Origin of the sequence: Varibaculum cambriense (assembly GCF_032557235.1) — a bacterium.
Taxonomy (GTDB): domain Bacteria; phylum Actinomycetota; class Actinomycetes; order Actinomycetales; family Actinomycetaceae; genus Varibaculum; species Varibaculum cambriense_C.
Genome location: NZ_JAWGMB010000001.1, coordinates 346029 through 403699, shown reverse-complemented (window position 1 = coordinate 403699; position 57671 = coordinate 346029). Strand labels below are relative to the sequence as shown.

The following is a 57671-nucleotide window of genomic DNA, read 5'->3' as shown; positions in this document are numbered from 1 at the left end:
ATAGCTGCGGGACTACCCGGAAGAGGAATCAACTCTCGCATGTAACCGTCGGGCTGTAAACTAAGAAATTCCTGCCCCCGCGACTAGAAACCCTAAGGTTTTAGAGGACCAAAGAAGGGGCGGCACTAAAGATGTCATAGCATTACAGAAACAAGCGTTAAAGTACACTAAGAGGCAGCGAAGCAAGCGGAGGTATTTAATGGGCGATTTTCAACCCGCTTCTGGCCTGCCAAAACGGTCTGAACGCCGCAAACGTAGCGAAACCAGCAACACGGTCTCCTCCTACCTAAAAATCCCAACCGAGAATCCCGGAGAGCCACCGCAAATCACCGAGTCTCCGGTTAAAGCTAGACATTTCGAGCCGCGTCGCGCTCTTCAGAAAGATCGCCGAGAGTTCTCAGATAGTGAGACTCCGGCAGTGAATCATAGCCGGGAGAGGCAGGAAAATAGCGAACACAAGCAGCTATTCCCCGTCCTTCGCCCTCCCCAGAAAGATAAGACCTCCCCGCAGGCAGAGGCTAAACTTACTGCTGCACGCCTGGGGCAGAGCGAAAAAATATCCAACGCCACCTCTAAAATAAAAACGCAGTGGGAGAAGCTGCGTGCCCGCCCGGTTTTTCGGTTGCTGGTGCGGATAGCGGAAGTGATTATCGTCGTGAGCGCAGTCGGAATCCTCGTTGCGACGTTCTTTATGTCGGTGCTGCAAATCCGGGGCGAATCCATGACCCCCACCCTGCGAGATGGGGACTTGGTGGTCGCCAGCCGCCACTCCAGCTTCGCCAGCGGCGACATTATCGCTTTTTACTACAACAACAAAGTGCTACTGAAACGGGTAATCGGGCAACCCGGTGACTGGATTGATATGCGCGAGGACGGCACCATCGTGGTCAATAAGAAACCCTTGCGTGAAAACTATGTCAAAGGCAGCAAAATCGGGAAAACCGATATTAAATTCCCCTACCAAGTGCCCGAACACCGCTACTTTGTATTGGGTGATCACCGCTCCATTTCGGTTGATTCGCGTACCAAAGCCATCGGTACCGTCTCTGAAGACCAAATCGTCGGCAAAGCCATGCTAATCGTCTGGCCCCTACCCCACTTCAGCCCAGTCCGTTAGGAGTATTGCTCGGGGATTAGCCTTTCCGCCCTCACACCAAGAATAAATACGCGTAAAGCTAACAGTAACCCCTGGTAGGGACTATAATTAGTTCGGCAGTATCCATCAGGGAATGGGGATAAGTCATGCAGCAAACCAGACGCGGAAATGTTACCAGAGCCATCCATTCTGCCGAGCTCGAGGGTCAAGCAGTATCTTCTGATTTCATGGATGATGCCAACGAATATATTAAGGAAACTATAAACGCTGAGGAATTGGTCGAACGTACTAAGACTCGGATCATGAAAAGATATTCAGAGAACACAGCCAAGTAACCAATGTAGACCGTTAGCGTCCTCACTAGATATGTAGGTATCAGAAAAATATGCACCCACAAGACCGAGAGACCCAGCACGAATACGGCCAGGAAGATCAGCTTACCCCATACGCCGAGGTGGCTGACTACCCAACCCCGGCAGAAGCTGCGATAGCATTCGCTGACGTTGCGATGAGTCTTGCCGATATGCCGGTGACTGACCCTAGAACTCGCGCCCTAGTGCGTCAGGTGGCAGAACAATCCCTCAGCGCCGATGAAGCCATCAAAATTCGCTTATCCGAGATTCTTAACAAGTAGCATCAGTTGAAGCGAGGCTGAGTTTTATGCTTTGTCAAGAGAAAACTAGACGCTACCTTTCGTTTCTACCAATGCACCTGGAGATCCTATTTGTCTGGGTAATGGGATATCCACAGCTTTGCAAAAAATAGTTTCGAACCATCCTCCCCTCACTATAATTCTTCTGTGAGCACCTACCTTCCACCCGATACAAGTATCTCCTCGATTTTTATAGATGAATCAGGCAGCAGGAACTCCAAGGGAGGATTTTTCGTTATTGGCTTTGTTAAAGTGCGTAAACAAGCATTACTGGCTCGCGCAATTAGGCAAGTTCGCCAGAAGCATCATTACCATAATGAAATAAAGTTTTCTTCCATAAAAACACGTGATTTACCGTTCTACAATGACCTTGCTGAGTTGATAGCGCAATCAGATGTGCGCTTAGGAGGGTCCGTATATAACTCAACCTCCGGATTTACCAGCAGGAAGGAAACTTGGAAACAGCAAGCTGACATGGCGAGACGGCTTGTGGTCGCCAATATCAACCGTCAAGGAGAGCTTGTAAACGTATTTTTAGACCTAGTGCAAACTCCAAGAGGTCAAAGCGTTGCAGAAATCGTAAAGCACGACGCCAACCGAGTTTTAGGGGGCAGATGCGTTATTGAAGCGTATGACATGGACTCGCGCTCTACTGATCTTCTTCAGATGGCAGATTTAGTAGCCAGTTCGATAGCCTATGAGCGCAAAAATGCAAACAAACCAAGTGTAAAACCTGGAAAACGAGTCTCGGCTAAAGCGCGCTTTTCTGCGCGCTTACGTCGAGCATTAGAGCTAGATAGTTTCGATGACACTCGTCATGGGAAAATCAATATTCTAACTATGAACAGTTAAACAGGGCTTGACTTTTGGAACGTACATGCCTGAAAATTGAATAGCAGGTGGTCTTGGCCTAACCAGCCAGCACCCATCTGTCCGGCTGTGATTTACGGTCACTTTCCCGGTAAAAATGCACCATAGGGCTGCATATACATACTCCGTGTGCCTCCTAGAAATCTAGGGGGCACACGCTTTATAAACTGAGGACGAGAAGCGCCGACTCGCGAGCGTTGAGACTTCACTTATGAGAGATGACGAGGCAACCGGCGAAGGCGTGACGACGCCCTCTTTCTAGGATTTGAAACCCCCGTCACCGCTAGATCGCAATCAGGTAAGGGAGATCACGAGGTCTGGACGTAAGGTCAGACAGAAACAGTAATCGTCAGAACCAAACAATTATCGCCGGGAGAGGCAAGGATCGCTCTTAAAGTAATAGAAAGGAGTAAAAATGCAAATCTTCGTTAAGGCAACTCCATGGGAGAACGGCTGGGAATTAGAAATAGCACCTGACCAATACACTCAGGTTGAAAAACTAGCTGACGCGAAAAAGCAAGTTATTGACTACTTAGACACCGTAGACCCCACCCAAAACCACTCAAACTGCGATATTCAAATTTTTTGCCAAAGGAAATATACCCAGCAAGGACTCTGCTAAATTGCCTGCTTAACCAGGCAATTATTAGACATATTCCCCCAACCCAAAACTGAAAAACAGCTAGTCCATTCACATAAATTTTTCGTGCTCAAACTAAATGAGGCACCACACCGCCGTCGCGCTCAAAATACATAAGGTACGCCGTTCACTTGAAAACACCAGCACATTTAACGGACAATAAAAGTGGTCTTTCTTTGGAAGGGCTTCCAGGAGCCGGGGGTTGTCCCCCGGCATTTCCTTAATCCACGAATCCTATTTATCCCGGTAATGGGAACCGCATTGCCAAATTTCTAGTTGAGATTTATTGATTCTGAATACGATTCTATTTTGTCATCAATGCGGACACTCCAGTAACCCGATAAATCACCCTTAAGCGGTTCCGGCTTTCCTATGGAAGTTGTATTCGTTACGCTTAACATCCCTGATAAGCCGATTATTCGGCTTAATGCCTTACGGGGAAAACCCCCGTCACCGCTCGATCGCAACCTGGACGGGGGAATTCACCTTTCGCCTCAGGAATGAACTCCCCCAATCCCGCAGCGCGGCTGCTTACCGCATGTGCACAGATTTGCTTCTACGGCTAATCAGTAGCGCACCAGCGGTGCTGAGCGAAGCGAGAAGCGCTAACGCGGTCAGACCCACAGAACCGGTATTAGATAATGCCGGTTTCTTCCCTGCCGTTGCCGGAGCGCTCTGACCCGGTTTAGGCGAGGAAGCACCCTCACCCGCAGGTTTAGTTTCCGGTTTACCGGTACCAGGGTTAGGGGTAGTTCCAGGCACATCTTCACCTGGTTTCGTGCCGGGTTCAGTAGGATCGGTACCTGGTTGCGCGTCAGCCTTTACGATCACTTTCACCGTGATTTCTTCACTGCTGCCATCTTCATAAGTAACGGTCACTACTGCCGAAAGCTCTCCTGCTTCCTCGGTACTGGGCGCATTACCTTTCCACGCAAACTTGACTTTAGTTAAATCAGTTGGCGCCTTCCCTTTAAACGTAATTACCTTACTTAGTTCCGGCAGCTTCTCACCTTTTTTAACCGTGATCGGATCGGCCTGCGGAGTATAGACATCTTTATCAGGAACGGTCTCAGCTGGGGTCAAATCTTCCCAGCAGAATTCGCCCGAGTCCTTCGCTACCCCAAAGTTGTGGGCGCTAGTGTTATTTTCGAAAACATAGCCGTCTTTAGTTTTAGCTATCAGCTCTTTTGCTTGGTTGATTTCCCAAGTGACCTGCTCAGTATCATTAGGTTTAATCCAATTTGCATTAGGCTCCGATTTCCCATTAGCCACCCATTTATTACAAGGATCGTTCACCTGAGGGGTTTGCGGAATCTTTACCTTGGTCAAGGGTTTAGCATTAACGCTAATCTCCACGACAATGTCTTCACTGCTGCCATCAGCATAAGTAACAGTGATGGTTCCCCTGATATTACCGACTTTGTCCGTGCTAGGTGTCGGCGCTTTCCAAGCGAACTTCACTTTATCTAAATCGGTAGGCATCTGACCGGGAGTATCCGGGAATTTAACCACGTCTTTAAGCTGCGGAAGAGCATCTCCCGCTGTCAAAGAAATCGGGTCAGCGAACGGGTGGTACCGGTCTTTGTCACTCACGCGGGTAAACTTAAATTCCCACGAGGACGTGGCGGAGGGTTTAAGGCTATAACCATCCTTTGCCCTGGCGGTTACGGTAACCGTCACCGGAGCATTCACATCAGCCTGATTGGGACTGACATTTACTGTTCCGGTCACTACTTTTCCGTCAACCAGGTATTCAACGCCCTCTACCTCAGGTAACGTGTAGCTGCCGATATATTCATTCCCGCCTTGGGCAAAGTCGTCATCGCGACTGCTGGGGGCTTTCGGGGTCACATAGGCGGTAAAAGTCCAGGTACCTGTGACGGTTTCGTCTTTAGCTATATTCGTGATTGTCTTAGGTTCCCAGCCCTTGAAGTCATAAATCCCCTTATCGGTCACCACTTGTTTCTTCACTGGTTCAGCCAGGGTCACCGTGCTACCAGCAGCAATATCGCTTTGCGAGGCTGGTAGGAGCTTTTTCACGTCCTCGGGGAGGGCGTCGAAATCGTTAAAGCGGTAAGTGACCGTGTAGGTCTTGGGTGCGTCTTTATAGATGTTGGTAGCAAACTGATTGGTGTTAGTTTTATACGCTAGGAAAATTGCGCTCTTTAACTGTTCCACCTTTGTTTGCGTAGGCATTTTGCTGTACCAGCCCGATTGCTGCAGAATATTATTTTTAAGGTCGTCCTCCACAGCCGCATCCATCAGCTTTTTGAGCTGAGCGTAGGTGGTAATCTGCTGGGTCTTTCCCTCCCAATTAATAGTGATTGGTTTTAGGTTATCTTTCTTAGGAATCCGCTCGGCATATTGAGCTTTTTTGAAATCCGCCATAGTGCGGTATTTACCGTCGCTCACCTTAGAAATAATCACGTCGTCGCTAAACTGAGTATTTTGCGCAACGTTGTCTGGTTTTAGCTGATCAGACAGGTAGGGAACCATACCCTCGTAGTAGCCGTATGCCGAAAGCATTTCCCAGCTTAGGCGCTTAGTGTGGATATCTCCGCTCATACCGTTAGGATTATGGGGTGCTCCATAAATCGGGGTAAACAGGGGAATCGCATAGTAGCCGTTATATTTAGCGGTACCGGTTACTTTCTGCCCATCAACCATGAGTCGATAGGCAACCGCGTTCATATCTACCAGGTCATTGATTGTTTTAAGATTCTTAGCCTCATCGACACTGATATTTTCAAACTTTTCATCTTTGCCGGACAAGGTGGCTTTATTGAATAGCTTTGCTTTGGTGGCATCGTCTTTGGATAAAGCTACCTCAGCTTCTAAATAATCCAGGGTATAGATTAAATCCATCTGGTTGCCGTAATAGGTTTTCAAATCCTCGGCTGTCTGGAAACGGTCAGGGGTTTTATTGCCGTAGGGGTTTTGATCGCTGCGATCAAAAATCTGGTTGAGGTCGAAGTTTGCCCCTTTATCAGTGGGATCGTTCTGATGCCACGGCTCGAACACGCCTCGAGTAATCAGTTCGGCACTCGCCCCGGAACGCTGACCATATCCGGCAAAATGAACTTGATTCGCCATTTGGTGCGTGTGTTCGTGAGCATAGGTGGTCAGCCCGCGGTCGTCTAGACCATTGGCTAACCAGTAGTGGATCTGTCCGCTATTAATGTCGGCCACTCCATCTGCCTGTGTGAAAGTAAAATAGTAGCCTAACGGGGTCATAAACTCTTTAACTCCGCTGGCAACCCCAGCACCCTGTTTAGGCGACCACCGTTTTGCAGCAGAAGTCTCATTCGGGTTCTTAATCTGCTGGTTGTCCCATACGCGGCGGTTACCTACAAGTTGTGCGCGTTGTTTATCCTCTTTTGCTAGGCGATACCAAAAATCTAAATAGTCGGCTTGACGTTCAGCAGCATATTCGACCTTGTTGTCAAAAGCCTCTAGTTCTGCCCTATAGGCATCTGGATCAGCATCTTTGAGTGCTCGATTCACATAGGTGTCGGTCAGACCATACATGATGGACTCCACTGTCGAAGCCACATACAGAGAGTTCTCTGACACGTTCAACAGGGCAAGTAGCTCCGCCTGACCATTTGCTTCACCCTTGAGCTTATCGAATACCCGATAGGGAGCAGTTGGGTTTGCTTTCGACTTCTTTTCATAAATTACTGCTTTAGAGGTTTTCCAAAACCAATCAGCAGGGTTTTTACCGGTCTTAGTCACCTGGTCATTGAGAAAAGTACCTAAATCGGTTTGGTCAGCTATCTTCCCACCTAAAACATCCTTAAACAGTTTAGGAGTAGACAACATTTTGCGTTGGTCGGCGCTCTGCTGCCCAATAGCTTTGACTATATCCAGGGGAGCGTATTCTTTCCCGAAAGCATTATTTTCCGTCATCAGCTGGCGAGCAACCGTAGCGCCCTCTTTTATGTTGAAACCATAGTTACGTTGCAGATAGGCAGCGCCAATCAGGAAACCAGCAGTATCGCTTTTAATCGCGTTTACATAATAGGTGACGTCTTTATTCTTCCCCGCAGCAGCTACCTGAGAATCTGCTTTTATCATTAGCGGGAGGATGGTGGGTAAATCCTGTTTGATTTGGTTGAATGCGCCCTCCATATCGGAAGCGAGTAAGTACTCTTCTTGTAGTGCCTGGAGCACTACCTCTTCCGGGACATCATTAAGGGTAGGGTACTTATCTTTATTGTCCTTCCAAATCGCAACTTTTTTGTTTAGTTTCTCGGCTGCCGTGAAGTTGGTCTTTGCAAGTTTGTCCCGGATGGCTTTATCGCGAAAACCAACGTTCTGGAGGTCAGCGAGAACCTGATCTACCACTTGCTGAACCTGTTGCTCTCCTAAAGCGTCTGCGGCATAAGCACGGGAGACAGCCACCGAACCCGCAATGGTGAGCGTTAAGGCGGTTGCTAAGGCTAAAGCCAATAGTTTAGATAGGCTCTGCGCGAGTTTTCCACGGAATGGAACAGAATAATCCCTCATAATTCCCCAATGCTGTTCGACGCGATATTTTCAACCAATAAAGACTTTTGCATTTTCTTACGCAAGTATCCCCTAGCGACCTTGGGTGAGGCAATAAATTGTTGGGTAAAAACCCAAAAATGTTAAGAACAGCTCACTGCCATTGATCTGAGTACTAAACAGTGTCTGGCTGGCGGCAGACCCGGGGTATAGCCCGAAATTAGCCCCTAAAAAACGAATCAAGGAAATAGGGGTTAATACCCTACGTAACCACCCCAATAATCACACTCAGGTGGAAGAGAATTGGAAAAACCCCGCCACCGCTGGATCACAACGAGGACGGGGTTTGGCGCGCTCGACAGGATTCGAACCTGCAACCTTCTGATCCGTAGTCAGATGCTCTATCCGTTGAGCCACGAGCGCATTTGCCGTTGCCTTAGCAACTACCTCAGTTTAAGACAGAGCTAATAAGGCCTCCAAATCCGCGAGGGCTTATTTAATGTGATTCACACACTAGCGTTGCGGTGGGAACATACTGCGCGAGGGCTAGGTTTTATCCGAGTGGGCGCGGTGGGCATAAGAATTCGGAAAACGCCGCTACGTTTTCCGAATTCTTGGGCGGGAGGAAAAACCTAGCCCTCGCGCTCATTGCGTCGCCCGCAGGCCACGGCAGGTAACGCTAAGCGCAGAGGCAGATTTATGCCGAGGGGTCACAGCCGGTACCAGATGCGAGAGAGACACGCTATTTAAGGAGAGCGGGGAGGAGGATTTATGCCGATCAGGCTAGGCGGGCGTAAAACTCAGAAAAGACTCTAGTCTTTTCTGAGTTTTTGGGCGAGAGGCTAAAGCCTCCTCCCCGCGACACTCCTCCACGGTAAATTTCGGCAACTCCACGCAACCTAATCGGTAACGAACTGCATAAACAGCTCGTTTAAGGACTGGGCGTCCTCATCGGTTTTGCAAATAACCAAGATAGTATCGTCACCAGCAATGCAGCCGAGCACCGCATCAAACCACGCCATATCGATCGCGCCCGCGAGTAGCTGAGCCCCTGCCGCCGGGGTGCGCAGCACTACCTGGTTATGCACTACTGCAGACGATACCAGCAGGTCTTGACACCATTTAGCTAACTTTTCATTACCGGGATCTTCCTGTCCCCGCCGTACTCGCACCGGATAGGGCTCGGGCAGCATATAGATAGTTTTTCCACTGCTAGCGCGCACTTTGGTGGCGCGTAATGCTAAAAGATCGCGCGACAAAGTGGCTTGGGTGGTGGGGATTCCGCGTTCAGCCAAGTGGTTCAGCAGTTGCGACTGGCTAGAGATTTCCTGTTGGCTGAGGATTTCACGGATCGCTTCCTCGCGCGCAGCCTTTGTGGTCGGTACGGTTGCCATGCCCCTATCTTCCCATTACATGCGTTCGGGAGCTACCACTCCGCAAAGATCTAAACCATTTTCGAGCACTTGCCGCACGGCCTCATTAAGGTGCCGGCGTGCCACGTGCGCAGCGGTTATGTCCTCACCAGAGCGGGGAATCACGCGACATTGGTTGTACCAGGTGTGATAGCCAGCCGCCAGTTTTTCCAGGTAGCGAGGAATCCGATGGGGTTCGCGTTCTTCCGCGGCCAGTTTGAGTTCTGCCGGGTATTGCGCCAGAACCCCTAGCAAATCCTTATCGGCTTGGCTAGACAGCGCGGAGGCTTCATATTCGCCATCGGCTTTCACTCCGGCTTCATCAGCGTTGCGGCCTACCGAACAAGTGCGGGCATGGGCGTATTGCACATAGTAAACCGGGTTTTCATTGGTGTGGGAGCGCAGCAAATTGAGGTCAATATCGACCGTGGAATCCATCGATACTCGCACCAGCGAATAGCGGGCAGCATCTACTCCTACTGCCTCTACCAGGTCATCTAGGGTAATCACGGTGCCGGCGCGTTTCGACATTTTTACTTCCACGCCGTTTTCTTTCAGATTCACCATCTGCCCGATAATGATCTCTAGGCTTTCCCCCGGCTTACCCCCGAAGGCTGCACACATGGCATACATGCGGTCAATATATCCGTGGTGGTCAGCCCCCAGAATCAAAATTTCGTGGGTGGCTCCCCGGCGCTGCTTATCCCGGTAATAGGCAATATCGGCTGCAAAATAGGCGGGATCGCCATCGGACTTTAATATCACCCGGTCTTTATCATCCCCATATTTAGTGGACTTTAGCCAGGTGGCGCCATCTTGCTCATAGATTACCCCGCGGGAACGCAGCTCTTCGATCGCATCAGTTACTGCCCCGGAAGTGTGTAGCTCGTCCTCGTGAAAGAAAACATCAAAATCGGCGCGGAAATCGTGCAAACAATCTTTGATCTCCGCAAACATCAAGGTGGTGCCGGCTTCCCGGAAGTATTCTTCCGCCTGCGCTTCCGGTAGCTCTGCTAGCTGCACGTCCTCTGCTTTAGCGCGTTCAGCCACTTTAGTGGCAATATCTAGGACGTACTGCCCGCCGTAACCATCTTCCGGCACCTCTTTGCCTTGCCAGCGCGCCAGAAGCGACTTGGCGAACCGGGTGATCTGGGCGCCGTGGTCATTGAAATAGTATTCGCGAGTAACCTTTGCTCCGCAGGCTGAAAGGATCCGGCAGAGGGTGTCGCCGACTGCCGCCCAGCGTCCTCCCCCTAAATGAATAGGGCCGGTGGGGTTGGCTGATACATACTCTACGTTGATGTTTTGCCCGCTCAAGGCATCGCAGTGTCCGTATTGTTTACCGGCCTGTAAAATCGTGGAAACTAGTGCCCCGGCTGCGGCGGCTCCCAGCCAAATATTTACGAATCCCGGTCCGGCTACCTCTGTTTTTGAGACGCCTGTTACCTGGTCAAGCTGGTCGGTAATTTTGGTGGCAAGATCGCGCGGAGCCATACCTGCTTTCTTTGCCAGCTGCATAGCCACGTTAGTTGACCAATCACCATTATCGCGTGAACGCGGACGCTCAACTTTCACGGTTTCCGGAATAACCTCCGGGGCTAAACCGATTTCGGCTGCCTGGGTGACAAGAATCTGGCGGATTAGGGCACTTAGTTCTTCTGGAGTCATACTTTAAGCCTAGACTGCCAGGCGTATTTCTCGCCAAATCTGGCGAGCTAGCCCACAATGGTAGCCAGCTGGCACAATGGGGGTATGAGTGAGCAGGTTTACCACAAGGTTGATAATCGACATCCCGAAGCTCTGGAGCTTGAAGAGCTGGGGCTAAAGTGGCTAGCGGAGCCAATGGCCAAAGGCGGGGCGCACGTAGCGAAAGTCGCGGCTTCCGGACACGGGTTTTTAGACACCGAACTAATCCCCTCTACCGCTATCACCAGCGAAGCGGCGCGGGCTTTCGGGGCGGCACTGGCGATTACCCATGCGGGTGGAGCTGATTGGTTTGGTCAGCCTCCTCTAGGTTATTCCGGCCCCGGCTACATGGGTCGCTCCCGCCTAGAATTAATTTATGAGGACGCCGGGCAAAACTGGGGTGAGTTTTTCGCTGATCATAGGATTATGCCTAACCTGCCGCCTGCCCTGGATAATGGTTCAATCGATTCCGCCGGAGCGGCAGTATTAGAGCAGCTGGCCGCACGCCTACGGGACGGAATCTTCGACGTCCCCCAACCGGATCTCATTAAAACTAAGGCAGCTAGGATCCACGGTGACCTGTGGACCGGGAACGTAATGTGGGCGCCCTCGAGAGCGTTAAAGCATTTTCCTGCTAGTGCGGGACTGGGTGATAAGTTGGATCAACCACTTCCTGAGGTGGTGGGAGTACTCATCGACCCGGCTCCCTCCGGCGGACATGCGGAAACTGATTTAGCGGCGCTGGGAGTATTCGGCCAGCCCTATCTCGAGGAGATCTACCAGGGCTACAACCAGGTGTCACCGCTGGCTTCCGGGTGGCAAGAACGTATCGGTTTGCATCAAATCCATATGCTGGCGGTACACGCTAACCTGTTCGGAGGATCTTACGGTGCCCACACTGTGCAGTTAGCTAGCCAATATCTGTAAAACCGGGTAGAGCCGCGGGTAAGCTCTACGTATTTTGGGTTACGCCAAGACGGGGGGCAGATTTCGGGCGCAATCTTTGCGTAGCTGGCAAACGGGTTAGGCTAGTTTCATGAATCACATCATTGCCTTACTTATGGGAGTGCTACTGTTAGCCGGTTCTGCCTGGATACGTCACGGCAGTGCGAGGGCGCGTTTTTGGATACCGAAGAAAAAGAAAGATGTTTCTCGCTCCGGCATCCTGATTATGGATGAACGGTGGGTATTAGTGTTTATACCAGCTCTGGGGTTGTTCTTTTTGGCGATCGGAGCCACCCTGCCCGCAAACGCCACGCCGAAACCTGTCAACTATCTGCTACTGACAATCTGTTTAGTCAGCGCATTTATCGGACTGGTGGGGATTATTTGGGGGTTAACCAACCTGTATTATCCGGAGGGGCTGCGGCCCGCTTGGCTGCGCGGCTACTATCGTCAGCTAGGATTTGCACCTTCTCGCGGTACTCGTTTGGCACCGGCCTGGTATCGCAACCAGGTGCAAGATGATAAGTTCGAGAATCCCCGCGAGAATCCGAAAGACCAAAACAAGATAGCTACGGGCGAGGAAAAACCGAAAAATACTCGCCCCAGCCAGCAAAATCGCAAGAAAAGGCGCCCCCACTAAAACCGCAGGTAGCAGCCAATACTTAACTTGCTGCGCCTGAATAAGGCATGGCTAGGTATCCAGAAAACACCCAGAAAACATCCAGAGTGAAAACAGTTGCTGGTGTCAATATGGGGACACAACAGATAAGAGGAGATCGAGATTCATGACTAATAGCAATGATTCGACCCAACCCCAAAACGGTAGCAATCCGATTGATGACTGGGAAATGGACGATTGGCAAAGCGCCGGCTGGCCCGGCGAAATCCCAGAACCGAGCGGCGACAGTTTTCCGCCGCTAAGCCCCGGGAACACCGACACCTTTAATGCCAGCGAGGCCGAGGAAGCACGTCCCGAATTAACCGGCAGGATCACCGATATTCAACCTGGAAACCCGGCGATTAGCGACGAGGCGACCTCCTCTTACAGTGGGATCAGTTCCCAGACAGATCCGGGTTTCCCTACTGGGCAGACTGCTCCTGAGGAACACTCCTCCCCTTACAGCTTCGGGACTAACGAGTCATCCCCCTCGCAAACCACAAGTTCCTTCTCTAATGGCTTTGGCACGCAACAGACGGCAGATACTGCCGATTTCCCCTACTCCCCCTCCTCGCAGGAATCATTTTTACCCCCGGAACAGCCCGCTTGGGAACCATCCCCCATGCCCGCTAAACGCAAAGAAAAAACTAAACGTGGCCCTGGCTGGCTGGCAACTATCGCCATTGCGCTAGCAGCTGCCCTGTGCGTATGGTTACTACCTTCCGATTGGGGTTCGCGTACCACCTCTCTGGGTAAATCTCCTGTGAAAGTGGCAACCGAGGCTCCGGTAGTCCAGGCCAGCGCCAAGAACACGAACTGGGAGACAGTCGCCAAAACGGTTCAGCCCTCAGTGGTGGCTATCCAGGTAGCTTCCGGTAATTCGGGAGAGACCGGATCCGGGGTGGTTTTTGATGAGGCCGGACATGTGATTACTAACTACCACGTAGTAGCCTCCGCGATTTCGGGCAACGCAAAAGTCCAGATAGAGCTGTTTAACGGGAAAATCTATGACGCCAAAGTTTTAGGTTCCGATGCTTCTACCGATTTGGCGGTTTTAGAGTTCGTGAGTCCTCCCAAAGATTTACAGATGGCGGCACTCGGTAGTTCTACTGGTTTGCGGGTAGCCCAGCCGGTGGCGGCTATCGGTTCTCCGCTAGGACTGGAAAATACCGTTACTACCGGAATTATTTCTGCCCTCGATCGCCCGGTAGTAGTCACCCAATCGGCAGAGGGCTCGGGCGTACAGATTCCCGGCCTGAATGATCGTTCCGGTGCTGGCCAGCAGGTAGTCACCAACGCTATCCAGGTCGATGCCGCGATCAACCCCGGTAACTCTGGCGGCCCCCTTTTCGATGCCTCTGGGAAGGTTATTGGGATTACCTCCTCGATCGCCTCCCTAGGATCCACAAATGGCGGTCAGGCGGGCTCGATTGGGATTGGTTTCGCTATCCCAGTGAATCTGGTGCGTAACGTTGCCGACCAGATCATTACTTCCGGAAAAGTAACTCACGCCATGTTGGGAGTCACGATTGACACCGCGGTTGCCAAGATCGGGGGAGAATCCCGGATGGGAGCGCGGGTTTCCACGGTAGTTCGCGGCTCGGGCGCTGATCGCGCCGGCCTAAAAGAGGGAGATTTGATCACCAAGATTGATGACTACCAGGTGGGATCGGGAGTAGCGCTGACCGGCTATGTGCGCTGGTATAACCCAGGAGACAAAGTAAAACTCACGGTGCTACGCCAAGATGGCACCCACGAGATTGAGGCCGAGTTGGGAGCACAAACTAGCGATAGGAAGTACAGACGGTAGCTAATGACAAAAGTTGAGCCCGCCGGATTTCCGGCGGGCTCAACTTATATACAGAACTCTAGGAGAAGATCGAGCGGAAGAATCCGCCGAACCAAGAGAATACTCGCACGAAGAACACCCGAACTTTCACTACGAAGCTATCGGAGTCATCTGCTTGTTCATCCGGCTGGACGGTCGGCTCAGGTACCGCAGTAGGTGGCTCATCCGGAATCGGAGCCTCCGTAAAGGTAGGTTCTGGGGTGGTAGGTTCTACGCTCGGCTCAGGCTCCGTGGTGGGCTCGGGAGCCGGAGTAGTCGGATCCTCAGTTAGCTGGGGTTCCGCAGTAGTCGGATCCGGGGTTGGCTGCGCACTTTCACTGGGAATCTCCGGCTGAGTCGGTTCAGTCGTAGGTTCGGTGGTGGGATCTTCGCTTTGGCTAGGATCTGGATCCACGGTTGGCTCGGGAGACTCAGTAGTTGGATCCTGGCTAGGCTGAGGCACCTGCGTAGTGGGATCCGGTGTCGGTTCAGCCGGTTCAGACCCCGCCGGGTATCCTAGATGCTTCTCCAAACCCTGCAATGCCAAGGCAACGTCAGCGTCACTAATCGGGTTGTTGAAGTCTTTAACTCCCGCCATACCGGCAGCCATTAAATCACCCTTGCAGGTATGGTCTACCCCCAAAAGATGCCCCAGCTCATGGGCAACCGTAGATACCTGGGTAAGCCAACCGCTGCGATCTAGACGCAGATACAGAAGCCTCTGCGCGGCATAGGCGGTGCCAAGCGCTTTGCCTTCAGAGTAGGGAGAGTCAATTACCCGCACTGGGCGATCAGCCATCGAGTCCACGTATTTAAACTTGATTTTCCCGCCGCTACGTTCGGTCCACATCTTCGTGGCGGCGTCAATCGCTGGACGGAACTTAGTATTCCCCAAGTACAGCGACAAAGTATAAGAATCGGCGCTGGTAGCACCAATTAAAAAGGTATCCAGATTGGTGATCGACTGTCCCTTTGCTACCTGATTATGCATCACCCGGCATTCTCGCACCGTGGGTGTCCGATCAGCTGCCTGTACGTTCTGGCTCCCCGCAACAGCGAACAGCCCCGCTAACGCCAGGCTGGCCATCGACAGAGTAGACACCAAAATATTCTTTTTTCGACTCATACCCATACTGAAATCGTATCAACTAGGAACATTAAAACAAAGTGATAGCTAGATTTTTATTGAGAACTTTGACATACCTGGCGGTTAGCGGAACTCCGAATCCAAAATCTGCGCGTTAAAAGCTGCGGGGGCTTGCCTAGCTCAATTTGCTAGGCAAGCCCCCGCAAGGAACTCAACAATTTAGATTAGAGATTCAGACCAAAAGAGTCTTCGAAATTAATGCCCGCCAAGAAGTCGTCATCAATATCGGGAATCTTGAAGTCATCAGCAGACCAACCCATCTTGGCCATCGCTTCCTCAGTAGGCTCCACACTGGCATCACGGAACATCGACAGACCGGTACCAGCCGGAATCAGCTTACCGATAATCACGTTCTCCTTCAGGCCTACCAGCGGATCCTTCTTCGCCGCCATCGCGGCATCAGTTAGCACCTTCGTAGTCTCCTGGAAGGAAGCTGCCGACAACCAAGAATCGGTAGCTAGCGAAGCCTTGGTAATCCCCATCAGTTCCGGACGAGCCGCAGCCGGCTCCCCGCCCTCGGAAACTACCTTGCGGTTAATCGAGCGGAACCGAATCGAATCCACCAAAGTCCCCGGCAACAGGTCAGTGTCGCCCGACTTCAGCACGGTTACCCGCCGCAACATCTGGCGCACAATCACCTCAATATGCTTGGAGTGAATATCCACGCCCTGCGAACGGTAAACCTCTTGCACCTCGGTTACCAGCTGTTTTTGGGTGGAGTTAACGCCCAAAATACGCAGTACTTTCTTCGGATCCAAGCGACCCTCAGTCAGCTGCTCGCCTACCTCCACATGGTCACCGTCAGAGATAATCAGCTTCATCCGGCGCGGAGCGTCAATAATCAGATCATCTTGACCATCATCACGCACCACTACCAAATGGCGAGGTTCACCCGGTTCGTCAACTACCTTGACGCGCCCAGCGGCCTCGGTAATCAAAGCTTCACCCTTGGGGGTACGAGCCTCGAATAGCTCCTGTACACGCGGCAAACCCTGAGTAATATCAGCGGCGCCAGCCGCACCACCGGTGTGGAAGGTACGCATGGTTAGCTGGGTACCGGGCTCCCCAATCGACTGGGCAGCAATAATCCCCACGGCCTCACCAATATCGACCCGTTTACCAGTCGCCAGTGAACGTCCGTAACAAGACGCACAAGTGCCAGCTTCGGACTCACAGGTCAATACGGAACGTACCGGAATGTCGGTGACTCCCGCCTCGATCAAAACGTCAATCTCGGCGTCGCCCACATCGGTGCCTTTAGCAAACACCAAGTTGCCGTCCTTATCGGTAACATCCTTAGACAAGGTACGACCATAAGCGGTGGTCTCTACGATATCCAGCTTGTAAACCTTGCCATCTTCACCGGCGCTACCAATCGGCAGCACTAGGCCACGGCGAGTACCACAATCCTGTTCGCGCACAATAACGTCCTGCGAAACGTCCACCAGACGACGAGTCAAATAACCCGAGTCGGCAGTACGCAAAGCGGTATCGGCCAAACCTTTACGGGCACCGTGAGTAGCGATGAAGTATTCGAGCACCGACAGACCGGAACGGTAATTCGATTTAATCGGCTGCTCAATCAGCTTCTGCTTCGGGTCAGCCACCAGGCCACGCATACCGGAAATCTGCCTGATCTGATCCCAGTTACCACGAGCACCAGAAGAAACCATCCGGTTCACCTGGTTACGAGTCGGGAAGTTCTCCCGCATTGCCTCGGCAACTTTAGCAGTACATTCGGTCCACAAATCCACCAGTTCGTTATAGCGATCCTGAGCCGTAATCAAACCGAGATCGGCGTCCTCTTGTACCTGGGTAGCCTTTTCGTCATATTCTTCAAGAATCTTCGCCTTGGCCGGCGGTTCCACTACGTCAGCGAAACCAATTGTAGTACCCGACCAGGTTGCCCAATGGAAACCAGTTTCCTTCAAAGCATCCAAAGACGCCGCCACATTGCCCTTGTCGTAACGCTCGGCCAAAGTATTGACAATCCGAGAAAGCCCCTTCTTGTCAATCTGCTCGTTAACGAACGGGTAGGAAACTGGCAGCGCTTCATTGAAGAAGCAACGCCCAATCGAAGTTTCAAACTCTACCGGATCGCCCTCTTCGAAGCCTTCCGGAGCCTGCCAATCCTTTGGCGGCACCGTGCCCGGCTCAAAACGAATCAGCGCCTTAGCGTTAATATCCAGGCGGTTCTGGTCATAGGCCATAATGGCTTCACCCAGAGAAGAGAACTTGGGGGTAATCGGGTTTCCGTCCTCGTCGGTTGGAACCGGTAGCGACGGATCCGGATCCGAAGTCAAGTGGTAAATCCCAATCACCATGTCCTGGGAAGGCATAGTAACCGGGCGGCCATCAGCCGGCTTCAAAATGTTATTCGAAGACAGCATCAAAATCCGTGCCTCAGCTTGAGCTTCCGCGCCCAGCGGCAGGTGAACAGCCATCTGGTCACCATCGAAGTCCGCGTTGAACGCGCCACAAGCTAGCGGGTGCAACTGGATAGCTTTACCCTCAATCAAGATCGGTTCGAAAGCCTGAATACCTAGGCGGTGCAAAGTAGGTGCCCGGTTCAGCAATACCGGGTGCTCGGTGATGACCTCATCGAGGACGTCCCACACCTGCGGACGCTGGCGTTCCACCATCCGCTTTGCAGCCTTAACATTCTGGGCTTCCTGCCGTTCTACCAGGCGTTTCATTACGAACGGCTTGAACAGCTCCAAAGCCATCTGCTTAGGCAGACCGCACTGGTGCAGCCTGAGCTGCGGACCTACCACGATCACCGACCGACCAGAATAGTCAACCCGCTTACCCAATAGGTTCTGACGGAAACGTCCCTGTTTGCCTTTGAGCATATCGGACAGTGACTTCAGTGCGCGGTTACCCGGGCCAGTCACCGGACGTCCGCGGCGACCATTATCGAACAGGGCATCCACCGATTCCTGCAGCATCCGCTTTTCGTTATTCACGATGATCTGGGGGGCACCCAAATCCAGCAGTCGCTTTAAACGGTTATTACGGTTAATCACTCGGCGGTACAGATCGTTCAGATCGGAGGTCGCAAAGCGGCCTCCGTCTAGCTGCACCATCGGACGCAGATCCGGAGGAATCACCGGGATGCGATCTAGCACCATCGAATCCGGTTTATTCCCGGTCTGCAAGAAAGCAGACACCACTTTCAGCCGTTTCAAAGCACGAGTCTTGCGCTGACCGGTACCGGTCTCCACTTCCTCTTTCAGCTTTTCGGCCTCGGCCTTTAGGTCAAAGTCCTGCAAGCGTTTTTGCACCGCTTGCGCGCCCTTATCACCCTTAAAGTAAATGCCGTAGCGCATTTCCAAGTCGCGGTAAAGCCGCTCATCACCCTCCAGGTCGCCTACCTGCAGTTCTTTGAAGCGGGTGAATACCTCGTCCCGGCGAGTCAGTTCGCGATCCAGCTTGCGCCGCATCTGAGTGACCTCTTTATCGGCGGTTTTGCGGATCTTTTCCTTTTCGGAGTTCTTAGCGTCCTTGGCCTCTAAGGCCGCTAGATCTTTTTCCAGTTTTTCCTGGCGAGCCACAATCTGCGCCTCGAAGCGTTCAGTAAAACGCTGTTTTTCCAGGCTGAGCTCGTTTTCTAGATTCGGTAGATCCTGGTGGCGGGCGTCCTCGTCGACCTCGGTAATCATATAGGCCGCGAAATAAATGACCTTCTCTAGGTCTTTGGGCGCCAGATCCAGCAGGTAACCCAAACGGGAGGGCACACCCTTGAAATACCAAATATGGGTAACCGGGGCGGCCAATTCAATATGACCCATGCGTTCGCGACGCACCTTAGAGCGAGTAACCTCTACCCCACAGCGTTCACAAACGATGCCCTTATAGCGCACTCGCTTGTATTTACCGCACGCACATTCCCAATCCCGGGTGGGACCGAAAATACGTTCACAGAACAGGCCGTCCTTTTCGGGCTTCAGGGTGCGGTAGTTAATAGTTTCCGGCTTCTTGACTTCCCCGAATGACCATTCCGCCACGCCCTCGGCGGTCGCCATGCCGATATGTAGTTGATCGAATTTCGTTGCATCCATAATCGACTCTTACCTTCTCTTCCCTGCTGCCTAGATTTCTTCCAAAGAAACATTGGGGTTTGGCCGCGAGCCAATATTGATCCCCAACTCTTCGCTGGCGCGCTCAGCACCGTCATCGTCTTCAGCCAGGGACACCACATTATCTTCGGCGTCTAAGGCCTCCACATTCAGGCAGAGGGAGCGCATTTCTTGTATGAGGACGCGGAACGATTCCGGAATGCCAGGCTGCGGAATATCCTCGCCCTTAACAATCGCCTCATAGACCTTTACGCGGCCGGTAATATCATCCGATTTCACGGTGAGCAGTTCCTGCAGCGAATAGGCGGCGCCATAGGCCTCCATCGCCCACACTTCCATCTCCCCGAAACGCTGGCCACCGAACTGGGCTTTACCACCCAAAGGCTGCTGCGTAATCATCGAGTAAGGACCGGTGGAACGAGCGTGAATCTTGTCATCTACCAGGTGGTGCAGCTTCAGCATGTACTTGTAGCCCACCGAAATCGGGTAGGGGAACGGTTCACCGCTGCGCCCATCAAATAATTGCGCTTTACCGTCCGCATTGATGAGGCGATCCCCATCCGCGTTCGGGCGGGTGCAACTGAGCAGACCGGTCAGCACGTCCTCTTCCACACCGTCGAATACCGGGGTGGCCACCTTTTGACCGGCCGGAGCTTGCAGGCCTTCCTTAGGTAGTTTCTCAATCCACTTGGCGCCTTCTTCTGCCAGCAGGGAAGTATCCCAACCCTGATGAGCGATCCAGCCCAAGTGGAACTCCAGTACCTGCCCGATGTTCATACGGCCAGGCACACCCATGGGGTTCAAAATAATGTCAACCGGGGTGCCATCCTCTAAGAAAGGCATATCTTCGATTGGCAGAATCTTGGAAACCACACCCTTGTTACCGTGACGACCAGCCATCTTATCGCCAATGGTGATCTTACGGCGCTGCGCGACATATACGCGCACCATGTGTTTTACCCCGGGAGGTAGTTCGTCGTCTTCATCATTAAACTCGCGAACCCCGATCACAATCCCGGTTTCGCCGTGCGGCACACGCAGAGAAGTGTCCCGCACCTCGCGGGCTTTCTCCCCGAAGATGGCGCGCAGCAGGCGCTCCTCACTGGTCAGCTCGGTTTCACCCTTCGGGGTTACTTTCCCGACCAAAATATCGCCAGCCTGTACCTCGGCGCCGATACGGATAATACCGCGTTCGTCCAGGTCAGATAGGGCGTCCTCGGAAATATTAGGAATATCGCGAGTGATTTCTTCTAGACCCAGCTTAGTTTCGCGGGCATCGATTTCGTGTTCTTCGATATGGATCGAAGTGAGCACGTCATCTTGGACTACCCGGCGGGACAGAATGATCGCGTCCTCGTAGTTGAGACCTTCCCATGACATGTAGGCAACCAGCAGGTTCTTACCCAAGGCTAGTTCCCCATGATCGGTTGCCGGGCCGTCAGCGATCAGATCCCCGATCTCTACCCGGTCACCGGCAGCCACCCGTACATGCTGGTTGTAGCAGTTACCGGGGTTGGAGCGGTGGAACTTGTCTAAGTTATAGGTGAAGTAGGAGCCGTCATCGCACATTAGCTGTACATGCGCCGCATCGGCTTCTACTACTACCCCGGCATGGTCGCTAACTATCGCTTCGCCCGCATCCATTGCGGTACGCTGTTCCATACCGGTACCCACTAGCGGAGCTTCGGTGGTCAGCAAGGGAACTGCTTGGCGCTGCATGTTGGCACCCATGAGGGCCCGGTTGGCGTCATCGTGTTCTAGGAACGGAATCAGGGCGGCAGCGACTGAAGTCATTTGCCGCGCCGAAACGTCCATGAAGTCTACTTCTTCGCGCCGCATTTCCTGCGGGTCTTCCCCGGCAATTCTGCACAGCACCAACTCTTCAGCAAAAGAACCGTCATCATTTAACGGAGCTGAAGCCTGGGCAATATTGTAACCGGCCTCTTCGTCAGCGCTTAGGTAGTGAACCTCGTCGGTGACTTTCCCGTCTTTAACTACCCGATAGGGGGTTTCAATAAACCCGAAGGAGTTTAAGCGTGCGTAGGTTGCCAGCGAACCGATCAGACCAATGTTCGGGCCTTCCGGAGATTCAATCGGACACATCCGGCCATAGTGGGACGGGTGCACGTCGCGAACTTCCATGCCGGCGCGGTCGCGAGAAAGACCGCCCGGCCCGAGTGCGGACAGGCGCCGCTTGTGGGTTAGCCCCGAAAGCGGGTTGTTTTGATCCATGAACTGGGACAGCTGCGAAGTACCAAAGAATTCTTTGATCGCGGCCACTACCGGACGAATGTTAATCAGCGACTGCGGGGTGATAGCCTCCGCGTCCTGGGTGGTCATGCGTTCGCGTACCACGCGTTCCATCCGGGAAAGCCCGGTGCGAATCTGAGCCTGGATTAGTTCGCCCACTGCGCGAATCCGGCGGTTACCGAAATGATCGATATCGTCGGTTTCTACCCGCACATCAATGATTTCGCCATCCTCGTTGGTGGCCGACACCGTCTGGTCGCCTTTTTGCAGCGCCAATAGGTATTTGAAACCAGCGATAATATCGTCCAGCGTCAAAGTGGAGGCGTGGATATCACTGGTAAGACCCAGTTTCCGGTTAACCTTGTAGCGACCGACTTTGGCCAGGTCATAACGCTTGGGGTTGAAGTAGAAACCTTCAATCAAGTTACGGCCGGCTTCTGCGCTAGCCGGTTCGCCGGGGCGGATCTTGCGGTAAATATCTGCCCGGGCATCATCGGTGGACTGAATGTTATCCGAATCTTTTTCCAAGGTGGAAAGCATGATCGGATAGTCTTTGAACTCTTCGCGGATTTCTTCCGCGGTCATACCCAGGGCACGCAGGAAAATGGTGCCGGACTGTTTCCGGCGCCGGTCGATGCGGATACCTACGTTTTCGCGTTTGTCGATCTCTAGCTCGAGCCAGGCACCCCGGGAAGGAATGAACTTACAGCCGTAGATGTCCTTGTCTGAAGTCTTGTCGGCGACTTTTTCGAAGTAGACGCCAGGAGAGCGCACCAGCTGAGAGACGACCACCCGCTCGGTACCGTTAATAATAAAGGTTGCCCGCGGAGTCATCAGCGGGAAATCCCCCATAAACACGGTCTGCGATTTAATTTCGCCGGTGTTTTCATTCATGTATTCCGCGGTTACGAAGATGGGAGCCGCATAGGTGTAATCCTTGGCTTTGCATTCTTCAATGGAATACTTGGGGGGCTCAAACTTGGGGTCGGAAAACGACAGCGACATGGAGCCAGCGAAGTCTTGGATCGGAGAAATTTCTTCAAAAACTTCCTCTAACCCCGACAACACCGGATCGGTGCGATGGGTCGCTTTTGCTTTTTCTTCTGCACTCTCGCGCCACTGAGGGGTGCCTAAGAGCCATTCAAAAGATTTCCTTTGAATGTCAAGCAGATTCGGAGGAGCCATAACTTCCTGCAGTTTTGCAAACGACAGGCGAGAGGGCTTATTGGCGGATGCGGTTTCAGCAGCCAAAAGGATTCCTTTCGGACGACGTAACTTCGCGCGAATTTCTGGTTTCCGGCCCCTTCCGGGCGCTGGTTGTTCTTCCGATCGCCTTGCGCATTTTTAGGGCGAATCAACAGACCAGACCACATCGGGCTACGGCAAACGCAAGTATTAATGCTAGTTTGAAAGCGCTCATTATGCCACATGTCAGGCGAGGACGTGCGCATTTTCACAGCTTTCTTCCCGGTTTTCGGGCTGCGGAGGGAGCAAAATACTATTTTTGAGGTTCCGCGTGGGGTGTCTGGCAGTGCACTCTCCCCTGTTTTCGGCCTTCCGGTCTACAACGTAAAGTCTGCTTCCTTTTCATGGGTATATAGCTTCGCCAGTTCCCCCGCTTGCGCGAGCAACTGCTTCGGCTCTCCTGCTTCTGCCAGCTTGCCCCCAGAAAGCACCAGCACTTGGTCGGCTTCTTCTACTTGCCGCAGGGCGTGAGTGATTTCAATAATGGTTGACTCAGGACGTATCTGCCGCAACCGGTGGCGGATCCGCGCCGCTAATGCTGGCTCCAAATGGGCGGTGAACTCATCTAACACCAAGACTGGAGAGTCAGTCAGCAGCGCCCTCGCCAAAGATAGTCTTTGCCGCTGTCCCCCTGACAGTGCCCCACCATATCTACCTACGCGAGTATTTAAACCTGCAGGTAACCCCTTAATAGTCTGATCTAGCTCCACCGTTTTTAACACTTGCCACAGCTGTTCCTCGCTGGCATCGGGTTGGCCTAACCGCAGATTTTCGGCAATCGAGGCCGAAAAAATATGAATCCGCTGGGTAACCAGAGGAATCGCGAGGCGAATAGCTTGCGGATCTAGCTGCGGCAACGGCGAATCTCCCAGCAGAATCTGCCCGCTATCGACATCCCAGTAGCGCAGTAGCAGCCTCGCCAAAGTTGATTTTCCGCTCCCGGTAGCTCCACAGATAGCAGTCCAGGAACCGGCGGGAATGGTAAAGGAAATATTTTGCAGGGTCTGCTGGGAGGATGCCTGCTTTCCGCTTTGGGGATAGGTGAAAGACACGTCCTCGAAAATAATCGGAAAAGGCTGCGCGGGCAGCTTGTTTCCGCCGGTGTCGACCTGAGGAGCAGAGTTCGCCACCTGCCAAACCCGACGGGCGGCAGCGAAAGTATTGTCCAGGTGGGTAGAGAAATCTTCCACCCCGCGACACACTTCCCAAGAACGCATTACCGCAAAGGTTGCGGCCAGGGCGGCGGGAATCGCAGCTAAATCACCTGGTGAAGGCATTCCTACCCAGACGGACGCCAGCGCTGCTAGGTACATTCCGCTTTGGGTTAGACCCCGGCGTAAAGCCTGCAGCGAAGTCAAAGGGCGCGCGCAGGCACCTACAATCGACATATAGCGCTCAAGTTGAGTAATGCGCGCCCGCTGCAAACCGTAGCCGGTGACCTCACTAATCCCGTTCACCGAGTCGGTCACCGATTGAGCAACTTGACCTTTAGCTTTCCCGACTGCATCCGCAGCCTGGTTGCCTTCCCCGCCTCCTAGCAGCATTAAACACAGCAAAGTCACCAGGTAAACCAGGAATAGCAAAACCCCACTAAGGGGAGAAACTAAAAACCCGGCCAGAATCGAGACCGCTACGGGGATGATCAAGGCAGTGGCGGCAGGAACCAAGGTGTGTGCAAAAAACACTTCGATGCGATCAATATCGGCGGTGATTCGGGTGAGTAAATCGCCGCTTTTTGCCCCCACCATACAAGCCGGGGATTGCGGCACCAGGCGCCTAAACATTTCTTGCCGCAAAATCTCTAGAGCCTTAAAGGCCACATAGTGTCCGGTGAACTGTTCCAGGTAACGAAAAACTGCTTTCAGTAGCGCTAAAACCGCCAGCACCCCTACGCTCACCCACAGGTAAGCCGAACTCAAGGCGGTGCCACCAGCGATTTCTACAATTGCCGCGCCGATACGGTATACCCCAAAAGCAATAAGCGCGATACCGAAAGCCTGATCTAGTAGGCGTGCCACCGCCGATAGATATAAGGGTTTTAACACGGGACGAGCCAGGTGTAATAGCCAGTTGATCAATTGGCGCTTTCCCACTGCTGGCTGATCCGCTTCCCTGCCGGTTTTTACAGGTGGGCGCAGGTTTTCGCCGTCCTCTTTAGCAGGGCGCAGATACTTTATAAGCTCCGGGAGTTTCTTCACCGCACTACCTCCTTTAAAGCGCCATCTTGGAGGTACAGCACGCGGTCAGCAAATTCCAGGGCACTGGCACGATGCGTGAGCAGCACGATAGTTTTTTCTTTCGCAACTTCCGCGAGCGCCTGGGTAATCGCCGCCTCAGACTCTAAATCTATCTGCGAAGTTGCCTCATCCAGGAGCAATAGTTCTCGTTCGGACAGTAATGCCCGCGCTAAAGATAAGCGCTGGGCTTGCCCGCCCGATAGGGCATAGCCGTCCTCGCCTACTGGGGTATCTAGTCCTTGTGCAAAAGCGCGAACTTCTGCGGCTAGTCCTACTTTTTCCAGGCATTCCCATAGGCGCTCTTCACTGGCGCGGGGAGCTACCATCATCAGATTGGAGCGGATCGTGCCAGTAAAAATCCAGGTGTGCTGTTGGACTAGCGCCGACTGGTCTGCAAACCAAGCGCTACTGTTAGCGTCGAGGGCGCGTCCTTGCAGATAATAGGCTCCTTGGCTGGGCAAGAGATTACCTTTAAGTATTTCAATCAGGGTGGATTTTCCGGCTCCGGAAGGACCGCAAATCGCCACCCACTCCCCTGGTTTTATCTCTAAATCCAGGCTCTGGAGCACGGGATCGCCCTCGGGATATGCAAAAGTGAGATCCTGCAGCGAGAGGAAAGTGTCAGAGTGCGCTACTACCTGCGCTTTATCGGAACTGGCGTCCCCGTCTTGACCACGGGAGGGAGCCTTGCCACTTAAAAAGGCGCGTACTAGACGTTGATTCGCCATTCCCGCCATCCCCACGTAGAAGAAGGATCCGATTTTGTTCATCGGCTCTAAGAGCAGCAAAGTTAACCCCACCATGGAAACCACCGGAGCGATCACCGTAATATCGCTACCCCAAGCACCATTGATTACCTTCCACAGGGTGAGCGCAAACCCGACAGTAAGGAGCAAAAGATTGAATCCCAGGTCAATGACCAGCAAGATTAGTTGATTGGCAGCCAGCAGGCGCATCGTGGACAGCCGATTTTCTTCCCCTACCTGGGCTAGCTGCTGCCCCTTTAAGTCAGCGGCTCCTAGCAGTGTCAAAGTTTCTAAACCGGAAAGCGCATCCAGATAGGAGGCTGCGAGCTGATTACGCCGCCGCCGCGAGCTGCTCGAAACTTTCCGGGTTAGTTTTGAAAACCCAAAAATAATTGCTGGCACTAGCGGTACAAACCCCAGTAACACCAAGGCACACCAGGGGTCGACGAACAACGCCATTATCGTCAGCACCAGTAACGGACTCACCATCGCCCCGATCATGGAACCCAGGAAAGCCTGGCGGTACCGCTGAATTTTCTCAGTACCGGACGTCATCATATCTATTAGGGATCCGGCGCTCCGGGAAGCTAATACCCCCGATCCTTGCCGGAAAAAATCTAGCAGCAGCCGCGACTGCAAAGCCTGCTGTTCTTTATAGATAGAATGCTGTTCGATACTAATCCGGGTGGCTTCACATCCCCCCAGCACCACAGCCGCAAAGATTAGCCCGCCCAATATACCCGAAAGGCTCTTCCCGGAAAATGCGTGCGACAAGGCGTAACCTAGCAAAACTATGAAACCGGCCGCCAACACCACCGAGATCAAGGTGAGGATCACACTAGCAATAATCGCGACTGTCCCCGCCGGACGGGAAAGTGACAGTTTTTTCGCCATATGATCCTCTAGCTCAGTGGTTTGCTTGGCTTTACTTTACTAGTTTTAGCGTCTAAAACGTACCCGCCAACGATGCCCTAAGGCTAAGGGAGGTAAAGTAACAACCATGAGTAAAACCCAGGTGAGCCCCAACAGCGGTGGGAACCCGCAGCAACCGGATCTGGCAGCAAATCCTGAAAAAGTAGACCCGCTGGCAGACCTTACCCCTCATCAGCGCTATGTGCGGCGCCGTCAACAACGCGAAACTATGGTTTTCACCGTTATCGGTTCGGTGATGGCCGGACTGCTGGTACTATCCATTTTGATTGGGTTCGGGATTTTACCCTTCCCCTTCTTCAACGACTTTAAACAGGCACCCCAATATGCCCAGGCGGGAGACGTTCCCTGCCCGACCTCGGAAAAAGCGGTTCCCTTAGACAAAATGGAGATCCATGTGGTCAATGGCACCGATGTTTCCGGCCTGGCCGGGAAAGTAGCCAAGGGGCTTAAAGAACGCGGAGTTCCGGTCAAAGACACTGGGAATATCAGTTCCGGTTCCTATGAGGGCAACATCCGGATAGTTACCGGCCCCACCGGGGTGAACGTTGCCTACACTTTGGCACGCGCCTTTGAGGAAGCAGAGGTTATTCTAGATCCTCGCCCTACCTCGGATGTGACCGTAACTATTGGATCTCGCTACACCGATATGGTTAGCCCCGAAGAGTTTAAGGAACAGGCGCATAACGATCTTGACGAGATGGAAGGCTGCAAACTAGTGCAGATCGCCTAGGCGTTAGGACTGTTGCTTCCCCGAATCCTCAGCTGCTTTCGGATTTAGGGATTCTGACATGTGCGCTACCCGTTTTTCATAGGAGCGGGACTCTAGATCCGTACCTGCCGGCACGGAAGCTGGAGAGGCCTGTTCGAGGAAGGTACCGCGCGCCTTCGAAATCCCCCGCATCACGTGGTACACCACGATCGCGGCGGCCGAACCCAAAGCAATACCATTAAAGGTGAGGGAGCCAATCTGCCAAGTGTAGTCAGCGATAGCAATAATCATGGCGACCGCGGCGGTATTGAGATTCACCGGGTCGGCGAAATCAACCTTGTTTTGCACCCAGATCCGCACGCCCAACATCCCGATCATGCCGTAGAGAACGGTAGCAGCTCCGCCGAGCACCCCGGGAGGAATCGTAGCGATTGCCGCCCCAAACTTGGGGAACATGGATAGTGCCAAAGCCACGAAAGCAGCCACGATATAGGCGGCAGTAGAGTAGACGCGAGTAGCGGCCATTACCCCAATGTTTTCTGCATAGGTGGTGGTAGCGCTACCGCCACCGCAACCGGCAAATACGGTAGAAACCCCGTCAGCAAAGAGGGCGCGTCCGGTCAAATGGTCAAGATTTTCCCCGGTCATGGCGGATACCGATTTCACGTGACCGACATTTTCAGCCACCAAAACCAACACTACCGGGATAAAGAGCCCCAAGGTAGAGGGCTCAAAAGAAGGACTATGGAATTCGGGCAGGCCAATCCAGGCGGCCTCGCCGATGGCTTTGAAGTCAACTTCATGCTGAACTACCGCCGCAATATAGCCCACCCCTACGCCAATCAAAATAGATAGACGGCCGATAATGCCTTTGAACAGGACGGTGATGAGCACGATGGAGGTGACGGTAATGACTGCCGTAACCGCGCCCTCTTTAAACCAATTCCAGGCCGCCGGAGCCAGGTTGAAGCCGATCAGAGCCACGATACATCCGGTTACAGTAGGCGGCATGATGCGGTCTATCCAGAGCGTGCCCGCAAAATGAACTATTACCCCGATCAGCGCCAAAGTTACCCCGACGCTAATGACTCCGCCGAGCGCCGCTGACTGCCCGTACTGAGCCGATACCGCGGTAATCGGGGCGATTAACGCAAAGGACGACCCCAAATAGGAAGGGAGTTTACCGGCGGTTACCAGCGCGAATAGCAAGGTTCCGATCGCGGTAAAGAACAGGGTGGTGTTAGGCGGAAAGCCGGTTAGTAGTGGCACCAGGAAGGTGGCGCCAAACATGGCGACTACGTGCTGGGTGCCGATGCCGATGGTGCGCGGCCAGGAAAGTCTCTCGCGGGGCATTACCACTTCACCCGGGCCGATAGAGCGGCCATCACCGTGAAGTTTCCACAAACCACGGGGAGACTTTTTCGGGGATTGTTGGGGAGAGATTGGTTGGGGATTCTGATCGTTATTAGACATTTCGTCCCTATCAGCTAGGAGACTCTGCCCTTTTGCGGGCTAGGGTCTACTTGAGTTTTACGGTCAGAACTTAACTTTATTCCTCTAGCCCCTGTTAATAAAAGTTGAGGTGATTTCGCCCTCTCGAAGCCGGTAACTGGCAGGCCTTAAACTAGGGGTATGACGAAGAAGCTGGTTTACCGCGACGAAGTTGACGACCCGATTGCTTTGCCGGATTTGACCGATCCCGAGCAAACCTCCCGGTTCTTGCAGTCTCTGCCGGATGTTTCCGACAAGTGTCCCTCGGCTAAGGCACAGCTTATTGAGTCGATGGGTATCCGTTTTCACCACTTGGGCGCAGATTTAATGGTTTGCTCCCTGCCGGTAGAGGGTAACCGCCAAACCCTGGGCGTGTTGCATGGTGGAGCGAATGCGGTGTTGGGAGAAACTACCGGGTCTTTGGCTGCTAACTATGTGGCTCCGGAAGGCAAACACGCGGTAGGGTCAAATATCTTTGTCACCCACCATCGTCCGGCCGTCGCGGGGCGGGTTTATTGCGTGGCAACTTTAGCGCAAAGCGGGCGCACCCTAGCGACCTATTTCTTAAAGATATTTTCCGAGGACGGCAAGCTTACTGCCTCCGGCACCCACACCTGCGCCTTCGTAGATGACTAACGGTGCGCAAGGGGGGACTTGAACCCCCATGCCCGGTAAAGGGCACACGGACCTGAACCGTGCGCGTCTACCAATTCCGCCACTTGCGCTTGAGATTAACGCCCGGAAGCGTTAACCGACGAATAGAAATCTACCCTGAAACCAAAGGCGGGAGCAAGCCCAGGAGCAAAAGGCGTTACGTTTCACAAGTAATAATTCTGTTTTTCCTCTGCCGAGGATAAACATTGCCACCTGACGGCAACTTTTAGCCCCTAACAAGTTGCTATAAATTCGTCCTATTAACCCTGGGATAATACTTATTAGTGAATTTTCGATTAACCTTGAACTTAGGTATGTCTACTGCGCGCAGTTAGCACCGACAATGTCCGGCTGCGTAAAACAGCGAGCCGGAGGCAGTGACCGTAGATTCTACGATTTACAGGAGAGGACGAAAATATGGGAGTGGTTGACCGCTTCGAAAAAGCCGTTTCTTTGGGGGTAAACGCCCCTTTTTCGAAGATGTTCGCCAGCTCGATTAAAGCCGTGGATGTAAAAACGGCTATTCGTGAGAGCATGGATAACTCCCGCGCCACCTTAAGTGACGGCCGGGTGGTGGTACCGAACGAATACCAGGTGTTACTCAACCAAAAAGACTATGAATCGGTGATGGCGGCTAACTCACAGGTGCTTTCGCAAGAACTCGCCCAAGATGCTACCGCGTATGCCACCGAACAAAGCTACGTGTTTGTCGGCCCGGTAGAAGTAGTGTTCTCTGCCGGTGACCACCCGCTAGGGGAGCTGAAAATCGATAACTCGATCCGCCGCGGGCCGGCAGCACCGGTAACTACCGCCGGCGCCAGCCCCTCCCATCCGATCATTGACATTGAGGGGCAACAGTGGCTACTCACCGAGCCGGTCACGGTGATCGGTCGCGGATCGGAAGCCGATATCGTAGTCCACGATCCCGGAGTATCCCGACGTCACCTAGAACTTCGGATTACTCCCCAAGGGGTAATCGCTACCGATCTGGGGTCGACTAACGGATCTTATGTAGAGGGGCATCGCATCAGTGCCGCCACTCTCTTAGACGGTAACGAACTAACGATCGGCCGGACCCACCTGCTATTTTGGACTTCAAGCGCGGATGAATAGTAGGCGATAATCGTGGCGGTTGGACTTTTATACACTATTTTACGATTCGGTTTCGTAGCCCTATTGTGGCTGCTAGTTATCGGATTAGCGATAGTGTTACGCCGCGATATTTCCCTGGCCGCCACCGCCTCCGCAAAAACCCCAACCAGCCGCTCGCGCAAAGCCAGCCGGCAAGCGGAACCGAAACAGTCTAAACCTCGTAAAAGCAAACGAGGGGGTCGTCCTCGCTACTTAGCTTTCACGGGGGGTGTCTTAGCCGGAAATCGGTTAAAACTGGATGGACAACCGATCCTCTTAGGGCGCTCCGGGGACTGCACGGTGCCTCTGCAGGATTCTTACGCCTCCAATCGACATGCCCGCATTTATTACCGTGACGGGCAATGGTTTATCGAGGATTTAAACTCAACGAACGGAACGTTCATTGACAACAACCGTCTCACCAGTGCTCAGCTTTTAGAGCTGGGAATGGTAGTGCGGATTGGACAAACAACAATGGAGTTAACTAGATGAGCATCGGATTCAACTATGCCGCCCTGTCTAATATCGGCAAGATCCGCCAATCTAACCAGGATTCCGGTTACGCCGGACCTAACCTGCTGGTCTTAGCAGATGGGATGGGCGGGCCGGCCGGGGGCGATATTGCCTCCTCGATTGCGATTGATCATTTACGCTCCCTCGATAACGAAGCCGATAACCCCGAAGAGGCTCTAGAAAGCCTGCGGGAAGCAATATCCCAGGCACACCAGGAGCTGTGCGAACGCTCCACCCAAGATCCGGCATTAGCCGGTCTCGGTACCACTTGTATCGCGATTCGTCGCAGCCAAAACGCTATCACTATGACCCATATTGGGGATTCTCGTGCCTACCGTTTGCGCGGCGGAGAATTGCGGCAAATGACCAATGATCATTCTTTCGTACAATACCTGGTAGACACGGGACAACTCACCCCTGAACAAGCTGAGAATCATCCTCAACGCTCCGTGCTATTGCGAGTGCTCGGAGATTCCCAAGAGGACGTTACTCTCGATGAATCCCAACCCGACTTCACCGTAGGTGACCGCTGGTTACTGTGTTCTGACGGGCTATGTGGCTTCGTATCCGGTCAAACCATCGGCAAAATGCTCTATCGCAGCGAAACCCCTCAACAGGCCTGTGAAACTTTAGTAGAGCTAGCGCTAAAAGCAGGCGGGCCAGACAATATCACTTGCGTGGTTGCCGACATTGTCGAGGATCCGCAAGCACAAGAACCTCAGATCGTGGGAGCGGCCGCTACCGACCGGCTGGCTAAGCTGCGTAGCCAACAAGCAGAAAACCCCGGCGACGAAGCGGTCAGCGACGACCAGGACGAATCCGATAGTGCCGGTCAAGATCAAACAGATACCGAGGACGAGGACGATTCTTTTAGTCAGGCGCGGGCGGCAATACCGACGGAATCTTTAACTGAGGAAGACTCTGCCCCCAAATATCGCTGGGGAAGAATCATCGGCGTGATTGTGGGGATGATCGTCCTGCTAGCGCTCTTTGCCACTGCTGTGTGGTATGGCATGTCGGAACGACCCACTCCCACCCCGCCGGCCACGTCAACTTCAATTTCCGAAACTAAATCCCCGGCTGCTACCACAGAGGAAACCAAGCAAGAATCGGAAGCATCTCCAACCGCTGAAACTTCCTCAGCAAGCTCAGCTAGTAACTCCTAACTGACCAGTAGCCATCAAAAAAATCGAACTATCAAGATGAGAGAGCAGATATAGGAAGGGGGTAATGTACCGGTGCCAAAGATTAAACACCCTACTGGCCGGCTGGCGGAACTATTGCTAATAGTGATAGCCCTGGCGATGTGTTTCTTGGGGTATTTCTCGATAAATGTTAACCGCACCGGGGCACTGCCCACTTCCTTCGTATTGCATATGTGCGTCCTGGGAGCCTTCGCCCTCGCCACTCACCTGGCGGTTCGTTTCCTCGCTCCCTACGCTGACCCAGTACTTTTACCTGCAGTTTTGGCTTTAAATGGTATCGGGTTGGTGATGATTTACCGCCTAGATTTGGCATATGGCCCAGATTCCATCCTGTATGTAGGCTTCAAACAAGCATTATTTACCCTGATAGGCGTAGTTTTGATGGTGATTACGCTGGCGGTAGTTCGTGACTATCGCAAGCTGCGTAACTACACCTACCTGTCAATGCTGCTGGCAATTGTGCTGTTACTGCTGCCCTTAGCACCGGTTATCGGACGCAGCATCAATGGCGCTCGTATCTGGATTAACATCGGATTTTCGATACAACCTTCCGAGGTCGCCAAAATTTGTTTGGCAGTTTTCTTCGCCGGATATTTAACTACCCGGCGGGAAGCCTTAATCCAAGGTGGAAAATCGCTGCTGGGAATGCGCCTGCCGCGCCTACGGGATCTCGGTCCCCTCCTGGTGGTGTGGGCAGCCTCCATTTTGATTTTGGTATTCGAGCGAGATTTGGGTACTTCCCTGCTAATCTTCGGTTTATTCGTAGCCATGCTGTATGTGGCCACCAATCAGACTTCCTGGCTGCTAATCGGAGCGATCCTATTCGCACCCGCAGTGTTCTTAGCTTCCCGTCTGTTTTCGCATGTGCAAGCCCGTATTGATGTCTGGCTCCACGCCCTCGATCCAGAAATCTATTCCCGCCCCATCGGGGGTTCGGGACAGTTGGTCTCCGGGCTATTTGGGATGGCTGACGGCGGTATTCTTGGTACCGGTTGGGCGCAAGGTTCGCCCTCCCTAACCCCTTTCGCGAACTCGGATTTTATTTTTGCTTCCCTCGGGGAAGAACTGGGGCTAACCGGCTCCCTCGCTCTGCTCACGCTTTATCTTATTTTCGTAGAACGCGGGCTGCGTACTGCCTTGATCGTGCGCGATAGCTTTGGAAAGCTTTTGGCTACCGGGTTTGCTTTCACCATCGGATTCCAAGTGTTCGTGGTAGTCGGAGGATTAACCCGGGTAATTCCTTCTACCGGACTCACCTTGCCTTTTGTGGCCGCGGGCGGATCTTCGCTGGTCGCCAACTGGGTAATCTTGGCCTTGCTACTGCGCCTATCTAGCGAGGCGCGCCAGCCGGTAAGAACCGAAAGCGGAGTTATTGATACCTCCGAACTGGAAGCAATAATTGCTCGCCAACAAGACAAACGCGCTGCCTCATTAGAGGCTCAGACTACTAGCCGTAATAACTATCCATCTACCTCCCCCGCTACTTCCCATCCAAGCGGGGAGCCGGCTAAACGCACCTCATCGGCGCAACCTTTTTCCAGCCCTGCAAAGCCTGACGCCGGTTTCCCTGCGCGAGCACTTCCGGGAGGTGAGCGTCATGAATCCACAGATTAAACGGCTTTTCTTCGTAGTCTTTGTCATGTTTTTATCTTTGATGGTGGCGTGCACCTATATCCAATTCCTGGGGGCTGATTCCCTGAACGCTGATGGACGGAATTCTCGCGCCTTTTACCGTTCCAAATATATTGAACGCGGCCCCATTATGGTGGGGGAAAACGCGATCGCGGCTTCAAAGCCCACGAAAGACTCTACCGGTTACCGTAAGCGTTACCATCGGGTTTACTCCGAGCAAGCGCCGCTGTACTCCAATCTGACCGGTTATCTTTCCCCGGGAGGTAACGCTACCGGGATGGAGCGGCTGCAGAACTCGGTACTAATGGGAGAAGCCTCCAGCCAGGCATTATCCCAGTTACTAAAATATGCAGCGGGCGAGAATCAAAAGGGCGGAGGGATTCTCCTTACTATTGATCCCCAGATGCAACAGGCCGCAGCGCAGGCGCTTGGTAATCGTAAGGGCGCGGTAGTTGCGATCAACTATCAGAGTGGGGCAATCCTCGCCGCGGTTACTACCCCGCGGTTTAATCCCAGCTCTTTAGCTACCGGCACTGAAAAACAGTCACAACAGACCTTAAAGCAGCTGCAGGCAAACCCGTCAAAACCTATGCTAGATCGGGCTTTGCGTGGAGAATACCCTCCCGGTTCGGCTTTTAAAATCATTACTGCAGCTGCCGCCCTAGAACAGCAAATCCGCGCTCCCGAGGACGCCGTGGAGGCTCCCGTCTCGGTTCCACTGCCCGGCTCGCGCGCCAAAATTTCCAATATTGAATCCACGAGATGCGGAAATGGCCATCCCACTTTCACTTATGCCTTTGCGTATTCTTGTAACACGCCTTTCGCAAAGATCGGTCAAGACTTGGGGTATCAGGCATTAAAAGACAAAACCGAGGCTTTTGGTTTCAACCCCAAGACTGATCTACAGATTCCGCTGCCGGTACAAAAATCTTATTTCCCCTCCTCCGACCCGGGGGTAGCTTCCACTATGATGAGTGCGATCGGGCAATATGAAGTGCGCACCTCACCGCTAATGATGGCTACCGTAGCCGCAGCGGTAGCCAATCAGGGAACTCAAGTGCGTCCCTTCCTGGTGGCCGCCGAATTGGGGTCAGATGGGAAAACCACCAGAACTTATCGTTCCGGGGGTAAACTCGGAAAACCGATCTCTAAAGAGGTCGCCGAGCAGCTACGACAGATGATGATCGCCACCGTTACCGAGGGAACTGGCGAAGCTGGCCGGGTTGCCGGTGTAGAGATGGGTGCTAAAACGGGAACTGCCCAAACCGGTGGCAACAAAACCAATGCCTGGTATGTGGGCTGGGCAGATACCCCAAATCTACCTCTGGCTTTCGCGGTAGTAGTAGAAGGCGATAATTCCAACCCCACCCCTCATGGCGGACCAGTTGCCGGACCGGTAGCAAAACAAGTGGTACAGGCGGCGATGAATCATGACTGATAGTCACGTATTACCTGTCCCGCCGCACGCCGGGGAAGCCGAAATGTCAACTCCTCTGGAACCGGCAGCGACTACTACCGGGCAAGCCACCAACGCGCAAAAAGCGGTTGCCTCCTTAAAAGTGGGAATGAAGATTTCGGGACGTTACCTGCTGCTTTCTCGCCTTGCGATTGGCGGTATGGGAGAGGTTTGGCAGACGCTGGATGAAAAAACTGGCGAAAGGCTGGCGCTTAAAATTCTGCGCCCGGAACTGGCGGGTAAAAAGCTTTTCCTGTCTCGGTTGCAGATTGAAGCCTATAACGCTTCTCGGGTTCATCACCCGAACTTAGCGGAGGTACACGCCTCAGGAGAGGACGCCGGTCTGGGCTGGATCAGTATGGAACTGGTAGATGGGGTTTCCCTAACCGAAATCCTGGATCAGGAACACACTTTAGAGACTGATTTCCTGTTATCGGTTCTGTACCAGACAGCTGATGCTCTCAGTGCAGTACATGGTGCCGGCATTGTGCACCGGGATATCAAACCGGGCAACATTATGGTTACTCCCACGGGAGAAGTAAAACTAACCGATTTCGGGATTTCTAAGGCTCCGGGGCAAGTTAATTTAACGCAGGCGGGGATGGTTATGGGTACCGCGCAGTATCTGCCGCCTGAACAAGCGATGGGACAACCAGCTACTCCCGCAGGTGATCTCTACGCCCTCGGGGTTATCGCGTATGAAGCTCTAGCCGGCAAACGCCCCTTCAGCGGTGACAAACCGGTAGATATTGCTTTCGCCCATGTCAATAAACCGGTGCCTGCCCTGCCTGATTCTGTGGCTCCCAGTTTGCGTGAACTGGTTATGCAACTGTTAGAAAAAGAACCTCAAAAACGTCTGACCAGTGCAGATGCCTTAATGCAACGTTTAGCGGAAGTTCAACAGGCACTTAATTCCGTAGGAGACTCGCTACCTGCCCCCGCTGCTGAAGACAGCGTTCCCGAGGTCGGAGAGGAAGCCGCCACGCTAACAGAACCCGCAGAGGTGGCAGACCAAGCACCCGATCCGATACCTGCTGAACGTGCTGAACGTGCTGAACGTGCTGAGCCTGCTGATCTGGAGAATCTGCAAGAGGATCTGGAAGAAATAGCGCAACTGGATCAGACAGTATCGCCGTCTTTACCTGCCAGCACCGGTACTCAGGAGAGCCTCGCTTCCGAGCAACAGGCGTCCTCGCCCCATATGGATGAGCCGGCCGCAGCTGCCGCGACCGCGAAAGGTGCCACCTGGCAGCCTGGGCCCGCCTCGAGCACTCCCCGAGAAGAAGATGGCTCCCCGATGCTTTACCTTTCCGGAGGGACGGTTCCGGCTCCCCAAATCCTACCGGATTCGGTACCTTTGCCCGACAAATCCTGGCAACAACGAGTACGTCTGCGCGAACGTCCTCGCGAGTTCGCGGCGCTGATACCTCCAGTTTCTGCTTCCCGCCCTCGCTCTCAATTAGAGCGCCTGCGTTCCTTACCGCAAGCGCTTAACTGGCGTAAAGCGAGCGCCCCCCCTCGCTATGCCACGCCGCCCTCACCAACGGCCCCAGCCCCCACTCCCTCCCTAACGGCACCTTTAGCGGCTTGGAGCCGCCGGCTGGAATCCCAGATAGGTATCAGACCGGTTGACCCCTTAGCGGCACAGGTGGCTAGATTACGTCGCCCTTACGAGAAAGCGCCCTTCTTGAGTCGGAAATGGTGGAACCAAGATGTTTCCAAAGCTAGACATGGAAACGCTACGCGTCATTCTGTGCTATTTCTGGCATTAGTAACCCTGATTTTATGGATGCTGGTAACCGCTTTAAGCCTGGGGGCTAGCCTGGTTTATTCCGCTGCCCCCACACCGGCGATCCCTAAACAAAAAGCTGTAATAATGGTAGTTTCGGAACAAAAGGAAGACCCATGGCAGAATCTCCATACCGCATAGGCGGAGGACGCTACGAAATCCGTTCCCTCATTGGTAGAGGGGGAATGGCGGAAGTGCACCAGGCCTACGACACCCTGCTCTCGCGGGTAGTCGCGATAAAAATGCTGCGTATAGACCTGGCAAAGGACACGGTATTCCTGACCCGTTTTCGGCGCGAGGCTTTGGCGTCTGCTTCCTTAAATCATGAAAACATCGTGCAGGTCTATGACACTGGTGAACAGGTAGTTACTGCCCCTGACGGCACCGAGGTGCACGTCCCCTATATCGTAATGGAGCTGGTAGAAGGGCACACGGTGCACCAACTCCTCACTGATGGCCAACCGGTACCGATTAACGAGGCCGTCGAAATCATGTCGGGGGTACTCAACGCCCTCGAGTATTCCCATAAACGCGGCCTCGTCCACCGGGATATTAAACCCGGCAACGTGATGCTTACCAATAGCGGAAAAATCAAGGTTATGGATTTTGGGATTGCCCGTGCCCTAGAGGACTCGGGACAGACCATGACCAGTACCGATGCGGTGGTGGGAACCGCACAGTACCTATCCCCCGAGCAGGCACGTGGTGAAACGGTAGATACCCGCTCTGACCTGTACTCTTGTGGTTGCATGTTATTTGAACTGCTAACCGGACGGGCACCTTTCAAAGGAGATTCCGCAGTTTCGGTTGCCTACCAGCATGTAGCCGAAATGCCGCCACTACCTTCTGCTATTGCCGCCGATATTAGCCCCGAACTTGACCGCATGGTGATGAAGTCATTAGCTAAGCGGCCCGAGGAACGATATCAAGATGCGGCGGCTATGCGTTCGGATATGGTGCGGGCGGCCGCCGGAGCTGCTATTTCTGCCCCAATGCTGCCGCCGCTACCAGTTACCACGCCGACAGAAGGCATTGCTGCCCCCCATACTTCCTATGCCCCCGCCCAGTGGTCCCAGATCCTAGAAGAGGATCCGGATAACGAAGACGAGGAAAAGGAAATTGCCCGCAAGAAAAAGAAGAAAAAAACTATTTGGGCAGTAGTCATTGGAATATTAGCGGCAATCGCCCTCATCGCGGTGGTTTGGTGGCTGATCGCTTCCAATAAGAACCAGGAACCCGAACAAGTTGCCATTCCCGAGAACATTATCGGAATGAGTGCTATCGAGGCGCAACGCAGCTTGGAAGGCCTGGGTTTGGTTATGGAGCAGGGGCAAACTATCGCTTCTGACACCGTAGACAAAGGTAAAGTCGCAGCTACCGATCCTAAACCGGGGTCACTGGTAGATATAGGTTCGACAGTTACTATCCAGCTATCTTCAGGTGCTGCTGAAATTACCGTTCCCGATGTTTCGGGACAAACCCAAGAGGCAGCCCGCAAGGCTTTAGAGGATGCGGGTTTGCAGGTTGGCTCGGTCAAATACGAGGACGATTCCAAAGTAGCAGCCGATCGGGTTATCCGTACCACTCCGGAAGCGGGTTCTTCTGCTACCAAGGATGAAGAAATTATTCTTGTGCTTTCTTCCGGTTACGTATCGATCGATTCCGGGCAAGTTGTTGGTAAAACTCAGGAAGAGGGTTTGAAATACCTCGCTGACTTAGGTTTACAGACGAATACGATCAGTGAAGAAACCACTGAGGCTCCTAATGGGCAAATCATTGCGGTGGATCCTTCGGGACGGGTTAAGGTAGGCAGCTCTGTCACGGTTAAAGTGGCGAAGACTCCACCGGCGCCATCACCTGATCCCTCGTCTTCCCCGTCTACCTCGCCAACGGGAGATAATGCCAGCTCAGATCCTTCCCCGAGCCGCGCTACCCCTTAGGTTTAGCTTCCTATCGCCGCTAGCTGCGAGTATACCCAGTTAGCGGCAAGTGCTGTATAGCTTATAACCAGCTTGCCTGGCTGCTGCTATATCCTCGGGGGCTACCCACTGTGGTACCGGTTAAATCCAGGGTCTGGGAAATCCAGGGGAATAGCCACCAAAAGCAGGCCATAATGATGAGGGCAATTATCAACACTACCTGCAAGAATTTCAGCCACTTCGGGCCGGGCAGTAGATCCCAGATTAGCCCGCACATGCGTTGCCTCCTTCTGCCAGTTCTTTGGGGATGCCGCTATCTCTTGGCACCCAGTGATTGAAAGTTAGATGCACGATATAACGCTCCCAGTTGCCATACTCCGGGTTGCAGGTGGTCATAGTCATTAGTCGTTCGCTGGGCTGCTCCCCCGGTTTTTCTGGCACCGGTAAAATCACATCCGATTGGGTGGGCAGCACAATCTTGTGGTCTCTGACCTTATAGATCAGCCACTCGTTTGCAGTCTCCATCACCACGGTGTCCCCGGGTTTTAACACGTCGATGCGGCGGAAGTTAGAACCAAAGGAACGGCGGTGGGCCGCAACCGAGAAGTTTCCGATTTGTCCGGGAAGCGCGGTCGTTTCATAGTGTCCGGCAGCCCCGGTATTCAAAATGGTTTGCGTGGTACCTTCTTTAACTGGAATCACCATATAGTTCCATTTCGGAACATGCAGTGCCCCTAGGGTTTCATTTTCCTGTTTGATTCCCCCGCTGGGCGGAGCGCTGGTGCGTTCATCTTTAGAAATACGATTGGGACAGGATTTATTGGCTTGCTGGAACGAGGTCAAAGCTTTCTGATTATAACTGGCAACCTGCCAGTCGGTGACAAAAACGTCCCAGAACGCGAAGAGCCCGGCCAGCAACCCCACGATTATTAACAGCTCTCCGAAAGCTGCTATGGGGTCAAAACGGTGCCGACGGTTATTGGTCGCTGACCGCGTTTGCTTGGTTTTCCTACTCATATTCTTCCGAGTTCGCTTACTGTGGGTTCGGGACGCGATGTCCTGGTATCATCCTAGACTTAATTTACCGGAAAACGGATCTAACTAGGTCTACAGCGCCAATAACACTAGAATGAACCTAGCTAGTAAAACCCTACTTTTGGAGGTCACCTCGTGCCGGAGTCTCGTAAGCGTAAAGGCGCTAAGCCCCACCGCGAACAACAGCCAGAGGAGTTAAACAAGTCTTGGGCTGCTGATATGAAGCCTTCCCCCAGCTGGTGGGCACCGCTTTCGGTAGCGTTAATGCTGGTTGGCCTGCTACTTGTAGTTATTTACTACATTTCTTCGGGTTCCTACCCCATCCCCAATGCCGGTAACTGGAACCTAGCTTTGGGTCTAGGCGTAGCTTTCGGAGGCTTTTTAATGCTACTGCGTTGGAAGTAGCGTTTTATTCGATTTTTTCTAGGAGGGCGTGCACGTCCTCCTATCTTGCGACTACCTGTATCCCCGTAATCACTACCCGATAGCGCTGTACATAGCAAAATGATTATCGGTTTTACCGAAATATTTTTGTTTATGTATTTACATTCGTGACTTATTCCTTTATTCTTGTTTATTGTAAGGACAAAGGAATGGGAGCTTAGTTACTCCCCTGCAGAGAACAGAGTTGTTTTATGTTGAAATTTGGATTACTGGGTGCCGGACGAATCGGGCACGTTCACGCAAAAACCCTAGCGGCCAACCCAGATGCTTCTCTTGAAGTAGTTTTTGATATCCGCCAAGAAGCGGCTGACGAACTCGCTAAACAATACGGGGGACGCGGAGTAACCGACGAAAAAGAAATTTGGGATAACCCCGATATTGATGCCGTGATCATCGGTTCTCCCACGCCGCTGCACGTTCCTCATATCATCGCCGCTGCTAAATCTGGTAAAGCTGCACTGTGTGAAAAGCCCGTTGCCATGGAAACCGCGAAAGTTGAAGAACTACGCGAGGCGCTCAAGGGACTAGACCCCACGGTGATGCTGGGTTTCAACCGCCGTTTTGATCCCTCCTTCGCGAGGGTAAAAGAGCTGATGGATAAGGGCGAGATCGGTGAAATTGAACAGGTAACCATTATTTCACGCGATCCGGCGGCTCCTCCTGCGGACTACATTAAAGTTTCCGGGGGAATCTTCAAAGATATGACCATCCATGATTTCGATATGGCGCGTTTCTTGCTGGGGGACATTGACACCGTCACTACCATCCCACAGAACCTAGATCCAGAAATTGCAGCTTGCAACGACTATGACGCCGCAGTGATTGTACTAACTGCCAAGTCGGGAGCAGTAGCCACCATTATCAATAATCGTCATTGCGCTACTGGCTATGATCAGCGTCTAGAGGTAACCGGCCGTGATGGGCAACTAAATGCCGACAATCAGCGTCCCACCACGGTGTCACTTTCTAAGGACAACTATTCTTTGTCCCGCGAACCGTACCTGGATTTCTTCCTAACTCGCTACGCCGACGCCTATGCGGCTGAGTTAAACCAGTTCATTTCGCTAGTTAAGGAAGGCGGCAAGCCTACCCCTTCGATCGAGGATGGGGCTCAAGCGCTGTTACTAGCAGAGGCCGCTGAAAAGTCAGCTCGCGAACAACGCCCGGTCAAAGTAGGCCAATAGGTTACCGAGCGGACATCCAATAAAGATTACAGAGAACGCGCCATTAACCAGGGCGTCCTATCAGACAGCAATAAAAGTAGATAAAGAAGTAAACAGGTTGAACAAACCCTATTTACCTGTATAAATACCAATGGAGGATAATATGAAGATTGCGGGAGCTCCTATTTCTTGGGGTGTATGTGAAGTACCAGGTTGGGGATACCAGATGACCCCTGAGCGGGTGCTGACCGAGATGAAGGAAATCGGTTTAACCGCGACTGAGTTCGGCCCGCAGGGTTGGTTGCCGATTGAGGCCGCCGCTCGCGCCGAAGAAGTTAGCAAGTACGATTTGAAGCCGGTGGGGGCTTTCTTCCTGGCGATTATGCACGACCCCGAGATTGACCCGATTCCGGCAGTAAAGAAAGAGCTTGAAGCCTTTAAAGTTGCCGGTGGCGAGTACCTGATTCTGGCTGCTGATTCCGGCCGTGACGGTTATGATGACCGTCCGGTACTTGATGATGAAGGATGGAAGACTCTGTTCGGAAACTTGGATCGGATCAGCGATGTCTGCGCTGAAGCCGGGGTGAAAGCCTGCGTGCATCCTCACTGGGGAACCATGATTCAAAATGACAGCGAGATCCGCAAAATGCTGGATGAATCCAAGGTAGCCCTGTGCCTGGATACCGGACATATGATTTGTGGCGGCTGTGATCCAGTGGCAATCGTTAAGGAATACCCCTCTCGCACCGTGATCGTCCACGCCAAAGACGTACACAAGGAAATGACCGACAAGTTGCTGCCTGGTGAAATCACCTGGTCGCAAGGAGTTAAGGCCGGCATGTTTGCCCCCATCGGAGAGGGCGACATTGATTTCGGTACCATTGTGTCCGAACTGGACAAAGCCGGGTTTGACGGCTACTACGTGCTGGAACAAGACATCATGATTGATGAGGAACCTCCGGCTGGTGGCGGCCCGAAAGCCAATGCACAGAAGTCTTTGCAGGCGCTGCAAAAACTGGCTGGTTAGAGAGCTAACTACTAGGAGCTGGGGTAATCCCAATCTCAGGATTACCCCAGCCCCTAGCGCCGAACTTAAATAGTAAATGGTTGGGGGTCGCCTACCAGCGACCCCCAACCATTTACTTTTAAGCCTATGCGCCTGGCATTATGCCTAAACTGTATTCTTTTATTTCTAGCTGGCTATTCCAACGGCTTCCGTATCTATTAGCGACTCTTCCAAGTTAACGATCCGGCTCATAGAGCACAGATAGGAGATCTATCGCAGGAACCGAGAGCAGCTAGCTAAAACGAGCTGACGTTTAGCGTGTCTCTTTGTGCGAAGTCGACTTACGGCAACGCGGGCAGTACTTCATCAGCTCCAGACGATCCGGATTATTCCGGCGGTTCTTCTTGGTGATGTAGTTACGCTCTTTGCATTCACTGCACGCCAGAGTGATCTTAGGACGTACGTCGGACGACTTGCTGGCCATTCTTATTTACCTCTATGTCTCGGGCCGCCCGATTAGCGGCATTACCTATTTTCAACCGAAATTGAAAAGTAGCGAGGGCGGGGTTCGAACCCGCGACCTCACGATTATGAGTCGTGCGCTCTCACCAACTGAGCTACCCCGCCGCTTGAGGATCTGTGAAAACAAACCCTAGAGCCCCGACAGGGATTTGAACCCTGGACCTTCTCCTTACCATGGAGACGCTCTGCCTACTGAGCTATCGGGGCAACAGTAAACGTAGCTGCTGGTTAAACAGATTTTACTCCGTCCTGCCAGTTAGCAGTCTACCTGTTTGCCGCCAAGTCCGAAAACTTAGCATCGTGGCGGGTGAGGGATTCGAACCCCCGAAGGCTACGCCGGCTGATTTACAGTCAGATCCCTTTGGCCGCTTGGGTAACCCGCCTCGTGCACTCAGGCACCCCAAAAGACTATCAAACGGAGTTAGGCATACAAAAACTCTAGGAAGGAAAGTTACCGACTTCACCGAATTTTGATTATTTACGGGGTTCCCGTCGCGCCAGATCTTCTGCACGCCTGCTTACCGAAGCTTGCGTTAAAGCTGCCGCCACCGTTGGAATTGCTAAAAATAAGGCTGATAGTAACACGAAGGATCCGGAATCGTTCAGTAGAGCCCCCAGCAGAGCGGTGGTGATGACTCCTATAAAGATTTCCTTAACTCCTGGCACCAGCAAGAGCGTCGAGGTTTTTGTGGTGGATGTCCCTCTGGAACCAAAGTTAAAAATAGTCTTGTGCTTTTTCTTTGCGATTACCACATAAGCAACCAGCGCCGCTGCCAACAGTACTAAAACTAGTCCACCTGGCCCTCCGAATGAATCGATCATAGCCCGCGCTTTGCGCTCCACAATTACCCCACCTTGCCTGCGGTAAACTTCGTATAGGAAACGCCCAAAATGAGTACTATAGGTGGGGGTAACTAAATCAACAATTGCGAATATAGTTGACGATACCGCAGCTACCAGGGTAAGCACTACGATCTTCCAGGGTCGAACTGCTCTTCCCAGAACCAGGTTCACAGTTACTCCCACCCCGATAATCATTGCCAAAGGTCCGCCCACATCGGCACCCAGATAGGGCATACCATCGATGATTACCACTATAGCTAGTGCAAAAAAAGCGTAGGCGAAGTAGCGATTAGTTCTTTCGGGATGCTTTTTTACAGCTGGAGCTAACAGTAGTGATTCCAGGATGATGGTGGCGGTAAACAAGAAAGCATACTTATTGTTATTAACCCCGTAAAAGCGTACCGACCTGGTAGCGGGCGCAGAAAATACCGCGGACACTTGATCGGGGGAACCGGACAGTACACTTCCTAGAATCCACAATATAAAAACGCTTGCGCACAAGATGGCAGGCATTGCCGCTTGATATCGGGGATAACGTTTACCTAGCAGCATCCCCAGCAGTTGACACAACAATGCCAATAACGCAGAGATTATTCCAGAAACTAAGATAAATTCCGTATTAAGCAGCGCGTGAGACATTTCTAGCTGATTGCTAGTTAGATTGCCCCCCGCAGCGCCATACCAACTGGGAGGAAGCAGCAAAGCTATCACACTCGCCGGGCCTAGCAGAGGCACAAACAGTAGTCCCCAAGTAACCAGATTTAATGCGCGCACACTAAGCGATGAGTATGGGTGACGTAGGCGGCGAACAAAATAGGCAAGGGCAAGGAAAAAGCAGAGTGCACAAAAAAGATAGAAAGGCATTTGTACCAGCCCTACCTGCTCTGCGCGCAGGGATTGGTTACGTAACCAGTTCAGGTTGGTTGATCCGTCCTCGCTACTTTGAATGAGCAATTTACCGCCCGCCAGCTGCTCTGAGAGCTCAGACCCCGTGGTCGCTAAGATTTCCCGGGAAAAGTCCGCGGTAGAAACCAGTCCCTGCTGACGAATTCCGGTAGAGCGCAAAAATCCTGGCTTCGCAGAAGCAGATTTCCAAAAAGCCATACCCAAATGGGGATCAGCCGAGTGATCCGCCACATCTAAGCCGAAAACAACAGTGTTTGCATCTGTGGCTGCTAAGGCTGACTGTAAACTGTTTTTCACTTGCCCCAGTCGCGGTTTCGAAGTTAAATCTTTATCCGGAAACCAAGTACTGGGTGCCGATATGCTGGCTGGCTGCTCCAAGGCGTCTTGATTAGATGAAGTTGACCCTACATCTACTATCGTGACTTCGTATTGCTTTAACGCGGTTCTTATCTGGGCGGCTAGGTGTTCCCCAGTAGATCTCTCCCGATAGTTGGCAATTTTCCCGGAAGAATCCATGGCGGCCAACCCGGCTCCAGGCCCAATGGCAACTACTTTGTTATTTCCTTTTTCCAGGCTCTCCCCTAACAACCCTAATGAAGAGCGACCGTGTTGGTTTTGAGCATCTTTTTTCCACGAGTTTAATTCCGCTACCGGGAATTGGCCCGACCTTGGAATCGGAACTGACGGACAGCCATCGGCAGTGCGACTATTGAGAGCAGTTATGCGTCTACCAGCTGAAAGGGTGAGATACCCATCGAGGGGACAAGTATTTTTCGCCACGCCTTGGCGAGTAAGATTCCCCACTCCAGCTTGCGAAATCGTCTTCATCAACTGCCGATTTTCTTCCTGATCAGGGTCGATATCTGACCAGGAAAGACCGGAGGAAATAAGGACGAGGACGCGGGGATGCTCGCGCGCCTGTGCGGGCAGGGGTATAAGTAGCGCTAACGCTAAAGCAGAAATCAAAATAGCAATAGCGTGCCGCGACCTGCGAGAGCAGCGTTTGTTCACGTCCCTAGCATATCTAGGTTTTGTTTCTTATAAGGCTCGCGCACGTCCTCGTCGTAAAAAAAATGGGATTCGCCCCTTGAAAGCGAGAATTTTTCGAGGGCGCAGGAGAGGCAAAAGAGATACCTACCACAGACCTCCCGCAGGATTTTGCATAATTATTCGTTACATTGCATACTTTCTACAGGCCTACTGATTGGAGATATCATGAAACGCAAACTTGCGGCGCTCGCCGCCATTTCCCTCACCTCGCTCGGATTAGCGGCTTGCAGCTCCGGTAGTGAGGCAACCGACCCCACAGACGATCCGGGCGAAAAAGGCTTTGACATATCATCTATTAAAGCCGATCCCGCGGTAGAAAAACTGGTGCCTGCAGACATCAAGAAGGCCGGAGTTCTCAAGAACGGGGCTTCGGTAGACTATGCCCCCGCCGAATACATGAAGGCCGACAATAAAACCCCTACCGGCTACGATGTCGACATGGTCAAGGCCATAGCCAAAGTGATGGGGCTAAAAGACGGCACCACCACTCACGGCGAATTCGACTCCCTGATTCCGCAAATTGGAACCAAGTATGACATCGGAGTTTCCGGTTTCAGCATCACCAAGGAGCGGGAAGCCGAGACCCAGATGGTTTCCTATGCCGAACTAGGCTTCTCTTACGGAGTAGCTAAAGACAATCCCAAGAAGTTCGATCCGAAGAATCCTTGCGGCAAAACCGTTGGGGTACAGACCGGCACTGCCCAGCAGGACACTATTAAAGAGATTTCCAAACAGTGTGAGGCGGACGGAAAACCTGCGGTCACTGTAAAAGAACACAAAATGCAGACTGAGATTGTCCCCAAGGTTACCGGAGGTCAATATGACGCGGTGCTTGCGGACTCGCCAGTCGTAGGATACGCAGTCAAGATGAGCGGCGGCGAACTGGAAATTGTTGGTAAAGCTTTCGAGACCGCCCAGCATGGCGTTGTGGTTAATAAAGATAACGAGCAACTGGCGAAAGCGGTACAGGCAGCTCTACAAAAACTAATGGATGACGGAACTTTGGAGAAAATCTTCGCTCTATATGGTGCTGATAGCTTCATTCTCGAAAAAGCCGAGATTAATCCGAAAGTTTCCGAGTAACCTACCAGGACATAACCTTTAAATATGAATAGCCAAAAACTGAAAGATGGCGCCATGCTGACCAGGCCGCGCCCGGTATTTTCACCGGGCCGCCTGGTTAGCGCGGTTGTAGTGCTGATTCTGGCCGCCATGCTGGTGCATGGCCTGGTCAGTAATGAAAAGTTCCGTTGGGACCAAGTCGCCACATATATCTTCCACCCCACAGTGCTGCGCGGCATCATGTGGACACTGATACTGACCGTAGTTTCCATGCTTATCGGGGTGATCCTCGCGGTAACTATGGCGATTATGCGCCAATCCCCTAACCCGATCATGAAAGGGGTTTCCTGGACTTATATTTGGTTCTTCCGCGGAACCCCTATCTATACGCAGCTATTATTTTGGGGAATGCTGCCCACCCTCTATTCCACCCTGTCTTTGGGGGTTCCCTTCGGGCCAGAGTTGCTGACTTTTGATACCAACACGGTAATCAGTCCAGCGGTAGCAGCAATTTTAGGGTTAGGACTTAACGAGGGCGCATATTTGGCAGAAATCGTACGTTCCGGTCTGAATGCGGTAGATTCTGGGCAAGAAGAAGCCGCCCGCGCCCTAGGAATGCGGCGCAGTCAGATTCTGCGGCGGATTATCCTGCCCCAAGCCATGCGGGTAATCATTCCGCCTACTGGCAACGAAACCATTTCCATGCTGAAGACCACTTCCCTGGTCTTGGCAGTGCCGTTTACTTTGGAGATTACTTTCGCCACCCAAACCATTGGGCAGCGCCTATTCTTGCCGATCCCCTTACTGCTGGTGGCAGCTATCTGGTATTTGACGATTACTTCGATTTTGATGGTGATTCAAAGCCATATCGAAAGTTACTTCGGTCGGGGTTTCGACGAACGTACCGGTGGAGATAAGAAATCCGCTGGATCCCGTAAAATGCGCGCCATGGCCGAATCCGGCACCACCAAAGACGATCCTTTCTTGGAGTACACCCCATGACCTCACAAACAGATAATCAACCCCTGATGGTGGATATGCAGCACGTCCATAAGTTTTTTGGAGATCTCCACGTACTGCGGGATGTAAGTTTGCAGGTAGCTACCGGTGAAGTGTGCGTCCTGCTGGGCCCCTCGGGCTCAGGCAAATCTACCCTCCTGCGCTGCGTAAACGAGCTGGAACAGGTGTCTGGAGGACGGGTTTACCTCAACGGAGAACTATTGGGGATGGAAGAGGGCGCGCCCTCGAAAAATCCTTTCCGCGCGTATTTGGATCGCCGTCGCGGTTCGCTTACCGAGCAGGGAACCGTGCTGCGCCGCTTGACCGATCAGGAAATCGCGCGCCAGCGCTCCCAAGTAGGTATGGTGTTTCAGCGTTTCAACCTGTTCCCCCATAAGACGGCACTGGAAAACGTGATGGAAGCGCCTACCCAGGTGAAAGGAATCGACAAAGAGAAGGCGCAAGCTCAGGCGTTGGAGCTGTTGGAGCGGGTGGGGCTGGCAGATCGCGCAGACCATTACCCGGCGCAGCTATCAGGTGGGCAGCAGCAGCGAGTCGCGATTGCCCGCGCCCTCGCCATGGAGCCTGAGCTGATGCTGTTTGACGAACCCACTTCCGCCCTCGACCCCGAGCTAGTGGGGGAAGTCTTGTCGGTCATGCAGGATTTGGCACGCGGGGGCATGACCATGATCGTGGTTACCCATGAGATTGGTTTTGCCCGGGAAGTCGCCGACCACGTCGTGTTCATGGACGAAGGTAAAATCTTGGAGCAAGGGACTCCTGACCAGGTAATCAACCACCCCCAGAACCCCCGAACCCAAGACTTCTTCTCCAAGGTGCTGTAGAGTCGAGAACGCTCCTAGCTAGCGCGCTTTCTAGCTTAGAAATGCTAGACTCATAAATCTTTACTACCAGTATCTATATTCCATACTTATGGAATTGGCGGTATTTCACTGGTGGAATTGGCGCTGTTTCATTGGTGGAATTGGCGAAATTGGGTGAGTGCAAACCAACCCTTGAACGCGCGGTTATGCAAACCGCAGACAAAGATGAGGGAGGGAGCGAAGGCAGTTTCGTCTATGTAGGCGCGGAGGGGAGATTTTATCCTAGCGGGCGTAAAAGGGGCGCGGGGATTAGGTTTTATCCGAGCAGGCTAGGCGGGCGAAATAGGGGCGCGGCCGGCAAAAGATACGAGAGGGGCTTGACCTGCGAAGCAGGTCACGGGGTCCCCGGAGTGCTTTTGCCGAGCCAGCCCCTAAACGCTAGAACGGAACGTTTAGGCATCAATGTCACCTTTGGTGAACTGCGCGTTGTAGAGGCGGGCGTATGCGCCCTCGGCGGCCAGCAACTCCTCATGCGTACCGAACTCGACAATATCGCCATGCTCCATCACGAATATCACGTCACTGTCACGGATAGTAGACAGACGATGGGCAATCACGAACGAGGTGCGCCCCGCAGTAGCTTTGGCTACTGCTCGCTGAATCAGCTGTTCCGTGCGAGTATCGACCGAGGAGGTAGCCTCATCGAGAATCAACAAGGGCTTATTCGCAAGCATGGCACGAGCAATAGTCACCAGTTGCCGTTGTCCGCTAGAGAGGGCAGAATCTTCCCGAATCTCGCTATCGAGACCGTGAGGGAGCTGCGCAACCAAGTCACTGAGCCCTACTGCTTTAATCACCTGCTCCAGGCGTTCCTCGGATACGTCCTGTCGGGAATAAACCAGGTTTTCCCGCAAGGTTCCTTGGAACATCCAGCTGTCTTGCAGCACCATAGCGAATTGTGAATCCACGTCCTCGCGCCGCATTGCTGAAAGCGGGGTTCCGTCCAAGAGGATTTCCCCACTTTCTAGTTCATAAAAGCGCATTAACAGGTTTACCAGGGTGGTTTTTCCAGCTCCAGTCGGCCCTACTATCGCGACGTTTTGTCCCGGCTGCACCAACGCCGAAAATCCGTGAATGATTTCTTTGCCCGCTTCATAGGAGAAGCGGATATCCCGGAACTCGATCTCACCTCGGGTTACTTGGCCGGTCAGCGCCGGTTTTTCGGATTCGTCCGGTAGCTCGTCCTCTTCCAGGATTTCAAAAACGCGCCCTCCGGCAGCGGCTGCTGACTGGAAGGAAGCCGCGGCAGAAGCTAGGTTCGATAGTGGCTGGGTGAAAACCCGGATATAGAGCATGAATGCGGCGATTACTCCGATGGTTACATAGCCTTTCACCACCAGGACTGCACCCAGTACGCATACCACCACGTAACCGAGGTTTCCCACAAATCCCATGATCGGCATCATTAACTGGGAGAGGAAATCTGCGCGCCAAGTCGCATTAAATAGTCGCTGGTTACGACGGTTAAACTCGTCACTGGTGGCGGACCCCGCATTATAGATATTGATGATCCCTTGCCCGGATAGAGATTCTTCAACATGCCCGTTTAGGCTACCCAGGTAGGACTGCCGGCGAATAAAAAACCGCTGCGAGAACACCATAAGCACCGCGTTGAGGACGAACCCTAAAAGTGTTACCCCCATACCGGCGATCGCCATCCGCCACTCGGTGTAGAGCATCATAAAAGCGGCTCCCACCAGGGTGACTACGCCGGTAATGATAGTGGTGATTGCCGAATGTAGGGTTTGCACCAGGGTGTCGATATCGTTGGTTACCCGGCTCATAGTGTCGCCGTGGCTAGTTTTGTCAAAGAAAGACAGCGGGAGGCGATCGATTTTCCGGTCAATAGCGGAGCGCATCCGTTGCCCAGTGCGTTGGGTAACCATCACCATAATCAGCGATTGCCCCACGTTAAAACAGAACCCGAAGGTAAGAACGAGGGTAGCCATCCGCAACAGCGCAAAGATTTTGTCCATATCGATACTGCTACGCAATCCGGCAGCAATCTCGTCGGTTATCAACCCTAGGAACATCGGCGTGACCGCAGTCAAAAACGATCCGGCGATTGCCAAAACTACCGCAACCAGGATAGCTATCCGGTAACGCCCCAAGAACTGAGCAAGACCGCGCACCGATTGGGCGAACTGTCCCTTTTTGGCTTTTTCGTAGACGTTCCCGCCGTGGCGTCCTCCCGCGCGCGCTGGCGACATTTTTTCGGCGATTGGTTCAAGACCGCGCCGTGCCGACTCGACTCGTCGGTCCCAGCTGCTCATTTCTGCGCCTTTCATGCCAACTCCTCCTCGGAGAGTTGGGACAGCGCAATTTCTCGATAAATCTTTGAGGAATCCATTAGCGACTCATGTGTTCCCCGCTCCACGATTTTGCCGTGATCGATTACTAGAATCTGGTCAGCTTCTCGCACAGTAGCGATCCGCTGCGCCACAATGATCTGGGTTTTCCCGTTTGCTTTCGCCGATAATTGCCCGCGAACATCCCGGTCAGTGGCATAGTCGAGGGCGCTAAAAGTATCGTCGAAAATCAAGATTTGCGCGTCTCTGGCCACTGTCCGGGCAATCGAAATCCGTTGTTTTTGCCCGCCGGAAAAGTTCGTGCCCCCTGGGGCTACTTCCGCCGCAAACTCGCCCTCTTTATCGGCAATGAAATCGCAGGCAGCTATGTCACCAGCCTCAACAATATCGTCGGGGGTAATGGTTTTCGGACCTTTTCCAAAAGCAATATTGGAAGCGATAGTGCCGGTGAATAGCGTGATTTTTTGGGGTGAATATGCGATTTGGTTACGCAGTTCTAGCAAAGGTAATTCCCGTACGTCCTTGCCGTTAATCAAAACCTGCCCTTCTCGAGGATCATAAACCCGGGGAATCAGGTTCACCAGTGAGGTTTTCCCGCTGCCGGTGGCTCCAATGAGGGCTACGGTTTGCCCGCGAGCAATCTTCAGATTTATCTGATGGAGGGCGTCGTCTTCGGCTCCGGGGTAGCGGAATGAAACATCTCTAAACTCAATCGCCGGTTCCTGTAGGTCTGAGCGGGTTTCTTTCTCGAGGACGCGGGCGGATTTATCGGCGGTAGCGGCCGATTCAACTAGGGAAGGTTCGCAATCTAGCACTTCCCGGATACGGCGATTAGCAACGATTGCTCTGGGCGCGAAGACGAATACCATTGCCATCATCAAGAATCCGCCAATTGCCTGGGTAGCATACCCCGAAAATACCATCATCTGCGAAAACAGGGTTATTTTTTCCACGCCGGCAGCTGCGGAAATCATAAAAGCACCCAGAACATAGATCGCCAGGTTAAGCCCGGATATCACCGTGTTCATCACCGGCATCATGAAGGAAAAAGTTCCGGATACCATCAGGTGCGTGTTGGTTAGTTCGGTGTTGGTGGCTTCAAAACGCTGCTCGTGAAAATCTTGGGAGCCGTAGGCACGGATAACCCGCACCCCCTCCATGTGTTCGCGGGTTACTCGGTTCAGGTCGTCAGTGATCCGCTGCATCCGCATCATCCGCGGCATCACGATTCGCCAAATGATGAAAATCATGACCAGCAGTATCAACGCCGCAACCCCGGTAGCGGCGGTCCAAGTCAGGTTCTTCCCGGCGATTTTTACGATTGCCCAGATGGCAAGGATGGGGGCTTTCACCATCATTTGACACCCCATAACCACAAACATTTGCAGCTGAGTGACATCATTTGTGGAGCGGGTAATTAGTGAGGGCGCGCCGAAACGGTCAAAGTCTGCTTGGGGAAGGGAAATCGCTTTGGTAAATACTGCTTGCCGTAGATTGCGGGCGACGGTGGCACCGATCATGGCCATGCAATAACCGGTGACTATGGCTGCCACCATGGATCCGGCGGCGCAGCCGAGCATTTTTGCGCCTTCAGATAGCACCCCGCTGACGGTAGCACCTGGTTTCACAATCATTTCGGTGATGGTTTGCATGAAATCAATCAGGCGCAAATCTAAGAAAACCTGGCAAATAATGGTGATAATCGCCAGCGCGCTGAGCAGCCATTCTTTTTTACCCAGGTGCCGCAGTACGGTCATTATCTAGCACCCCCTTCCTTTTGGGTATTAACCCCTTCTTTTAGATTAGCTTCTTTATAAAAAGGCGGTGCAGGGAAGAATTTCCCTGCACCGCCTTTTTAAAGTAAAAGACTAACTAGCCTTACTTCAGAGTGACAGAAGCACCCGCGCCTTCCAGATCAGCCTTGGCCTTTTCAGCGTCTTCTTTGGAAGCGCCTTCCAGGATGGTGGTCGGAGCGGAGTCAACCTTCTCCTTGGCTTCTTTCAGAGCCAGTCCGGGCTGTAGCGCGCGCAGAGCCTTGATTACAGCGATCTTCTTGTCGCCAGCGGCTTCGAGTACTACGTCGAATTCGGTCTTTTCTTCGGCTGCTTCTTCGCCACCGGCAGCACCGGGGGCAGCAACAGCGACAGCTGCGGGAGCCGCAGCCTCTACGTCGAAGACGTCCTCGAATTCCTTAACGAATTCGGACAGTTCCAGCAGAGTCATTTCTTTGAAAGCATCAATTAGCTCTTCTTTGCTGAGCTTAGCCATATTGGCATTCCTTTCTTTTTGCCCACGCGAGGCAGATTTTTTCTTGTCGATCTATGCGGCCTTGCTAAGCCGCTTTTTCCTGCTTTTCGCGCAGGGCGTCCACGGTGCGAACCGCCTTGGAGGCGGGCGCCTTGAACATAAAGGCAGCCTGTACCAGTTTGCCTTCCATTGCTCCGGCCAGTTTGGCCAGCGTTGTTTCGCGATTGTCCAGTTCAGCGAGTTTCTTGACTTCATCTGCAGACAAGAAATTCCCGTCGAGGACACCGCCTCTAATAACCAACTGCTCGTTATCCTTGGCGAAGTCGCGCAGCACTTTGGCCGCATCCACGGCCTCTCCGGTTACGAACGCGATTGCGGTCGGGCCGGTTAGCTCCTCGCCCAGGAAGTCAATTCCCTGGTTCTTGGCGGCAATCCTGGCCAGCGTGTTCTTCGTGACGGAATATGTAGCCGTTCCTGCCAGGTTTTTGCGCAGCTCCGTCATCTGAGCCACGGTCAACCCGCGGTATTCGGTGAGCAGCAGGGCCGATGCGGAGCTGATTTTTTCTTCCAGCTGAGCGATCATGGCTTGCTTATCAGCTTTCGCCATTAGGCCCTCCTTCCGTTTATCCGTGCCGGGGGCCAGAACAAGAAAACCCCGTGCAGATTGCACGGGGCGAAAATAAACCTACCGATCCTAGCTGTTCCCTTCCCTGGGGGAAGGACGTCCTCTTTTACGAGGAAGGGCAACTATTTTCGATACGTTACGCATCGTTCAACCTACACAGGCTTCCGATCTGGAACTTAAACCCACTGGTGTGGGCACCGGCGATCTTGGGCAATAGCTAATTTAACAGCCCCTTTGTTCTCCGGTCAAAGCGGAAAGGCAGGATATGCCCCTTTTGTGGGTTATTTAACGCGCGCAGGTTAGTTCACGAGAGCACTATCTCTCCACAGTCGCTGCTAGAGTGCCCTTCTCCCTCCAATCCTCAATCTAGCAAGCTCTCAACTCAACTCTCATGTAGCTCTCAACTATAGAGAGTTAAAGTTGAGAGTTGAGTTGAGAGTTAGTGGAGACTTCAGCCGACAAGACAGCTTCTACGCTACCCTGCCGACTATCGCAACTTGAGTGCCACAACAGTTACAAAGAACTTGCCTCCAGGCAGCGAACTCTCCTCAAAAAAGCAGTATGTGCGTAACCTCACAAATAGGCTTTCACGTCCTAGGATGAAAGCCCTATAGCTAAAATATGGCGAAAACCAAAATATTGATTTTGCACCAAGAGTTTAATGGTTATAGCCTACTTTCACGCTTCGCTGGAAAGATAAATTTTTATTTTCCTCCTAGTCGTTTAGTCCCAGATTTTGTAACCATTACGTATTACAGGAGTTCCTCTATGGGTATGCGCAAACGCAATAAGAATACAGGTGAAGTAATTCCCAAAGCTAGCCCCCAGGTCACTGAGCTAACTGCTAGCAAACCTTATGTGCCCGAAAGTAAAAAACCAAAGAAAGATAACACTCACTGGCTATACATCGGTGTCATCATAGCCGTCATCGCCGGGATTATTTTCGGAATAGCTGCCCCCGATGTAGCCAAAGAATTCAAGGTTGTCGGCACCACCTTCGTCCGGCTCATCACCATGATGATCGTGCCCGTAATCTTTTGTACGATTGTGCTCGGAATCGGCTCGGTACGCGCCGCAGCCTCGGTAGGAAAAGCTGGCGGAATCGCCCTAGCCTACTTCCTAACTATGTCCACATTTGCTCTAGGCATCGGCTTAGTAGTAGGAAACATAATCCAGCCCGGTAGCGACCTAAATATTGAAGCCACAAAAGATGCCGCAGCCCAGTTCACTTCCGGCAACAAACAAGAAGGAGACGGGATCATTGGCTTCATCCAATCGATTATTCCTGACACCTTCTTCTCTTCTCTCACCTCCGGCTCGGTACTGCAAACTCTGTTTATCGCCCTCTTAGTAGGATTCGCCGTACAAAGCCTAGGCAAAACCGGGGACGGAATCCTGCGCGCTGTCTCCGCCATCCAAAAACTGGTGTTCAAAGTGCTCTACATGGTTCTGTGGCTAGCTCCCATCGGTGCTTTTGGCGCTATGGCGGGAGTAGTCGGTTCTACCGGCGCCAAAGCGGTAGGCCAAATGCTGCTACTGATGGTGGCGTTCTATATCACCTGTATCTTGTTCATTTGCGTGGTACTAGGTTCCGTGCTGGCGATATTTACTCGCTTCAACATCTTTAAACTTATGAAATACCTGGCAAAAGAATACCTGCTGATTGTAGCGACTTCCTCCTCCGAATCCGCGCTACCAAACCTGATGCGGAAAATGGAACACCTGGGGATCCACAAAATCACGGTGGGGATTGTGGTTCCTACCGGCTATTCTTTCAACCTAGACGGAACCGCTATCTATCTGACTATGTCGGCCATCTTTATCTCCGATGCCATGAACAAGCCCATGGGATTGGGTGAACAAATCGGCTTGTTGATCTTCATGATGATTGCTTCTAAGGGGGCCGCTGGGGTTTCTGGAGCCGGGATCGCCACTTTAGCTGCAGGTTTACAATCCCACCGTCCGGAGCTCCTAGACGGTGTAGGAGTGATCGTCGGTATTGACCGCTTCATGTCAGAAGCTCGCGCCCTCACCAACTTCACCGGGAACGCAGTTGCTACCCTATTGGTTGCCACCTGGACAAAGACCATTGATCGCCAGCGCGTTCACGATGTGCTAAACGGGAAAATACCTTACAACCCCCAGGAAGACGACACTGATATTGATCTAAAGAACCCCTCGGTAGAAATCAATAGCAACCTGCCACACACTCCCCAGCCAGATGTGGTTGCAATCGAAAAGTTGGCTTCCCAAGAGTAAGCCACTGCCAATAAATAAAAAGAAAACGGTTTCACCGCCGTCCCCTAGAGCAACGCTTACGCTCGCTCAGATTGGGATCCCTCCTTGGGCGGTGAATCCCCGGTACAGCTCTCAGCTAGGCTCTCGAGGGGAGACTCTTTTGGAGTTTCCAACTCACGAGCCTAGCTGAGAGCTTATTATTTAATATCTAGATATAAACCCTGGTGAACCCCTGGGCATTAATCGCATTGGAGTGTAGATAGTCAGGCAAGGCATACCAGAAAAACGTGCCCAGAGTATTAAAGGTTCCGCTCCCCAAAGCGCGTTCTACAGTTGATTGTTCCCGGGATTTCTATTTTAGCTTTGTAAACACTAATTTGCTCACTACAACCCCCTAGCTTTTTACCTAGACGGAACCCGAGAATATAACGAAATGAAAGAAATGAGTAAACATAATACTGGCTAACTACCCCTTAGGGGCAGATGGTGCGGGATGCGGTCTCGCCGATTTCACTTATAGGACGAGCTTGCCCCGGCAAGGCTTCGGCAAGCCAACGGTGAATGCCGAACCACACCTCTTGCCGCACATCGGGGAAAGATAAGAATAGATCGTGTTTTCCGGGGTAACGTTCCATGGTCACGCGACGGGAGAGCCGCCAGGCATTGGCGCACATGGTTTGGACGTTTAGCACCGAATCAGTAAACATCATTTCCCGTTTACGTTTCCCGCTGGAAGAAGCGGTAGAAGTCAAGAAATAGGTAGGCACCTGCGTAGGTTCACCCGATAAAAGCCGCTTTTGCGCGACAGTAATCGCCCGTACCCAGCCAAAACGTACTAGCGCATCCGGAGTACCTTTCCAACTTGAAACCAGTGGCCACCCCTGCAGGGAGGGATCTTGCAGCCAGGGTTCCAGGCGTTTAGGCAGT

42 protein-coding genes and 5 tRNA genes (1 of these 47 only partly in view) are annotated in these 57671 nt (G+C 52.7%); 23 read left to right on the top strand and 24 right to left on the bottom strand.

Going from position 1 to position 57671, the window contains the following annotated elements; translation table 11 throughout:
• The first annotated feature begins 199 nt into the window (after positions 1 to 199).
• From lepB to E6072_RS01650, 4 genes are all read left to right on the top strand, one after another.
• Positions 200 to 1117: a signal peptidase I gene (gene lepB, locus E6072_RS01665; RefSeq protein WP_316693307.1), complete on the top strand. Its 918-nt coding sequence runs from the start codon at positions 200 to 202 to the stop codon at positions 1115 to 1117.
• 125 nt (positions 1118 to 1242) lie between these two features.
• Positions 1243 to 1431: a hypothetical protein gene (locus tag E6072_RS01660; RefSeq protein ID WP_316693306.1), complete on the top strand. Its 189-nt coding sequence runs from the start codon at positions 1243 to 1245 to the stop codon at positions 1429 to 1431.
• A 50-nt stretch (positions 1432 to 1481) separates the two neighbouring features.
• Positions 1482 to 1730, top strand: coding sequence for a hypothetical protein (locus E6072_RS01655; protein ID WP_316693304.1), 249 nt, complete (start codon positions 1482 to 1484; stop codon positions 1728 to 1730).
• Positions 1731 to 1895: 165 nt separating this feature from the next.
• Entirely contained in the window at positions 1896 to 2600 is a 705-nt protein-coding gene (locus tag E6072_RS01650; protein ID WP_316693303.1) for a DUF3800 domain-containing protein, read from the top strand.
• 930 nt (positions 2601 to 3530) lie between these two features.
• On the opposite strand, the gene E6072_RS01645 is transcribed toward E6072_RS01650, so the two are convergent.
• The 5 genes from E6072_RS01645 to argS form a co-directional block, all read right to left on the bottom strand.
• Positions 3531 to 3659, bottom strand: a complete 129-nt coding sequence (locus E6072_RS01645; RefSeq protein ID WP_316693302.1) for a type II toxin-antitoxin system YoeB family toxin — start codon at positions 3657 to 3659, stop codon at positions 3531 to 3533.
• A 130-nt stretch (positions 3660 to 3789) separates the two neighbouring features.
• The gene (locus tag E6072_RS01640) at positions 3790 to 7767 is read right to left on the bottom strand and encodes a ZmpA/ZmpB/ZmpC family metallo-endopeptidase (protein ID WP_316693301.1); all 3978 of its coding nucleotides are present in this window, start codon (positions 7765 to 7767) and stop codon (positions 3790 to 3792) included.
• 326 nt (positions 7768 to 8093) lie between these two features.
• Positions 8094 to 8169 (bottom strand) — tRNA-Arg (locus E6072_RS01635).
• A 476-nt stretch (positions 8170 to 8645) separates the two neighbouring features.
• A complete protein-coding gene (locus E6072_RS01630; protein ID WP_278619252.1) occupies positions 8646 to 9140 on the bottom strand; it encodes an arginine repressor in 495 nt (164 codons plus the stop codon).
• 15 nt (positions 9141 to 9155) lie between these two features.
• Positions 9156 to 10826, bottom strand: coding sequence for an arginine--tRNA ligase (gene argS, locus E6072_RS01625; protein WP_278619254.1), 1671 nt, complete (start codon positions 10824 to 10826; stop codon positions 9156 to 9158).
• An 84-nt stretch (positions 10827 to 10910) separates the two neighbouring features.
• On the opposite strand from argS, the gene E6072_RS01620 reads away from it, so the two are divergent.
• The 3 genes from E6072_RS01620 to E6072_RS01610 all read left to right on the top strand — a co-directional run bounded on the left by E6072_RS01620 (position 10911) and on the right by E6072_RS01610 (position 14257).
• Positions 10911 to 11771 (top strand): fructosamine kinase family protein, encoded by an 861-nt coding sequence (locus tag E6072_RS01620; RefSeq protein WP_278619255.1) that lies wholly within the window; start codon positions 10911 to 10913, stop codon positions 11769 to 11771.
• A gap of 109 nt (positions 11772 to 11880) precedes the next feature.
• The gene (locus tag E6072_RS01615) at positions 11881 to 12429 is read left to right on the top strand and encodes a hypothetical protein (RefSeq protein WP_278619257.1); all 549 of its coding nucleotides are present in this window, start codon (positions 11881 to 11883) and stop codon (positions 12427 to 12429) included.
• Positions 12430 to 12574: 145 nt separating this feature from the next.
• Complete coding sequence (locus tag E6072_RS01610) at positions 12575 to 14257, top strand: trypsin-like peptidase domain-containing protein (RefSeq protein ID WP_316693299.1); 1683 nt, start codon at positions 12575 to 12577, stop codon at positions 14255 to 14257.
• A 58-nt stretch (positions 14258 to 14315) separates the two neighbouring features.
• Here the strand turns inward: E6072_RS01610 and E6072_RS01605 are convergent, their stop codons facing one another.
• The 5 genes from E6072_RS01605 to E6072_RS01585 form a co-directional block, all read right to left on the bottom strand.
• Positions 14316 to 15401, bottom strand: coding sequence for a hypothetical protein (locus tag E6072_RS01605; RefSeq protein WP_278619259.1), 1086 nt, complete (start codon positions 15399 to 15401; stop codon positions 14316 to 14318).
• A gap of 185 nt (positions 15402 to 15586) precedes the next feature.
• Positions 15587 to 19486, bottom strand: a complete 3900-nt coding sequence (locus tag E6072_RS01600) for a DNA-directed RNA polymerase subunit beta' (RefSeq protein WP_316693338.1) — start codon at positions 19484 to 19486, stop codon at positions 15587 to 15589.
• 27 nt (positions 19487 to 19513) lie between these two features.
• Positions 19514 to 23002 carry a DNA-directed RNA polymerase subunit beta gene (locus tag E6072_RS01595; RefSeq protein WP_316693296.1) on the bottom strand — a complete coding sequence of 1163 codons (3489 nt, stop codon included), beginning with the start codon at positions 23000 to 23002 and terminating at the stop codon, positions 19514 to 19516.
• 311 nt (positions 23003 to 23313) lie between these two features.
• Entirely contained in the window at positions 23314 to 25194 is a 1881-nt protein-coding gene (gene cydC, locus E6072_RS01590; RefSeq protein WP_316693294.1) for a thiol reductant ABC exporter subunit CydC, read from the bottom strand.
• On the bottom strand, positions 25191 to 26873 hold the full coding sequence (locus E6072_RS01585; RefSeq protein ID WP_316693292.1) for an ATP-binding cassette domain-containing protein: 1683 nt from the start codon (positions 26871 to 26873) through the stop codon (positions 25191 to 25193). Before E6072_RS01585 ends, cydC begins: the two co-directional genes overlap by 4 nt.
• A 106-nt stretch (positions 26874 to 26979) precedes the next feature.
• Between E6072_RS01585 and E6072_RS01580 the strand changes: the two genes are divergently transcribed.
• Complete coding sequence (locus E6072_RS01580) at positions 26980 to 27642, top strand: LytR C-terminal domain-containing protein (protein WP_316693291.1); 663 nt, start codon at positions 26980 to 26982, stop codon at positions 27640 to 27642.
• Positions 27643 to 27645: 3 nt separating this feature from the next.
• Here the strand turns inward: E6072_RS01580 and E6072_RS01575 are convergent, their stop codons facing one another.
• Positions 27646 to 28974 carry a solute carrier family 23 protein gene (locus tag E6072_RS01575; protein WP_316693336.1) on the bottom strand — a complete coding sequence of 443 codons (1329 nt, stop codon included), beginning with the start codon at positions 28972 to 28974 and terminating at the stop codon, positions 27646 to 27648.
• A 279-nt stretch (positions 28975 to 29253) separates the two neighbouring features.
• Between E6072_RS01575 and E6072_RS01570 the strand changes: the two genes are divergently transcribed.
• Positions 29254 to 29748, top strand: a complete 495-nt coding sequence (locus E6072_RS01570) for a PaaI family thioesterase (RefSeq protein WP_316693290.1) — start codon at positions 29254 to 29256, stop codon at positions 29746 to 29748.
• A gap of 3 nt (positions 29749 to 29751) precedes the next feature.
• Here E6072_RS01570 and E6072_RS01565 read toward each other — a convergent pair.
• Positions 29752 to 29837: transfer RNA gene (locus tag E6072_RS01565), tRNA-Leu, on the bottom strand.
• A 346-nt stretch (positions 29838 to 30183) separates the two neighbouring features.
• On the opposite strand from E6072_RS01565, the gene E6072_RS01560 reads away from it, so the two are divergent.
• The 7 genes from E6072_RS01560 (at position 30184) to pknB (ending at position 39432) form a co-directional block, all read left to right on the top strand.
• On the top strand, positions 30184 to 30879 hold the full coding sequence (locus E6072_RS01560; protein ID WP_238127910.1) for a DUF3662 and FHA domain-containing protein: 696 nt from the start codon (positions 30184 to 30186) through the stop codon (positions 30877 to 30879).
• 12 nt (positions 30880 to 30891) lie between these two features.
• A complete protein-coding gene (locus tag E6072_RS01555; protein WP_316693289.1) occupies positions 30892 to 31389 on the top strand; it encodes an FHA domain-containing protein in 498 nt (165 codons plus the stop codon).
• The gene (locus tag E6072_RS01550) at positions 31386 to 32576 is read left to right on the top strand and encodes a PP2C family serine/threonine-protein phosphatase (RefSeq protein ID WP_316693287.1); all 1191 of its coding nucleotides are present in this window, start codon (positions 31386 to 31388) and stop codon (positions 32574 to 32576) included. The genes E6072_RS01555 and E6072_RS01550 overlap by 4 nt, the downstream gene beginning before the upstream one ends.
• Before the next feature lie 72 nt (positions 32577 to 32648).
• Positions 32649 to 34229: an FtsW/RodA/SpoVE family cell cycle protein gene (locus E6072_RS01545; protein WP_316693286.1), complete on the top strand. Its 1581-nt coding sequence runs from the start codon at positions 32649 to 32651 to the stop codon at positions 34227 to 34229.
• Positions 34213 to 35685, top strand: coding sequence for a penicillin-binding transpeptidase domain-containing protein (locus E6072_RS01540; protein WP_316693285.1), 1473 nt, complete (start codon positions 34213 to 34215; stop codon positions 35683 to 35685). Before E6072_RS01545 ends, E6072_RS01540 begins: the two co-directional genes overlap by 17 nt.
• Entirely contained in the window at positions 35678 to 37633 is a 1956-nt protein-coding gene (locus tag E6072_RS01535; protein WP_316693284.1) for a serine/threonine-protein kinase, read from the top strand. The genes E6072_RS01540 and E6072_RS01535 overlap by 8 nt, the downstream gene beginning before the upstream one ends.
• Complete coding sequence (pknB, locus tag E6072_RS01530; RefSeq protein ID WP_316693283.1) at positions 37609 to 39432, top strand: Stk1 family PASTA domain-containing Ser/Thr kinase; 1824 nt, start codon at positions 37609 to 37611, stop codon at positions 39430 to 39432. The genes E6072_RS01535 and pknB overlap by 25 nt, the downstream gene beginning before the upstream one ends.
• Positions 39433 to 39493: 61 nt before the next feature.
• Here pknB and E6072_RS01525 read toward each other — a convergent pair whose 3' ends face one another.
• Positions 39494 to 39688 (bottom strand): hypothetical protein, encoded by a 195-nt coding sequence (locus tag E6072_RS01525; RefSeq protein WP_316693281.1) that lies wholly within the window; start codon positions 39686 to 39688, stop codon positions 39494 to 39496.
• A complete protein-coding gene (locus E6072_RS01520) occupies positions 39676 to 40428 on the bottom strand; it encodes a class E sortase (protein WP_316693280.1) in 753 nt (250 codons plus the stop codon). Before E6072_RS01520 ends, E6072_RS01525 begins: the two co-directional genes overlap by 13 nt.
• 153 nt (positions 40429 to 40581) lie before the next feature.
• Between E6072_RS01520 and E6072_RS01515 the strand changes: the two genes are divergently transcribed.
• The 3 genes from E6072_RS01515 to E6072_RS01505 all read left to right on the top strand — a co-directional run bounded on the left by E6072_RS01515 (position 40582) and on the right by E6072_RS01505 (position 43080).
• Positions 40582 to 40851 (top strand): cell division protein CrgA, encoded by a 270-nt coding sequence (locus E6072_RS01515; RefSeq protein WP_316693279.1) that lies wholly within the window; start codon positions 40582 to 40584, stop codon positions 40849 to 40851.
• A gap of 230 nt (positions 40852 to 41081) precedes the next feature.
• Positions 41082 to 42074, top strand: coding sequence for an inositol 2-dehydrogenase (gene iolG / locus E6072_RS01510; RefSeq protein WP_316693278.1), 993 nt, complete (start codon positions 41082 to 41084; stop codon positions 42072 to 42074).
• Positions 42075 to 42216: 142 nt separating this feature from the next.
• Positions 42217 to 43080 carry a sugar phosphate isomerase/epimerase gene (locus E6072_RS01505; RefSeq protein WP_316693277.1) on the top strand — a complete coding sequence of 288 codons (864 nt, stop codon included), beginning with the start codon at positions 42217 to 42219 and terminating at the stop codon, positions 43078 to 43080.
• Positions 43081 to 43372: 292 nt separating this feature from the next.
• Here the strand turns inward: E6072_RS01505 and rpmG are convergent, their stop codons facing one another.
• From rpmG to E6072_RS01480, 5 genes are all read right to left on the bottom strand, one after another.
• A complete protein-coding gene (gene rpmG, locus E6072_RS01500) occupies positions 43373 to 43543 on the bottom strand; it encodes a 50S ribosomal protein L33 (RefSeq protein WP_024059865.1) in 171 nt (56 codons plus the stop codon).
• Positions 43544 to 43612: 69 nt separating this feature from the next.
• A tRNA-Met gene (locus E6072_RS01495) sits at positions 43613 to 43686 on the bottom strand.
• A 29-nt stretch (positions 43687 to 43715) separates the two neighbouring features.
• Positions 43716 to 43788, bottom strand: a tRNA-Thr gene (locus E6072_RS01490).
• 94 nt (positions 43789 to 43882) lie between these two features.
• Positions 43883 to 43964, bottom strand: a tRNA-Tyr gene (locus E6072_RS01485).
• A 91-nt stretch (positions 43965 to 44055) separates the two neighbouring features.
• Complete coding sequence (locus E6072_RS01480) at positions 44056 to 46341, bottom strand: hypothetical protein (RefSeq protein WP_316693276.1); 2286 nt, start codon at positions 46339 to 46341, stop codon at positions 44056 to 44058.
• Positions 46342 to 46545: 204 nt separating this feature from the next.
• On the opposite strand from E6072_RS01480, the gene E6072_RS01475 reads away from it, so the two are divergent.
• Genes E6072_RS01475 through E6072_RS01465 form a run of 3 tightly spaced genes read left to right on the top strand, consistent with a single transcriptional unit; the run spans position 46546 to position 49286 of the window.
• On the top strand, positions 46546 to 47463 hold the full coding sequence (locus tag E6072_RS01475; protein ID WP_316693275.1) for an ABC transporter substrate-binding protein: 918 nt from the start codon (positions 46546 to 46548) through the stop codon (positions 47461 to 47463).
• A gap of 24 nt (positions 47464 to 47487) precedes the next feature.
• Positions 47488 to 48444: an amino acid ABC transporter permease gene (locus E6072_RS01470; protein ID WP_316693273.1), complete on the top strand. Its 957-nt coding sequence runs from the start codon at positions 47488 to 47490 to the stop codon at positions 48442 to 48444.
• A complete protein-coding gene (locus E6072_RS01465) occupies positions 48441 to 49286 on the top strand; it encodes an amino acid ABC transporter ATP-binding protein (protein ID WP_316693271.1) in 846 nt (281 codons plus the stop codon). The genes E6072_RS01470 and E6072_RS01465 overlap by 4 nt, the downstream gene beginning before the upstream one ends.
• A gap of 431 nt (positions 49287 to 49717) precedes the next feature.
• Here E6072_RS01465 and E6072_RS01460 read toward each other — a convergent pair whose 3' ends face one another.
• From E6072_RS01460 to rplJ, 4 genes are all read right to left on the bottom strand, one after another.
• On the bottom strand, positions 49718 to 51598 hold the full coding sequence (locus tag E6072_RS01460) for an ABC transporter ATP-binding protein (RefSeq protein ID WP_316693270.1): 1881 nt from the start codon (positions 51596 to 51598) through the stop codon (positions 49718 to 49720).
• Positions 51599 to 51609: 11 nt separating this feature from the next.
• Entirely contained in the window at positions 51610 to 53391 is a 1782-nt protein-coding gene (locus E6072_RS01455) for an ABC transporter ATP-binding protein (protein ID WP_316693269.1), read from the bottom strand.
• Positions 53392 to 53512: 121 nt separating this feature from the next.
• Entirely contained in the window at positions 53513 to 53902 is a 390-nt protein-coding gene (gene rplL / locus E6072_RS01450; RefSeq protein ID WP_307737551.1) for a 50S ribosomal protein L7/L12, read from the bottom strand.
• A 64-nt stretch (positions 53903 to 53966) separates the two neighbouring features.
• Complete coding sequence (gene rplJ, locus E6072_RS01445) at positions 53967 to 54488, bottom strand: 50S ribosomal protein L10 (protein WP_316693266.1); 522 nt, start codon at positions 54486 to 54488, stop codon at positions 53967 to 53969.
• Positions 54489 to 55274: 786 nt separating this feature from the next.
• On the opposite strand from rplJ, the gene E6072_RS01440 reads away from it, so the two are divergent.
• Complete coding sequence (locus E6072_RS01440) at positions 55275 to 56765, top strand: cation:dicarboxylate symporter family transporter (RefSeq protein ID WP_316693265.1); 1491 nt, start codon at positions 55275 to 55277, stop codon at positions 56763 to 56765.
• Positions 56766 to 57217: 452 nt separating this feature from the next.
• Here the strand turns inward: E6072_RS01440 and E6072_RS01435 are convergent, their stop codons facing one another.
• Positions 57218 to 57671 carry the end of an alpha/beta hydrolase gene (locus tag E6072_RS01435; RefSeq protein WP_316693264.1) on the bottom strand. 698 nt of this gene lie beyond the right edge of the window, so 454 of the gene's 1152 nt are visible here — the last part of the coding sequence; its start codon lies off the right edge, out of view — the gene reads right to left on this strand; its stop codon occupies positions 57218 to 57220.

Bases quoted from the DNA above. Each gene is read 5' to 3' on its own strand.
- lepB (WP_316693307.1), top strand. From the start codon at position 200: ATGGGCGATTTTCAACCCGCTTCTGGCCTGCCAAAACGGTCTGAACGC.
- E6072_RS01660 (WP_316693306.1), top strand. From the start codon at position 1,243: ATGCAGCAAACCAGACGCGGAAATGTTACCAGAGCCATCCATTCTGCC.
- E6072_RS01655 (WP_316693304.1), top strand. From the start codon at position 1,482: ATGCACCCACAAGACCGAGAGACCCAGCACGAATACGGCCAGGAAGAT.
- E6072_RS01645 (WP_316693302.1), bottom strand. From the start codon at position 3,659: ATGTTAAGCGTAACGAATACAACTTCCATAGGAAAGCCGGAACCGCTT.
- E6072_RS01640 (WP_316693301.1), bottom strand. From the start codon at position 7,767: ATGAGGGATTATTCTGTTCCATTCCGTGGAAAACTCGCGCAGAGCCTA.
- E6072_RS01630 (WP_278619252.1), bottom strand. From the start codon at position 9,140: ATGGCAACCGTACCGACCACAAAGGCTGCGCGCGAGGAAGCGATCCGT.
- argS (WP_278619254.1), bottom strand. From the start codon at position 10,826: ATGACTCCAGAAGAACTAAGTGCCCTAATCCGCCAGATTCTTGTCACC.
- E6072_RS01620 (WP_278619255.1), top strand. From the start codon at position 10,911: ATGAGTGAGCAGGTTTACCACAAGGTTGATAATCGACATCCCGAAGCT.
- E6072_RS01615 (WP_278619257.1), top strand. From the start codon at position 11,881: ATGAATCACATCATTGCCTTACTTATGGGAGTGCTACTGTTAGCCGGT.
- E6072_RS01610 (WP_316693299.1), top strand. From the start codon at position 12,575: ATGACTAATAGCAATGATTCGACCCAACCCCAAAACGGTAGCAATCCG.
- E6072_RS01605 (WP_278619259.1), bottom strand. From the start codon at position 15,401: ATGAGTCGAAAAAAGAATATTTTGGTGTCTACTCTGTCGATGGCCAGC.
- E6072_RS01585 (WP_316693292.1), bottom strand. From the start codon at position 26,873: ATGGCGAAAAAACTGTCACTTTCCCGTCCGGCGGGGACAGTCGCGATT.
- E6072_RS01580 (WP_316693291.1), top strand. From the start codon at position 26,980: ATGAGTAAAACCCAGGTGAGCCCCAACAGCGGTGGGAACCCGCAGCAA.
- E6072_RS01575 (WP_316693336.1), bottom strand. From the start codon at position 28,974: ATGCCCCGCGAGAGACTTTCCTGGCCGCGCACCATCGGCATCGGCACC.
- E6072_RS01570 (WP_316693290.1), top strand. From the start codon at position 29,254: ATGACGAAGAAGCTGGTTTACCGCGACGAAGTTGACGACCCGATTGCT.
- E6072_RS01560 (WP_238127910.1), top strand. From the start codon at position 30,184: ATGGGAGTGGTTGACCGCTTCGAAAAAGCCGTTTCTTTGGGGGTAAAC.
- E6072_RS01550 (WP_316693287.1), top strand. From the start codon at position 31,386: ATGAGCATCGGATTCAACTATGCCGCCCTGTCTAATATCGGCAAGATC.
- E6072_RS01540 (WP_316693285.1), top strand. From the start codon at position 34,213: ATGAATCCACAGATTAAACGGCTTTTCTTCGTAGTCTTTGTCATGTTT.
- E6072_RS01535 (WP_316693284.1), top strand. From the start codon at position 35,678: ATGACTGATAGTCACGTATTACCTGTCCCGCCGCACGCCGGGGAAGCC.
- pknB (WP_316693283.1), top strand. From the start codon at position 37,609: ATGGCAGAATCTCCATACCGCATAGGCGGAGGACGCTACGAAATCCGT.
- E6072_RS01525 (WP_316693281.1), bottom strand. From the start codon at position 39,688: ATGTGCGGGCTAATCTGGGATCTACTGCCCGGCCCGAAGTGGCTGAAA.
- E6072_RS01520 (WP_316693280.1), bottom strand. From the start codon at position 40,428: ATGAGTAGGAAAACCAAGCAAACGCGGTCAGCGACCAATAACCGTCGG.
- iolG (WP_316693278.1), top strand. From the start codon at position 41,082: ATGTTGAAATTTGGATTACTGGGTGCCGGACGAATCGGGCACGTTCAC.
- E6072_RS01505 (WP_316693277.1), top strand. From the start codon at position 42,217: ATGAAGATTGCGGGAGCTCCTATTTCTTGGGGTGTATGTGAAGTACCA.
- rpmG (WP_024059865.1), bottom strand. From the start codon at position 43,543: ATGGCCAGCAAGTCGTCCGACGTACGTCCTAAGATCACTCTGGCGTGC.
- E6072_RS01475 (WP_316693275.1), top strand. From the start codon at position 46,546: ATGAAACGCAAACTTGCGGCGCTCGCCGCCATTTCCCTCACCTCGCTC.
- E6072_RS01470 (WP_316693273.1), top strand. From the start codon at position 47,488: ATGAATAGCCAAAAACTGAAAGATGGCGCCATGCTGACCAGGCCGCGC.
- E6072_RS01465 (WP_316693271.1), top strand. From the start codon at position 48,441: ATGACCTCACAAACAGATAATCAACCCCTGATGGTGGATATGCAGCAC.
- E6072_RS01460 (WP_316693270.1), bottom strand. From the start codon at position 51,598: ATGAGCAGCTGGGACCGACGAGTCGAGTCGGCACGGCGCGGTCTTGAA.
- E6072_RS01455 (WP_316693269.1), bottom strand. From the start codon at position 53,391: ATGACCGTACTGCGGCACCTGGGTAAAAAAGAATGGCTGCTCAGCGCG.
- rplL (WP_307737551.1), bottom strand. From the start codon at position 53,902: ATGGCTAAGCTCAGCAAAGAAGAGCTAATTGATGCTTTCAAAGAAATG.
- rplJ (WP_316693266.1), bottom strand. From the start codon at position 54,488: ATGGCGAAAGCTGATAAGCAAGCCATGATCGCTCAGCTGGAAGAAAAA.
- E6072_RS01440 (WP_316693265.1), top strand. From the start codon at position 55,275: ATGGGTATGCGCAAACGCAATAAGAATACAGGTGAAGTAATTCCCAAA.